The sequence below is a fragment of the [Empedobacter] haloabium genome, assembly GCA_008011715.2.
GTDB lineage: Bacteria > Pseudomonadota > Gammaproteobacteria > Burkholderiales > Burkholderiaceae_D > Rugamonas > Rugamonas haloabia.
On the sequence record CP136508.1, the window covers coordinates 1,552,542 to 1,610,212 of the forward strand.

47 protein-coding genes and 1 pseudogene (1 of these 48 only partly in view) are annotated in these 57,671 nt (G+C 65.5%); 43 read left to right on the forward strand and 5 right to left on the reverse strand.

The genetic code is table 11. The annotated features are described in order from the left end of the window. The first annotated feature begins 78 nt into the window (after positions 1 to 78). The 15 genes and pseudogenes from E7V67_006795 to E7V67_006865 all read left to right on the forward strand — a co-directional run bounded on the left by E7V67_006795 (position 79) and on the right by E7V67_006865 (position 20,460). On the forward strand, positions 79 to 816 hold the full coding sequence (locus tag E7V67_006795) for a CAAX prenyl protease-related protein (GenBank protein WUR14812.1): 738 nt from the start codon (positions 79 to 81) through the stop codon (positions 814 to 816). 39 nt (positions 817 to 855) lie between these two features. Beyond that, on the forward strand, positions 856 to 2,058 hold the full coding sequence (locus E7V67_006800) for an outer membrane beta-barrel protein (protein ID WUR14813.1): 1,203 nt from the start codon (positions 856 to 858) through the stop codon (positions 2,056 to 2,058). Between the two features lie 11 nt (positions 2,059 to 2,069). After that, on the forward strand, positions 2,070 to 3,452 hold the full coding sequence (locus E7V67_006805) for an undecaprenyl-phosphate glucose phosphotransferase (protein WUR14814.1): 1,383 nt from the start codon (positions 2,070 to 2,072) through the stop codon (positions 3,450 to 3,452). Positions 3,453 to 3,654: 202 nt separating this feature from the next. Next, positions 3,655 to 4,416, forward strand: a pseudogene (locus E7V67_006810) (EpsD family peptidyl-prolyl cis-trans isomerase). 355 nt (positions 4,417 to 4,771) lie between these two features. Continuing rightward, positions 4,772 to 5,512: a polysaccharide export protein EpsE gene (gene epsE, locus E7V67_006815; protein ID WUR14815.1), complete on the forward strand. Its 741-nt coding sequence runs from the start codon at positions 4,772 to 4,774 to the stop codon at positions 5,510 to 5,512. A 37-nt stretch (positions 5,513 to 5,549) separates the two neighbouring features. Further along, the gene (gene epsF, locus E7V67_006820) at positions 5,550 to 6,953 is read left to right on the forward strand and encodes a chain length determinant protein EpsF (GenBank protein ID WUR14816.1); all 1,404 of its coding nucleotides are present in this window, start codon (positions 5,550 to 5,552) and stop codon (positions 6,951 to 6,953) included. Positions 6,954 to 6,969: 16 nt separating this feature from the next. Next, on the forward strand, positions 6,970 to 7,845 hold the full coding sequence (epsG, locus tag E7V67_006825; GenBank protein ID WUR14817.1) for a chain length determinant protein tyrosine kinase EpsG: 876 nt from the start codon (positions 6,970 to 6,972) through the stop codon (positions 7,843 to 7,845). Further along, on the forward strand, positions 7,845 to 8,744 hold the full coding sequence (gene xrtB / locus E7V67_006830; protein WUR14818.1) for an exosortase B: 900 nt from the start codon (positions 7,845 to 7,847) through the stop codon (positions 8,742 to 8,744). The genes epsG and xrtB overlap by 1 nt, the downstream gene beginning before the upstream one ends. Next, positions 8,741 to 9,427, forward strand: a complete 687-nt coding sequence (locus E7V67_006835; protein ID WUR14819.1) for an EpsI family protein — start codon at positions 8,741 to 8,743, stop codon at positions 9,425 to 9,427. The genes xrtB and E7V67_006835 overlap by 4 nt, the downstream gene beginning before the upstream one ends. 37 nt (positions 9,428 to 9,464) lie before the next feature. Beyond that, positions 9,465 to 10,967 carry a lipopolysaccharide biosynthesis protein gene (locus tag E7V67_006840; protein ID WUR14820.1) on the forward strand — a complete coding sequence of 501 codons (1,503 nt, stop codon included), beginning with the start codon at positions 9,465 to 9,467 and terminating at the stop codon, positions 10,965 to 10,967. 9 nt (positions 10,968 to 10,976) lie between these two features. Further along, positions 10,977 to 12,407: an O-antigen ligase family protein gene (locus tag E7V67_006845; protein ID WUR14821.1), complete on the forward strand. Its 1,431-nt coding sequence runs from the start codon at positions 10,977 to 10,979 to the stop codon at positions 12,405 to 12,407. Further along, entirely contained in the window at positions 12,407 to 13,348 is a 942-nt protein-coding gene (locus E7V67_006850; protein ID WUR14822.1) for a glycosyltransferase family A protein, read from the forward strand. The genes E7V67_006845 and E7V67_006850 overlap by 1 nt, the downstream gene beginning before the upstream one ends. 942 nt (positions 13,349 to 14,290) lie before the next feature. Further along, positions 14,291 to 16,327 carry a DUF4962 domain-containing protein gene (locus E7V67_006855; protein WUR14823.1) on the forward strand — a complete coding sequence of 679 codons (2,037 nt, stop codon included), beginning with the start codon at positions 14,291 to 14,293 and terminating at the stop codon, positions 16,325 to 16,327. A gap of 953 nt (positions 16,328 to 17,280) precedes the next feature. Further along, a complete protein-coding gene (locus tag E7V67_006860) occupies positions 17,281 to 19,026 on the forward strand; it encodes a DUF1800 domain-containing protein (protein WUR14824.1) in 1,746 nt (581 codons plus the stop codon). Positions 19,027 to 19,035: 9 nt separating this feature from the next. Beyond that, positions 19,036 to 20,460 (forward strand): DUF1501 domain-containing protein, encoded by a 1,425-nt coding sequence (locus E7V67_006865; GenBank protein WUR14825.1) that lies wholly within the window; start codon positions 19,036 to 19,038, stop codon positions 20,458 to 20,460. 15 nt (positions 20,461 to 20,475) lie between these two features. Here the strand turns inward: E7V67_006865 and E7V67_006870 are convergent, their stop codons facing one another. Continuing rightward, on the reverse strand, positions 20,476 to 21,462 hold the full coding sequence (locus E7V67_006870; protein WUR14826.1) for a glycosyltransferase family 1 protein: 987 nt from the start codon (positions 21,460 to 21,462) through the stop codon (positions 20,476 to 20,478). Continuing rightward, positions 21,459 to 22,709: a glycosyltransferase gene (locus tag E7V67_006875; GenBank protein ID WUR14827.1), complete on the reverse strand. Its 1,251-nt coding sequence runs from the start codon at positions 22,707 to 22,709 to the stop codon at positions 21,459 to 21,461. The genes E7V67_006870 and E7V67_006875 overlap by 4 nt, the downstream gene beginning before the upstream one ends. 230 nt (positions 22,710 to 22,939) lie before the next feature. Here E7V67_006875 and E7V67_006880 point away from each other — a divergent pair, with 230 nt between their 5' ends. The 10 genes from E7V67_006880 (at position 22,940) to E7V67_006925 (ending at position 35,023) form a co-directional block, all read left to right on the forward strand. Further along, positions 22,940 to 24,025 carry a glycosyltransferase family 4 protein gene (locus tag E7V67_006880; protein ID WUR14828.1) on the forward strand — a complete coding sequence of 362 codons (1,086 nt, stop codon included), beginning with the start codon at positions 22,940 to 22,942 and terminating at the stop codon, positions 24,023 to 24,025. Further along, positions 24,022 to 26,004: an alginate lyase family protein gene (locus E7V67_006885; protein ID WUR14829.1), complete on the forward strand. Its 1,983-nt coding sequence runs from the start codon at positions 24,022 to 24,024 to the stop codon at positions 26,002 to 26,004. Before E7V67_006880 ends, E7V67_006885 begins: the two co-directional genes overlap by 4 nt. A 464-nt stretch (positions 26,005 to 26,468) precedes the next feature. Further along, positions 26,469 to 27,779, forward strand: coding sequence for a UDP-glucose/GDP-mannose dehydrogenase family protein (locus E7V67_006890; protein ID WUR14830.1), 1,311 nt, complete (start codon positions 26,469 to 26,471; stop codon positions 27,777 to 27,779). Beyond that, a complete protein-coding gene (locus E7V67_006895) occupies positions 27,763 to 29,031 on the forward strand; it encodes a glycosyltransferase family 4 protein (GenBank protein WUR14831.1) in 1,269 nt (422 codons plus the stop codon). The genes E7V67_006890 and E7V67_006895 overlap by 17 nt, the downstream gene beginning before the upstream one ends. Beyond that, complete coding sequence (galE, locus tag E7V67_006900) at positions 29,032 to 30,030, forward strand: UDP-glucose 4-epimerase GalE (protein WUR14832.1); 999 nt, start codon at positions 29,032 to 29,034, stop codon at positions 30,028 to 30,030. An 18-nt stretch (positions 30,031 to 30,048) separates the two neighbouring features. Further along, on the forward strand, positions 30,049 to 31,218 hold the full coding sequence (locus tag E7V67_006905; protein ID WUR14833.1) for an NDP-sugar synthase: 1,170 nt from the start codon (positions 30,049 to 30,051) through the stop codon (positions 31,216 to 31,218). Beyond that, complete coding sequence (locus tag E7V67_006910) at positions 31,215 to 32,645, forward strand: mannose-1-phosphate guanylyltransferase/mannose-6-phosphate isomerase (GenBank protein ID WUR14834.1); 1,431 nt, start codon at positions 31,215 to 31,217, stop codon at positions 32,643 to 32,645. The genes E7V67_006905 and E7V67_006910 overlap by 4 nt, the downstream gene beginning before the upstream one ends. Before the next feature lie 201 nt (positions 32,646 to 32,846). Next, positions 32,847 to 33,374 carry an FxDxF family PEP-CTERM protein gene (locus E7V67_006915; GenBank protein ID WUR14835.1) on the forward strand — a complete coding sequence of 176 codons (528 nt, stop codon included), beginning with the start codon at positions 32,847 to 32,849 and terminating at the stop codon, positions 33,372 to 33,374. A 14-nt stretch (positions 33,375 to 33,388) separates the two neighbouring features. After that, positions 33,389 to 33,940 carry an FxDxF family PEP-CTERM protein gene (locus tag E7V67_006920; protein ID WUR14836.1) on the forward strand — a complete coding sequence of 184 codons (552 nt, stop codon included), beginning with the start codon at positions 33,389 to 33,391 and terminating at the stop codon, positions 33,938 to 33,940. A gap of 72 nt (positions 33,941 to 34,012) precedes the next feature. Next, positions 34,013 to 35,023 (forward strand): TIGR03790 family protein, encoded by a 1,011-nt coding sequence (locus tag E7V67_006925; protein WUR14837.1) that lies wholly within the window; start codon positions 34,013 to 34,015, stop codon positions 35,021 to 35,023. Here E7V67_006925 and E7V67_006930 read toward each other — a convergent pair. Continuing rightward, on the reverse strand, positions 35,011 to 35,721 hold the full coding sequence (locus E7V67_006930; GenBank protein WUR14838.1) for a PEPxxWA-CTERM sorting domain-containing protein: 711 nt from the start codon (positions 35,719 to 35,721) through the stop codon (positions 35,011 to 35,013). The genes E7V67_006925 and E7V67_006930 overlap by 13 nt on opposite strands. 288 nt (positions 35,722 to 36,009) lie before the next feature. Between E7V67_006930 and E7V67_006935 the strand changes: the two genes are divergently transcribed. The 15 genes from E7V67_006935 to E7V67_007005 all read left to right on the forward strand — a co-directional run bounded on the left by E7V67_006935 (position 36,010) and on the right by E7V67_007005 (position 51,317). Continuing rightward, positions 36,010 to 38,994 carry an ExeM/NucH family extracellular endonuclease gene (locus E7V67_006935; protein WUR14839.1) on the forward strand — a complete coding sequence of 995 codons (2,985 nt, stop codon included), beginning with the start codon at positions 36,010 to 36,012 and terminating at the stop codon, positions 38,992 to 38,994. A gap of 33 nt (positions 38,995 to 39,027) precedes the next feature. Continuing rightward, on the forward strand, positions 39,028 to 39,666 hold the full coding sequence (locus tag E7V67_006940) for an NF038129 family PEP-CTERM protein (GenBank protein WUR14840.1): 639 nt from the start codon (positions 39,028 to 39,030) through the stop codon (positions 39,664 to 39,666). A 300-nt stretch (positions 39,667 to 39,966) separates the two neighbouring features. Then, positions 39,967 to 40,776, forward strand: coding sequence for a LuxR C-terminal-related transcriptional regulator (locus tag E7V67_006945; GenBank protein WUR14841.1), 810 nt, complete (start codon positions 39,967 to 39,969; stop codon positions 40,774 to 40,776). A 289-nt stretch (positions 40,777 to 41,065) separates the two neighbouring features. After that, positions 41,066 to 41,506 (forward strand): type II secretion system major pseudopilin GspG, encoded by a 441-nt coding sequence (gene gspG, locus E7V67_006950; protein WUR14842.1) that lies wholly within the window; start codon positions 41,066 to 41,068, stop codon positions 41,504 to 41,506. A gap of 42 nt (positions 41,507 to 41,548) precedes the next feature. After that, positions 41,549 to 42,733 carry a type II secretion system F family protein gene (locus E7V67_006955; GenBank protein WUR14843.1) on the forward strand — a complete coding sequence of 395 codons (1,185 nt, stop codon included), beginning with the start codon at positions 41,549 to 41,551 and terminating at the stop codon, positions 42,731 to 42,733. Beyond that, positions 42,730 to 44,445: a GspE/PulE family protein gene (locus E7V67_006960; protein ID WUR14844.1), complete on the forward strand. Its 1,716-nt coding sequence runs from the start codon at positions 42,730 to 42,732 to the stop codon at positions 44,443 to 44,445. The genes E7V67_006955 and E7V67_006960 overlap by 4 nt, the downstream gene beginning before the upstream one ends. Beyond that, positions 44,438 to 45,271 (forward strand): hypothetical protein, encoded by an 834-nt coding sequence (locus tag E7V67_006965; GenBank protein WUR14845.1) that lies wholly within the window; start codon positions 44,438 to 44,440, stop codon positions 45,269 to 45,271. Before E7V67_006960 ends, E7V67_006965 begins: the two co-directional genes overlap by 8 nt. Then, on the forward strand, positions 45,268 to 45,822 hold the full coding sequence (locus E7V67_006970; protein WUR14846.1) for a PilN domain-containing protein: 555 nt from the start codon (positions 45,268 to 45,270) through the stop codon (positions 45,820 to 45,822). The genes E7V67_006965 and E7V67_006970 overlap by 4 nt, the downstream gene beginning before the upstream one ends. Next, positions 45,819 to 46,376: a hypothetical protein gene (locus E7V67_006975; GenBank protein WUR14847.1), complete on the forward strand. Its 558-nt coding sequence runs from the start codon at positions 45,819 to 45,821 to the stop codon at positions 46,374 to 46,376. The genes E7V67_006970 and E7V67_006975 overlap by 4 nt, the downstream gene beginning before the upstream one ends. Continuing rightward, positions 46,373 to 46,927 carry a hypothetical protein gene (locus E7V67_006980; GenBank protein WUR14848.1) on the forward strand — a complete coding sequence of 185 codons (555 nt, stop codon included), beginning with the start codon at positions 46,373 to 46,375 and terminating at the stop codon, positions 46,925 to 46,927. Before E7V67_006975 ends, E7V67_006980 begins: the two co-directional genes overlap by 4 nt. Beyond that, the gene (locus tag E7V67_006985) at positions 46,927 to 48,978 is read left to right on the forward strand and encodes a hypothetical protein (GenBank protein WUR14849.1); all 2,052 of its coding nucleotides are present in this window, start codon (positions 46,927 to 46,929) and stop codon (positions 48,976 to 48,978) included. Before E7V67_006980 ends, E7V67_006985 begins: the two co-directional genes overlap by 1 nt. Beyond that, positions 48,978 to 49,466: a type II secretion system protein gene (locus E7V67_006990; GenBank protein WUR14850.1), complete on the forward strand. Its 489-nt coding sequence runs from the start codon at positions 48,978 to 48,980 to the stop codon at positions 49,464 to 49,466. The genes E7V67_006985 and E7V67_006990 overlap by 1 nt, the downstream gene beginning before the upstream one ends. 8 nt (positions 49,467 to 49,474) lie before the next feature. After that, positions 49,475 to 49,855 carry a type II secretion system protein gene (locus E7V67_006995; GenBank protein WUR14851.1) on the forward strand — a complete coding sequence of 127 codons (381 nt, stop codon included), beginning with the start codon at positions 49,475 to 49,477 and terminating at the stop codon, positions 49,853 to 49,855. Continuing rightward, positions 49,821 to 50,663, forward strand: a complete 843-nt coding sequence (locus tag E7V67_007000) for a type II secretion system protein (GenBank protein ID WUR14852.1) — start codon at positions 49,821 to 49,823, stop codon at positions 50,661 to 50,663. The genes E7V67_006995 and E7V67_007000 overlap by 35 nt, the downstream gene beginning before the upstream one ends. Before the next feature lie 174 nt (positions 50,664 to 50,837). Then, the gene (locus tag E7V67_007005; GenBank protein WUR14853.1) at positions 50,838 to 51,317 is read left to right on the forward strand and encodes an FxDxF family PEP-CTERM protein; all 480 of its coding nucleotides are present in this window, start codon (positions 50,838 to 50,840) and stop codon (positions 51,315 to 51,317) included. A gap of 131 nt (positions 51,318 to 51,448) precedes the next feature. Here E7V67_007005 and murJ read toward each other — a convergent pair whose 3' ends face one another. Continuing rightward, positions 51,449 to 52,999 (reverse strand): murein biosynthesis integral membrane protein MurJ, encoded by a 1,551-nt coding sequence (murJ, locus tag E7V67_007010; GenBank protein ID WUR14854.1) that lies wholly within the window; start codon positions 52,997 to 52,999, stop codon positions 51,449 to 51,451. A 308-nt stretch (positions 53,000 to 53,307) separates the two neighbouring features. Between murJ and rpsT the strand changes: the two genes are divergently transcribed. Beyond that, the gene (gene rpsT / locus E7V67_007015) at positions 53,308 to 53,574 is read left to right on the forward strand and encodes a 30S ribosomal protein S20 (protein ID WUR14855.1); all 267 of its coding nucleotides are present in this window, start codon (positions 53,308 to 53,310) and stop codon (positions 53,572 to 53,574) included. 433 nt (positions 53,575 to 54,007) lie between these two features. Further along, a complete protein-coding gene (locus E7V67_007020; protein WUR14856.1) occupies positions 54,008 to 56,239 on the forward strand; it encodes an NADP-dependent isocitrate dehydrogenase in 2,232 nt (743 codons plus the stop codon). Between the two features lie 137 nt (positions 56,240 to 56,376). On the opposite strand, the gene E7V67_007025 is transcribed toward E7V67_007020, so the two are convergent. Then, the gene (locus E7V67_007025) at positions 56,377 to 56,928 is read right to left on the reverse strand and encodes a pseudouridine synthase (protein ID WUR14857.1); all 552 of its coding nucleotides are present in this window, start codon (positions 56,926 to 56,928) and stop codon (positions 56,377 to 56,379) included. A 201-nt stretch (positions 56,929 to 57,129) separates the two neighbouring features. Between E7V67_007025 and icd the strand changes: the two genes are divergently transcribed. Then, positions 57,130 to 57,671, forward strand: partial view of an NADP-dependent isocitrate dehydrogenase gene (icd, locus tag E7V67_007030; GenBank protein ID WUR14858.1) — the 5' portion only. 712 nt of this gene lie beyond the right edge of the window; 542 of the gene's 1,254 nt are visible here — the first part of the coding sequence; the start codon lies at positions 57,130 to 57,132; the stop codon falls past the right edge of the window.

Here is a 57,671-nt window from a genome sequence, read left to right on the forward strand (position 1 = left end):
CGGCGTTTGTTATTGTAAAATCTGCAAACCCTGGGGCCCGTGGGAGTGGCCCTCGTAACGACAGGAAGGCAGACTTCAATGACAGCCCAGCAGCAAAAACCTCCCACGCCACGTCGCGCGGGCCCGGCGACGCCAGCCACGGCGACAGGCTTCTTCGGACGCGAATCGAGCGCGCGGATACTGCCGTTCGCTACCTACATGGCCTTCATCGCCATTGCCGACCTGTGCGAGCGGTTGGGCATGACGGCCGACCAGCTGCGCTGGTTGTATCCCGTCAAGGCCCTGGCCGTGGTGGCGGTGCTGCTGGCGTACCGCCGTCACTATACGGAACTGGCCTGGCGCACGATGCGCCTGCCGCACGTCGTCCAGGCGGTCGCGGTCGGCATCGTCGTGCTCGTGTTGTGGGTCAATCTGGACGCGGCATGGATGCAGGTCGGTGTCTCGGCCGGGTTCAATCCGACCGATGCGAGCGGCCGGGTGGATTGGCTGCTGGTGGCGTGCCGCATCGCCGGTGCCGCCCTGGTGGTGCCGCTGATGGAGGAGTTGTTCTGGCGTTCGTTCCTGATGCGCTGGCTGGAACGCCACGATTTCCTCGACGTCTATCCGGCCAGGGTAGGGCTGCAGGCGATCGCCGTGACGGTGGTGCTGTTCGGCGTCGAGCACAACCTGTGGCTGGCCGGCATCGTGGCCGGCATCGCCTACAGCCTGATCTACATGCGCAGCGGGAATTTATGGTCGGCGATCCTTGCCCACGCCACGACCAACGGCCTGCTGGGTGTCTGGGTCGTGGTCACTGGCAGCTGGACTTACTGGTAAGATTGAATGTTCGCTAATACTTAAGAAGACGACACAATAATGTTGAGTTTCCATCCATCTGTCCGCATGGTGCCGCTGGCACTGGCTGCCGCGCTGGTCTGCGGCGCGGCCTCGGCAGAAATCAGCGATACCATCCATCCGTTCGTGGCCCTCGGGTACACGTACGACGACAACCTGCTGCGCCTGCCCGACAACGCCGGCGATGGCGTGCAGCGTTCCGACCGTGCCAGGCAGGCACAGGCCGGCGTCATCGTCGAGCGCCCGATCGGCCGCCAACGGCTGAGCGCCACGGCCAAGGTGTCGCGCGTCAATTTCGACCACTACAGCCAGCTCGACTACAACGGCAAGGACCTGAAGGCCGACCTGTACTGGCAGCTGGGCAACCGCCTGTCGGGCCTGCTGGGCGGCAGCTATGTCGAGACGCTGACGCCGTTTTCGGACTACAACTCGAGCGAGCGCAACCTGCGTACCACGCGGCGCGAGTACGTCAACGCCGCCTGGCGCTTCCATCCGAGCTGGCAGGTGCGCGGTGGCGTCACCCGCAACCGCAACGAATACGAACTGCTGGCGCAGCGCGTCAACAACCGCCAGGAAGACCTGGCCGAGGTGGGCGCGGACTACCTGGCGTCCAGCGGCAGCAAGGTCGGTCTGGTGGTGCGCCACTGGAAGGGACACTACATGAATCCGCGCCGCATCAACGGCGTGGCGCTGGACGACGACTACACCCAGGACGAGCTGAAGGCGAGCGTCAACTGGCGCTTCTCCGGCGTGACGTACATCGAGATGCTGGCCGGCTATGCCAAGCGCAAGCACGCCTTTTTCACGGGGCGTGATTCCAGCGGCGTGAACGGCCGTGCCGCCGTGACCTGGGCGCCACTGGGCAAGGTGCGCTTCAACGCGGACGTGTGGCGTGAATTCGCCGCCGTCGAGAGCTTCGTCGTCAGCAACAGCCTGAACAAGGGCGCCAGCGTGGCGGCCACGTGGACCGTGACGTCGAAGATGCAGGCCACGGCCAGCGTGCGGCGCGAGAACCGCGAGTTCGAGCAGCTGCCGTCGGTCAACTTCCGCGGCGAGGCCAGCGACCGCTCCACCAGCGCGCAGCTGGGCCTGACCTATGCGCCGACCATCGGCACCCAACTTGGCCTGACGGCCTTCCGTGAAAAACGTAACGGCAGCCCCCTCGCGGGCACCAACGACTACAAGGCCAACGGCCTGTCGATCAACGCCAGCGTGCAGTTCTGAGAAGTCAAGCAATGACCATCAATGATATTCCCCTGATATCGTTCTTCCAGCGCGTCCTCGATCCACTGATCATCATGGGCACGCTGTACGCGACGTCGATGTTGTACGGCGAGCCGTTTACCGGCTATTCGCTGGTGCTGATGATCCTGGCGTTCTTCATTTCGTCGGCCGTGTACCAGCACATCGATCCGTATCGCACGTGGCGCAGCGGCCGCATGCTGGCCTACTCGCGCGACATCTTCGGCGGCTGGCTGGTGACGGCCCTGATCCTGGTGTTCCTCGGTTCCGTCAGCGGCCTGGCCTACCACTACGAGGAAAGCGTCGTGCTGAGCTGGTTCGTCGCCACGCCGTTCGTGCTGCTGGCCAGCCACCTGGCCGCGCGCAAGGTCGGCTCGGACCCCTCCAAGGCCAGCGAAGTGCGTTCGGTGCTGATCGTCGGCGCCAACGACGTGGGCATCAAGTTCGCCCGCACCATCGAGCGCTATCCGAACCTGTTCATGAGCGTGCGCGGCTTCTTCGACGACCGCACGGAAGACCGCCGCCCGGCCGACCTGCAGCACCCGATCCTGGGCAAGATGTGCGACGTCGCCGCGTTCGTGCGCGAGAACAACATCAAGATGATCTTCATCAGCCAGCCGATCTCGGCCCAGCCGCGTATCCGCAAGCTGCTGGACGACCTGCAGGACACGACGGCTTCGGTCTACTTCCTGCCCGATATCTATGTGTTCGACCTGATGCAGGCCCGTTTCGACAACGTGGGCGGCATGCCGGTGATCGCCATCTGCGAGACGCCGTTCACGGGCTTCAACAGCCTCGTCAAGCGCGCCAGCGACATCGTGCTGGCCCTGATCATCCAGTTGCTGCTGCTGCCGATCATGCTGGCGATCGCCATCGCGGTGAAGCTCAGTTCGCCGGGTCCGATCATCTTCCGCCAGCGCCGCTATGGCCTGTACGGCGAGCAGATCTTCGTCTACAAGTTCCGCTCGATGACGGTGACGGAAGACGGCAGCAACGTCGTCCAGGCCAAGAAGAACGACCAGCGCATCACGCGCGTCGGCGGCTTCCTGCGCAAGACGTCGCTGGACGAATTGCCACAGTTCATCAACGTGCTGCAAGGGCGCATGAGCATTGTCGGCCCGCGTCCCCACGCGGTGGCGCACAATGAGCAGTACCGCAAGCTGATCAAGGGTTACATGTTGCGTCACAAGGCCAAGCCGGGCATTACCGGCTGGGCCCAGGTCAACGGCTTCCGCGGCGAGACGGAAACGCTGGACAAGATGGAAGCACGTATCCGTTACGACCTGGACTATCTGCGCAACTGGTCGCTGTGGCTCGACCTGTGGATTATCCTGAAGACGGTCAAGGTCGTTCTGGCCCGCGAGAACGCACACTGAAGCCAGGCTTAAATTGCTGTTGTTTCCAGATTGAATTGTATCGTGCGATGGCATTCCTTCGTTACAATGGGAGGATAAGTTGTAAATTTGTCCAGTCGCACGATACGGCACGGCAGTAAAAAAGTTGCTTTTGAGCCTATAGTCTGATATTTTTGTAAATACCTGAACCGCTGAACCGGCTATCCGCCACGGCGCTTAAAACATGGAACCGGAGGAGTCTTTGAAACATTTCGCAAAACCTAGCCTGACGCATCGTCAGGGGCATGTCCTTCACCGTCGGGTGCTGAGCGCCGGCCTGCTGGTGCTGGCTGCTGCCGCCATGTCCGCTTGCGGCGAGAAGGCCGAGAAGAAACCTGGGCAGGCGCTGGCAAGCGTCAACGGCGAAGAGATCACCGTGCTGCAGCTGAACGAAGAGCTGAGCCGCGTGAACCCGCAGATGGCACAGCAGGAAGCGGCCCGCAAGCAGCTGCTGGAAGCGCTGATCGACCGCCAGTTGCTGCAGAGCGAGGCAGCCAAGGAAAAGATCGACCGCGACCCGAAAGTGGTGCAAGCCATCGAGCGCGCCAAGGCCACGATCGTGGCCCAGGCCTACCTGCAGAAGCGCATCGGTACCGTGGCGCGCCCGACCAAGGCGGAGGTCGAAGCCTATTACAACCAGAATCCGCAGTTCTTCTCGAACCGCAAGCAATTCGACATGCGCGAGCTGGTGCTGGCGACGGCGGACGTGAACGATGAAGTCAAGCGCGCCATCGACGCCTCCAAGTCGCTCGAGGAAGTGGCCGCGTGGCTGGACCAGCACAAGGTCAAGTACGGCCGTGCCCAGCTGTCGCGCAGCACGACCGAGCTGCCGCCCGAGCTGAGCGCGCGTCTGCAGGCGATGCCGAAGGGCCAGCTGTTCATCATCCGCGAAGGTGCGCGCAGCATGCTGATCTCGATCACCGACATCAAGGATGCGCCGGTATCGCTGGAGCAGGCGAGCGCACAGATCGAGCAGTTCCTGTTCAACAAGAAGAACAAGGAAGCGGCCGAGGCGGCCGTCAAGCAACTGCGCTCGACCGCCAAGATCGAATACATGAACCAGCCGGCGGGCGGCACGGCGGCGGCGCCTGCGGCCGGCGCACCGGCGGCCGGCGCACCGGCGGCCGGCGCACCGGCGGCATCGGCCCCGCCGGCGGCACCGGCGGCAGACGATGCCACGGCACGCGGCGTGGCCGGTCTGGAAGTAAACGCCGACAGCGACCAATCAACCTCAGAAAAAAGAAGGAACGACCATGAAACGTTTGGTAATGTGGATGCTGGCGGGGCTGATGACCCTGGCCATGGGATGGGCCAACGCGGCCGACGCGACGCTGGGTCCCGGCGACGTGGTGAAGATCGCCGTCTACGGCAGCCCCGACCTGGGCACGGAAACCCGTATCAGCCAGAGCGGCAACATCACGTTTCCGCTGATCGGCCAGGTCAAGATCGGTGGCCTGGAAATTCCCGCGGCCGAACGCAAGATCGCCGGCATGCTCGACAGCGGTGGCTACATCAAGAAACCGCAGGTGACGATCCTCGTCACGGCGATTTCCAGCCAGCAGGTTTCGGTGCTGGGCCAGGTTAACCGTCCGGGCCGCTTCCCGATCGAGGGCAAGCGTACCGTGCTGGACATGCTGGCGCTGGCCGGCGGCATGAACGTGGACGGCGCGGACACGATCACGCTGATCCGCAAGCGCAACGGCACCGTGACGAAGGAGTCGCTGGACATCGTCGACATGATGCGCAGCGGCGAGCTGCAGCGCGACGTGGAACTGGCTGCCGACGACATCATCTATGTCGAGCGCGCACCGCGTTTCTACATCTACGGCGAAGTGCAGCGTCCGGGCGCGTTCAAGCTGGAGCGCTCGATGACGGTACTGCAGGCGCTGGCTGTCGGCGGCGGCCTGACCCCGCGCGGCACCGAGCGCGGCATGCGCATCAAGCGTCGCGATGCCCAGGGCAAGATCCAGGTCTTCGACGCCAAGCATGATGACCTGCTGCAGACGGACGATATTGTCTATGTCAAGGAAAGCCTGTTCTGACGCGGCTGTCGCGTCTCCTCAAGTGTAAGGTGTATTCATGAATCTCTCTCAACTCCTGCTGATCCTGCGGGCACGCAAGAAAATCGTCATCGGCGTGCTGGCGCTGGTCGTGCTCGCGACGCTGGCGATCAGCCTGCTGCTGCCCAAGACGTACAAGGCCAACAGCACGCTGCTGCTGAACTACAAGGGTGTTGACCCACTGACCGGCATGACGATGCCGGGCAACCTGATGCCCGGCTACATGGCCACGCAGATCGACATCATCGGCAGCAAGAATGTCGCGCTGCGCGTGATCGACCGGATGCAGCTGGCCAGCAGCCCGGCCGTCATCGCCCAGTTCAACGAGGCGACGGGCGGGCAGGGGACGGTACGCGACTGGCTGGCAGGTCTGCTGCTGCGCAAGCTGGACGTGACGCCGTCGCGCGAGAGCAGTGTCGTTGACGTCAGCTTCAGCGGTTCCGACCCGCAGTTCGTCGCCGCCGTCGCCAACGCCTTCGCCGAGGAATACATGCATGCGACCGTGCAGCTGAAGGTCGATCCGATGCGGCGCGCGTCGACGTATTTCGACCAGCAGACCAAGCTGCTGCGCGACAACCTGGAAAAAGCGCAGAGCCGCCTGTCGAAGTACCAGCAGGAACACGGCATCGTCAGCGTCGACAACCGCCTGGACGTGGAATCGAACCGCCTGAACGACCTGTCCGCGCAACTGGTGGCGGCGCAGGCCCAACTGATGGAAGCGACGTCGCGCCAGCGCATGGCGCAGGGCGGCGCCGCGTCGCCGGACGTGAACGCCAATCCGCTGATCCAGAACCTGCGCGTCGGCCTCGGTAACGCCGAAGCGAAGCTGGCCGAAGTGGGCCAGCGCCTGGGTCGCAACCACCCGCAATACCAGAGCGCACAAGCCGAAGTGGCCAAGCTGCGCCGCGACCTGAACGAGCAGATCAGCCTGACGTCCCAGAGCGTGGGCAACAACGCCACGGTGCTGGCGCAGCGCGAGGCGCAGATCCGTGCCGCCCTGGCCGAGCAGAAGGCCAAGGTGCTGGAACTGAACCGCACCCGCGACGAAATGGGCGTGCTGATGAAGGACGTCGAAAGCGCCCAGCGCGCGTTCGACGCGACCGCGCAGCGCGGCTCGCAGACCCGTATCGAAGGCCAGGCCGAGCAATCGGACGTGTCGATCCTGAACCCGGCCGTGGTGCCGTCGGAACCGGACGGTCCGAAAGTGTTCCGCAACCTGCTGCTGTCCGTGTTCCTGGGCGTGCTGCTGGGCTTTGGCGCGGCCCTGATCATCGAGCTGCTGGACCGTCGCGTGCGTTCGGAAAACGACCTGAGCGACTCGCTGGACATCCCGATGTTCGGCTCGATCGACTGGAACAATTCCGCGCGCCGCCGTCCTGGCATGCTGGGCTCGCTGATGCCGCGGCGCCCGCGTTTAACCTGATTTGTTGGAGATAGTGATGAACCAAGCAACCATTCCCCTGGCCGCCGCGAATTCTCCGCGCAACGCCGGCTCCAGCATTGGCGGCCTGCTGCTGGAATCGGGCAAGATCACGCCGGAAGGTGCGGAGCGCGTGCTGCGCATGCAGAAGGAACTGGGGATCCGCTTCGGCGAGGCGGCCCAGCGCCTGGGACTGATCACGGAGGCGGACATCCAGCAGGTGCTGGCGCGTCAGTTCGACTATCCCTACCTGCAGCCGGGCGAAGGCAAGTACTCGCCGCAGCTGGTGGCGGCCTACCAGCCGTTCAGCCCGCAGGTGGAGACGCTGCGCGCGGTGCGCAGCCAGCTGATGCTGCGCTGGTTCACCCGCGGCCATAAATCGCTGGTCGTGATGAGCGCGCGCCCGGGCGATGGCGCCAGCCTGTTCGCGGCCAACCTGGCCGTCGTGTTCTCCCAGCTGGGCGAACAGACGCTGCTGGTCGATGCCAACCTGCGCCAGCCGCGCCAGCACGATATCTTCAACCTGCCCCAGCGGCAGGGCCTGTCGGACATGCTGGCCGGTCGCGCCGACCAGGGCGCCATCACGCGCATCGAGTCGTTCGTCGACCTGTCCGTGCTGGGCGCCGGCACGCTGCCGCCGAATCCGCAGGAACTGCTGAGCCGTGAAGGGTTCGGGCAGATGAATACGCAACTGGAAAGCCGCTACGACGTCGTGCTGTATGACGTGCCGGCCGGCGGTACCGGTTCGGACGCGCTGGCCGTGGCCGCGCGCGCCGGCGGCGTGCTGGTGGTGGCCCGCAAGGACCACACCCCGGTGAGCGCCATCAGCGCGCTGAGCGACCAGCTGGCGCAGAACGGCGTCAAGATCGTCGGTTCGGTCCTGGTGAGCTTCTGATGGACATGGCCGAGAAACTGGGCGCGCCTGGCGCGGTCGACTGGCGCCGCGAGGCGCCGGAATGGCTGCCGATCGCGGCGGGTTTCCTGCTGTTGCTGGTGCCTACGCTGTACCGCCTGTTCACAGGCGCCTGGGCGACCGAGGAGCAGGCGCACGGACCGATCATCCTGGCGCTGTCGGCCTGGCTGATGTGGCGCAACTGGCCGCAGGTGCGGCAGGTGCCCGCCAAGCCCACGAACGCGGGCTGGCCGCTGCTGGCGTTGTCGCTGCTGATGTACATTCTCGGCCGTTCCCAACAGATCCTGTCGTTCGAGATCCTGTCGCTGCAGGGCGTGGCCGTGGCGGTCCTGCTGCTCAAGCGCGGCTGGCCCGCGCTGCGCGTGCAGTGGTTCCCGTTCTTCTTCATGCTGTTCCTGGTGCCGCTGCCCGGCCCCATCATCAGCGCGCTGACGATGCCGATGAAGATGGCGGTCTCGTTCGTCACGGAACACATCCTGTACGCGGCCGGCCTGCCGATCGCGCGCAGCGGCGTGATCCTGCAGATCGGCCAGTACCAGCTGCTTGTGGCCGACGCGTGCGCGGGCCTGCAGACCCTGCTGACCCTGGAAGCGCTGGGCCTGTTCTACCTGAACGTGGTACGCCATACGTCGCCGTTCCGCAACCTGGCGCTGGCCCTGCTGATCATTCCGATCTCGTTCACCGCGAACGTGATCCGCGTGATCGTGCTGACCCTGATCACGTTCTACATGGGCGACGCGGCGGGGCAGGGCTTCCTGCACGGTTTTGCGGGCATGGTGCTGTTCGTGACGGCACTGATATTGATTCTGACTGTAGACAGCATGTTGCAGTGGGTGGTGCGCCGGCGTGAGCGGCGCACGCTGGAAGGGGCAAAAGCATGAACAAGGCCATTACCAAGAGCATCGTACTGGCGCTGCTGATGGCGTCCACGGCGGCGGTCACCCAGGCGGTGGCGCCGACCAAAAAGATGGCGGACCAGCGCGCCAAGTTCGACCTGCAGACGCAGGTGCCGTCGTCCTTCGGCGAATGGCGCGTGGACCCCAACGTGGTGCCGCTGCAGGTCGATCCGAGCACGCAGGCGCGCCTGGACAAGATCTACAACCAGACCCTGTCGCGCACGTACATCAACAAGGACGGCGAGCGCATCATGCTGTCGATCGCCTACGGCGGCGACCAGGGCGACAATATGGGCGTGCACAAGCCGGAAGTGTGCTACGTGGCGCAAGGCTTCAACGTGCGCGACGCCCACATGAACGACTTGCCGACGCCGTTCGGCACGCTGCCGGTGAAGCAGCTGTTGGCAACGGCCGGCGCGCGCAGCGAACCGATCACGTACTGGATCAACGTTGGCGACGCGGTGCGCCGCCCCGGCTTCGACCAGCGCATGGAAGAACTGAAGATCGGCCTGACGGGCATGGTTGCCGACGGCATGCTGGTGCGCGTGTCCAGCATCGACACGGATACGGACAAGGCCTACAAGCTGCACGCGGCCTTCGTGCGCGAACTGGTGGCCGCCATGCCACCGCAGGATCGCGCGCGCCTGATCGGCGTCTTCCCGGGCTGATGCGCCGGTGGCGGAACTTACAGATGAGCGGTGACAGATGAGCAGTGACCTCAACCGGAAAAGCGTCAGCGCGGTCAAGTGGGCCGCCGCCGGCACGCTCATCAAGTTCCTGCTGCAACTATTGACCCAGGTACTGCTGGCGCGCCTGCTGGGACCGGAAAGCTACGGTCTGTTCGCGATGGGCCTGGTGGTGCTGACCCTCAGCACGTTCGTGGCCGACTTCGGCTTCTCCTGGAGCCTGGTGCAGAACCAGGACATGACGGAAAAAGACGTGCGCTTCGCCTTCACGTGGCAGCTGATCTCCGGCCTGGCCGCGACGATCCTGCTGTACGTGTTCGCACCGGCCGTGGCCGCGTATTTCCGCGAGCCACGGGTGGAGGAGGTGGTGCGCTGGCTCAGCCTGACCTGCCTGCTGACGGCCGTCACGGCACCCGGCACCAACCTGCTGCGGCGCCAGCTCAATTTCCGCGTCCTCAACATCATCCAGATCGCCAGCTATGTGATCGGCTACCTGTGCGTGGGCGTGACGATGGCGCTGCTGGGCGCGGGCGTGTGGGCGCTGGTCAGTGCATGGCTGAGCCAGGCCGGTTCGCTGCTGCTGCTGACCTACCTGCGCGCGCCGCACTCGGTGCGGCCGCTGCTGTGGTACGCCGGCGCACGCCGCTCGACGTCGGCCGGCACGGTCGTGTTCGTGACGAACCTTTGCAACTGGTTCCTCAATAATATCGACCGGCTGTTCCTGGGCCGCTTCCTGAACGCCCATGCGGTGGGTGTGTACACGGTCGGCTACAACCTGGCCAATACCCCGAACTCACTGTTCCTGACGGCCTTGCAGCCGGCCTTCCTGGCCGCCGGCACCAAGCTGCAGGACGAGCCGGAGCGGCTGCGCGAAGCGTACCTGTCCGTGCTGTCGTGCGTCTGGCTGCTGATCGGCCCGGCCTTCGTGTTGCTGGCCTGCGCGTCGAGTTACCTGATCGCTTTCCTGTACGGCGCGCGCTGGGTGGAGTCGGCGCCGATACTGGCCGTGCTGGCGCTGGCCATGCCGGCCTACGTCAGCTGGGGCATGTCGACGCCGGTGCTGTGGAATTCCGGCGGCCGCCACCTGGAAAGCCTGCTGCAGTTGCCGATCCTGGCCGCCGCGGGCGCCGCGCTGTGGCTGTATGCCGCGCAGGGTGCGCTGGCGGTCGCCATCATTGCCGCCGCGACGCTGGTGACGCGCGCGCTGGTCATCGGTTTCTGCGCCTGCCGGCGGGTGCACGTGAGCTTTGGCGCCATCGCACCGCTGGCGTGGCGTTCCGTGGTGCTGATGGGCTTGTGCGCCGTCGGCACGCTGGGCGCGGCCGGCCTGGCGCCGGTCGGCGCGCCGGCGCTGTTGAAACTGGTGCTGGCCGTGGCCGGCGGGGTATTGTTGCCGGGATGCGCCGTGCTGGCCGTGCCGCAGTTGCTGGGCGCGCGCGTGATCGACGTGCTGCAGCGCTTCAGCCCTCCTGTGCCGGTGCGCCTGCACGCGTACTTGCGCACCAGATGTAGCATTCGATGAGATTCTGATATGACCGAAACACTGATTGTACTGATCGTTTTCATGATCGCGCTGGGGGCGGTCGGTGCGCTCGCGCTGGCGATGCACTGGGGCCACAAGCGCGAGCAGGGCCTGGTGCCGTACTTCTTCTACCTTTCGCTGCTGTCGTCGGCGCTGGCGGTGGCGCTGTCGTCGCGCGACCTGTCGCTGCCGGACGAGCTGGTCAGCGTGGCCACCGGCAAGCATCCGATCGCCGCCTGGACCGGCCGCTTCGCGACCATCTTCATGTTGCTGACGTGCGCGGAGCGCATCCTGCACCGCATCACGACGCCGGGTCCGGGGCGACCGCTGCCGAAGCTTTTGATGTTCGGCTTCTTCACGTTCTATGTCGCGACCATCGTCAGTCCGGCGTTCTTCGCCCGCCATCCGAACTTCGCCCATGAATACGTGCACGTGCTGATCATCGCCACGGCCTTGATGCTGTTCACGCCGAAGGAGGCCGACCTGTCCGTGAAGACCATGCGCAACGCCATCTTCTGGTTCCTGCTGGCCAGCTTCGCCTTCCTGTTGGTGCGGCGCTCGCACGTGCTGATGACGGGCTATCACGGCATCATCCCGTTCCTGACCGTACGCTACGCGGGACTGGCGTCGCATGCCAACACGCTGGGGCCGCTGACGGTGATCTTCCTGCTGTGCCTGTGGCACCGGCCGTTCGACAACCGCAAGCTGACCTGGGCCGCCGGCGCGCTGGGGATGTTCTCGCTGATCCTGTCGCAATCGAAGACGAGCTGGATTTCGCTGCTGCTGGCGGGCTGCTGCTTCGCGTGGTTCCGCCACCGCGACGAGATCGCGGCACGGCTGACGGACCACCGGCGCCCGCTGGTGTCCGTCGCGCTCGTGGGCGGCGCGATGCTGGCCATGCTGGGCATGGGCATGCTGATCATGTTCGGCGACGTCGGCAACCATATCGCGCAGGCCATGAATTCCAATCAGGGCGCGTCGCTCAGCTCGTTCAGCGGCCGCGATCAGATCTGGCGCGTGGCGCAGGAGGAGTGGGATCGCAATCCCGTGTTCGGCTACGGCCTGACCATCTGGAACCCGGCGTTCCTGATCGCCATCCGGATGCCGTTCGCCGTGCATGCGCACAGCCAGTTCTACCAGACTGCCGTCAGCGCCGGCTGGGTGGGGGTGATCGGTCTGATCATCTATGTCGCGGTGCTGGCTTACCTGGCAGTGCGCACGGCGCGCGCCAGCGGTGGCGTCACGCTGGCATTTTTCGTCATTGTCTTTATCCGCGGCATCAGTGAGGTTCCGCTGTCGATGACCGGTATCGCGATGGAAACCCTCGCGCACCTGATGCTGATCATCGTGCTGACGGCCTACTACGTGCCGTCCATGGCGAAACGGCGCGCTGCCGTGTCCGCAAACACGCCCGCAATCTACGCGAAAGGTCTAGCCTGATGTTGTGCTCCGTTATCATTCCTCTCTATAACAAAGCGGCCTACGTTGCCGCTGCGATCGAGTCGGTGCTGACGCAAACTTACCAGGATGTCGAAGTCATCGTCGTCGACGATGGTTCGTCGGACGGCGGCCAGGCCGTCGTCGAAGGCATCCGGGATCCGCGCGTTCGCTTCGTGCGCCAGCCGAACGGCGGCGTGTCGAAGGCGCGCAATACCGGGATCGATGCCGCCCGCGGCGAACTGGTCGTGTTCCTCGATGCGGACGACTGGTACGGCCCGTATTACATTGCCACGATGGTCGAGCTGGCCAAGCGCTATCCGGACAATTGTTTTTATGCTACGTCCTTCAAGCGCGTGCGCGGCTACGATCCGGCCGACTGGAGCACGGCGCCGCCATCGCCCGTGCCGGCCGAGCTGGTGGAGAACTTCTACGAACGGCGCCGGATCAACGGGGCCCTGCTGTGCACCAATTCGGTCGCGGTCTGGCGCAAACATCTGGCGCCGCTGCAACCGTGCTTCCCGGTCGGGGAGTCGCACGGGGAGGACCAGGACCTGTGGTTCCGTCTGGGCGAGCGGCTGCAGCTGGTATATTCGCCCGTCGAACTGGTCGCCTATCGTATCGCCGTTGCCGGCAGCCTCGTCACCACGCAGGCCTACGAACGCCTGATGCCGGTGTTCGAGCGCCTGGAGGCGCGGGCGCTGCGCGGCGAGCTCAAGGGCGCGGCGCGCACGGCGGCGCTGCGCGTGGTCGGCGACGCGCGCGTCAGCGTGGCCCGTACGCAACTGGAACGGGGCCGGCGCGGCGCCGCCTTGCACCAGCTGTGGCTGGCACGGCGGGCCCGGTCGAAGCACTGGGCGGTCGCACTGATGATGTGTCTGCTGTTCTCGCCGAAGATGGTGGGGCGCTGGAGCCGCTGGCGCATGGCGCAACTGGCCGAATAGGCACTGTGTTCCACCGCGGTGGCGAGGCGGGCCGGAGCCGGTCCGTCTCGGTCATGTGCGATTTGCGCCTTGTCGTCTTATTTGCAATACATCTTCTAATGCAGGCTCAGCAGTATTTAATGGCCTGCCTTACCGTCGGTCGGTAATAATCACCAGTAGTTTCTCCCTGCAAGTTTCTCTGCTTATCGAAACTGGCGCGTCAGCCATAGCGCAATATCGCAGCGCGCCATTGCCCGCGCAGCGGTAACGGTGCGCGCACGCCGATGCCGGTATAATCGTCAGCGCCTGAATGATAATGCGAACCCGGTCGGAGAGCCTGTGGCGGCGCCCGGGCCTCCTCGGTGACATATTGACCCACATTCAACGCCGATCGGGTATTGGCACCAGGCTCCAGGCAGGCCTGGCCGGTCGGTTTCGCTGTCGTGGATTGAATGCCGGTACGGCTGGTATAAATATCCTTTATTTTCTTGTACCAGGTATTGTGGGCTTGCCAATGTCGTACCGACAAAATGGCAGCACGGCGTTAGGAAAATTGCAGCGCCGGCTTATATTTCGTGAAACCGTTTTTCGATCTGGCGCAAGCATTTGTTGCGGGAACGCCGAAAGGCTCGAGAAAAATAAGGTTCCCGGGCGGAAATATGCCTATAATTGAGTCTTGCCAGACGGAAATCCGACGGCTTGCCCGGCGTGAGCTGCAATGGAAAGCAAACGCGCCCGAACTTCTCTGAATGACGAGGTTGTAAATATATGAACGTATCCATCCGCTCGGTCAGCGCTGCTGTTCTACTCGCCTGTGCCGTAAGCAGCCCAGCCCGCGCCGATTGGGCACAATCGACCGAGGTGCTCGCGGTCACGCCGACCCCAAGCAATCTGCGCGTCCAGGCACAGAATCCCCCGACGTTTGCGTGGTCGCGTTATAGCGCAACCGCGCCGGTTTCGTACGTGATCGAAGTCCGTACGGGCACCACGGTTTACAAGACGTTCACTTCCGACCGCAACTGGTACCTGCCTTCGCAGGCGCTGCCGGAAGGCACTTATACGTGGCGTGTGCGTCCGGCCACCTCGACCGACTGGTCGGCCGAACGCAGTTTCGTGATCACGGCGGCTTCGGTAAAGTTCGAGGTGCCGGAAGACGCGACGATCATCGCCAACCTGAAGAACAAGGCGCGTCCGCGCGGCCTGCAGACCGGCCTGCCTGTGTACAGCGCGTGGCCGGCGGACCTGCGCGCCGAGCGCGGCCAGTACATGACGTGGATGATCAACGAGGTGGTCCGCCTGATGACGGAACTGGCGCCTGTCAGCGATGCCAACTGGCCGCTGAAGACGGGTACCGTGCAAACGGCCGAGAACGCGGCCCAGAACTCGCTGGTGCGTTCGCAGATCAACAAGACCACGCGCCAGCTGGAAGCTTCGGCGCTGCTGTACCGCCTGACCAAGGAAACGCGTTACCTGACCGAGGCAGTGCGCCGCGGTGATGAGCTGGCCGCCCTCGACCCGACCGGACCGACGTCCTATGTCAACCAGGACCAGGCGGCGCGGCAGATCACGACCGGCCTGATGAAGGCGATCGACCTGCTGGCCGGCGACCTGGACGAGACGCGCCGCAGCCGCTGGCTGGGCATCGTTACCGTACGGGGCAACGAGATTTACACCCAGCTGCAAAAGGGCGGTGCGCGCCTAGACCAGTATCCGTTCGAATCGCACGCGGTGACCAATATCGGCTTCCTGGCCCTGATCTCGGCCCTGGGCGTGGGTGAGATTCCCGACGCCGAAAAATGGTTCAAGTTCTGCTTCCGTTACTACGTGAGCTCGCTGAGCCCATGGAGCGGTGCCGAGGGCGGCTTCGCCAACGGTACGGCGTACGCGGAGTATGCGCTGGACTACAACATCCAGATCTGGCAGCAGCTGGGCCGCGCCACCGGTGTCGACCTGTTCAAGAAGCCATGGTCGGCCGGCTTCCTGCGCTTCTTCCAGCAGTTCGTGCCGCCTGGTTCGAAGACGCACCTGTTCGGCGACGGCCAGGAAACGGCACCGGTGCTGAAGTTCATGAAAGCCTTCGCACTGCGCTTCGCGACGCCGGAGGCGGCCTGGTATGCCAACAACCTGTCCGGTAACGAGGATCCACTGAGCTATCTGCAGGGCCCGTATCCGATGCCGGCTCGTACTGTCGCGACGCCGAAACCACCGCCAAATGCGGCGCTGTTCGGCACCATCGGCTGGGCGGCATTCCATAGCGATATGGCCGACGCGAACCGCACGTCCGTGTACTTCAAGTCGAGCCCCTACGGGTCGTTCAACCACAGCCACGGCGACCAGAACGGTTTCGTGCTGAAGAAGGGCGCCACGCCGCTGATCGTTGCCGCGGGCTGGTACGACTGGTACGACTCGCCGCTGTGGAACAACTGGTATCGCCAGACCAAGGCTGCCAATGGCATCACGTACAACGGCGGCATCGGCCAGAACGTCACCGGCTATGCCGAGACGATGGCGCGCAACGGTCGCATCATTTCGTACTCGAGCTCGCCTCGGATGGAGTACGTGGCGGGCGACGCGACGCCAGCCTACGCCGGCGCGCTGTCGAACGCGATCCGCCGCCTGTGGTACTTGCGTGCCAGCGACGTGGTCGTGATCCACGACAAACTGTCGTCGAGCACTGCCAAGACGTTCGAGTGGAATATGCATGCCCAGGCGCCGATCACCGTGTCTGGCAACAACCTGACGGTGACGAAGGATGGTAAGAGTGTCTGCATCCGCCCGATCCTGACGAGCAACCTGCGCTTCGAGAAGCGTGCGGGTTCGACGCCGATGGCTGGCATCTACGAAGAACACGGCACTTACGTGAAAACGGTGGCTGCCACGTCCGACGAGTTCCTGGTCGTGCTGGACGTGGGCTGCAAGAACACGCCGATCACGTGGAGCGACACCAGCAGCGGCCGCGTGTTGACCGTCGGCCGCGATTCGATGACGATTCCGCGCTGAGTCAGACGACACCGCTCGAAAAGCCAACCGCCACGGCGGTTGGCTTTTTTTTTGGGCGGCGCTGTTCGCGCTGGGGGGTGGAACTTGCGTTCCGCCAGAGCCAGCACAGTCGACACAGCCGGTAAGGCTGCGTGCAGGGCGTCTGGCCCGGCCTCGGCCCTCCCGCCATGGCTGACGTCCAGCCGGGTTGCGGACTTCCCAGGGCGTTGACCGGACATCGCTGCGCCCGCCTTGAATCGCCCTGCATAGAGATACCGCTCTGTACCCTCCGGGTGGAGCGCGCGAAAGTGCCGCAGAGTTTGGCCATTGCTGCGGAATGCCGAACGTCGCATGCCCAACAGTAAAGCGCTACCTGCCGCGCCCGGGAAGGGTGACGCATTGCAGCCACACTGCAATGCGCCGTCGCGAACGCCACCGAACGTCACCCCTCAGCACGGCCAATCGGCGTGCGCCCTCTGGCAACCCCAGCATAGGAGTTAAATTTAAGGCAACTTTGTAGGAAAAAATATAAGACAGCCTCGAATGATTTTGTCCAGCCCTGTCAGGATGCGTGCGCCGTATCAAGGCAGCGCATAAAAACATGTGTTTTCCGTGCTTGTAGCGTGAAAATGCGCGCTATAGCTCGCTTACAGCGACATCTTGTCGCCAAATAGCGACAAGCATTTTTTCGTGAATAAGTCGCGGAAACAATCACACATCGAAAAAATAACGTTAAAAGAATCAGTAAACGTTGTCTATAAACGACATTCTTCAAAACAGTTGCGCTAGCATTTTGTTCACGTCGATTGCAAATGAGAATTATTGCGCTAACTTCGCGCAAAATCATTCGTACATCACCGAAAAAAGTGCTAAGTCATCAATATTCTCTTTGGAACATAAGGATTTCCTGACCTCAACACGATGTTGCGCCCTAGAATTCGGTACACCCAGAAATTAACTAGGGAAATAAGTTCATGCGACAACTCTATTCGATCAGCTTTGCCGTGCTGCTGGGCCTTTCCGGCTGCGGTGGCAATGGAAGTACCGATGAGGCTGCAAATACGACGACGGCGGCCTCCGCCAAACGTTCCGGGCTGCGCCTGGCCGCATCCGCCTCCGCGCCAGTGGAGGGCGAGGCCGACCTGAACGTCAATACCGAAGCCGCGAAAAGCGCGGCTTCCTTCCTGTCCCAGGCCTCGTTCGGCCCGACCATTTACGAAATCAACCGTGTCATGACGCTGGGCCCGAATGGCTGGCTGAATGAGGAGTTCCAGAAAGCAGGGCCGAAGCATCGCCTGCACATGGACGAGGCAGCCAAGCGGCTGCCGGCCGGGATGGTGCTCAACGAAAATCACTTCTTCCAGACGTTCTGGAAGAACGCGACGATCGGGCACGACCACCTGCGCGAGCGCGTCACCTATGCGCTGTCGCAGATCTTCGTCGTGTCGTTCGTCGACGGCGCCGTGGCCGAGTACCCGCGCGGCGTGGCCTGCTATTACGACACCCTCAGCGCAAACGCGTTCGGCAATTTCCGCCAGTTGCTGGAGGCCGTCGCGCGTCATCCGATGATGGGTATCTACCTGTCGCACATGCAGAACGAGCCGGAGTCGGAAACCAGCACGCCGGACGAGAACTTCGCCCGCGAAATCATGCAGCTGATGTCGATCGGCCTGCATGAGCTCAACGCCGACGGCAGCGTCAAGCTGAAGAACGGCGTGCCGATCCCGGCATACACCCGCGACGACGTGGCGGCGATGGCCAAGGTGCTGACCGGCTGGAGCTGGGGCGGTGGTGCCCGCAACGAGCATGGCTTCCATGGCCTCGTCGCCTACTCGGCGGCCGACCGCGATTGCCGGCCGATGGACAACTATCCGCAGTTCCACTCGACTGCCGAGAAGAAGCTGCTGGGCAATACGATCGCTGCCGGCGGCAGCGGCGAAGCCGACCTGAAGAAGGCGTTGGACATCCTGTTCAACCACCCGAACGTCGGTCCCTTCATCGGCCGCCAGCTGATCCAGCGTCTGGTGATGAGCAACCCGAGCCCGGCCTATGTCCAGCGTGTGGCCGCCGCGTTCGCCGACAACGGCGACGGCGTGCGTGGCGACATGAAGGCCGTGCTGCGCGCCGTGCTGCTCGACAGCGAAGCGCGCAATTACCAGGAAGTGGGCAAGCTGCGCGAACCGGTGCTGCGCCTGGCGAACTGGATGCGTGCCTTCAATGCGCGCTCGAGCAGCGGCAACTACCTGATGTGGAGCCTGGACGACCCGCTGGAAGGCCTGGGCCAGTCGCCGATGCGCTCGCCTTCGGTATTCAACTTCTATCGGCCGAACTACATCCCGCCGCACACGGAGCTGGCCAGTTCGGGCCTGGTCGCGCCGGAGATGCAGATCACGGCGGAACCGTCGGTGGTCGGCTACCTGAACTACATGCAGCTGGCGATCCCGCGTGGCGTCGGCGACGGCTATGACATCAAGCCGAATTATGCGGCCGAGGTGTCGCTGGCGGCCACGCCGGAGTTGCTGGTCGACCGCGTCAACCTGCTGCTGCTGAACGGCCAGATGTCCGCCGCGCTGCGCCAGCAGATCCTGACCGCCATCAATGCCGTCAGGATACCGGCCGGCAATCCGGCCTCGGCCAAGATCGTCGAGGCAAAGTACAACCGCGCCTACCTGGCCATCTTCCTGACGATGGCTTCGTCCGAATACCTGGTGCAGAAATAAGGGATACCCATGACTACTCCGTTCACCCGCCGTCGTTTCCTCGCTTCCATGGCCGGCGCCGCCGGCACCAGCGCGCTGCCGTTCGCCGCCACGCTGGCCGCGATGGGCAATGCCGCCGCCGCCGACAACGACGACTACAAGGCATTGATCTGCGTGTTCCTGACCGGCGGTAACGATGCCTACAACACGGTGCTGGCCACGGACCCCACGTCGTGGCAGCAGTACGAGCGCTACCGCAGCAGCGGCTCGACGTCGATCGCGCTGGCGCCCCCCGGCGCGGCCGGTGGCGTGCTGCCGATCACCCCGGCCGCGGCCCACGCCGGCCGCAGCTTCGCGCTGCATCCGAACCTGGGTGCATTGAAATCGCTGTTCGATGCCGGCCGGGTCGGCATCGTCGCCAATGTCGGCACGCTGGTCGCGCCGACGACGGTCGGCGCCTACCGCAGCGGTGCCGCGATGTTGCCGCGCGAGCTGTTCTCGCACAACGACCAGCAATCGGTCTGGCAATCGTCGATGCCGGAAGGCGCTTCCTACGGTTGGGGCGGTCGCATGGGCGACCTGCTGGCCAGCGGCAACAGCAACAATATGTTCACCTGCGTGTCCACGGCCGGTAATGCCGTGTTCGTCAGCGGCCGCAATGTGTCGCAGTACCAGGTCGACGCGGCGGGCGTGAAGCCCGTGCTGTCGCTGGACGGCTACCTGTTCGGCACGACGCGCCACCCGCTGCGCAACATCATCACCAACAACGCCACCAGCAATGTGCTGGAGCGCGAGTACGTCGCGATCGTCAACAAGGCGCTGCAATCGCAGGCTTTCCTCGGCAGCGCGATGGCGCCCAGCGGCGCGGCGGGCATACCCGCGCCGACCACGTACATCGACCCGAACACCCGGCGCGCCACGGTCAATCCGCTGGCCGTGCAGCTGCAGACGGTCGCCCGCGTGATCGCGGCCCGCGGCGCGCTGGGCGTGCGCCGCCAGGTGTTCTTCGTCAGCCTGGGCGGATTCGACACGCACGACAACCAGCGCACCCGCCATGCCGACCTGATGGCGCGGCTGGCCCACGGCCTGTCGTACTTCGATGAGATTTCCGCCAACCTGATGGGCGTGAACATGCGCGAGAAGGTGACGTTGTTCACGGCGTCCGATTTCGGCCGCACCCTGGTGACCAACGGCGACGGTACCGACCATGGCTGGGGCAGCCACCACTTCGTGATGGGCGGCGCCGTCAAGGGCCGCAACATCTACGGCAGTTTCCCCGCGGTCGGCCTGGGGCACGATTCGGACGTGGGCCGCGGCGCGCTGCTGCCGAGCCAGTCGGTCGACCAGTACGGCGCCACGCTGGCCAGCTGGTTCGGGGTGCCCGACAGCCAGCTCGCCACCGTCTTCCCGAACCTGCCCAACTTCGCCCAGCGCAACCTGGGCTTCATGGCGTAACGCGGTGGGGAGGGGTCAGGCCAGCAGGAAGTGTTCGATTTCCTGGCCAGGCCCCTCGCGCTGGTCCAGCTTGCGGCCGGCAACGCGGATCGCCGCCGCCAGCGTTTCCCGGAACGCCGCATCGTCCAGTGCACGCTGCAACGTCGTGCGCATACTGTCCACGTCGTCGTGCTTGACGAAGCCCGGATAGTCCGTCCCCAGGTAAGCCTCGATCGATTCGTGCCGCGTGGTGACGAGCGGCTTGCCGTTGCGCAGCACGCGCAGCAGCACGCTCTGGCCGCAGGCTTCGCCCTGGCTGCGCAGCGGCATCGCCACGACGCGGCTGCGGGCCAGCAACAGTTCGAATTCCGCCTCCGGCAGGTCGCGGTACACGGTCGTGGCCGGACGCAGCTGCTGGTCGATGGCATTGCGTTCGGACGCCACGATGTTCAGTGGCGTCGGCATGTCCTGCATCGCGCGCAGCAGCAGGTCGTAGTCGCGGTTCGAATAGCCGCCGGCGAAGACCGAGCCGTCGTCGGTGATCGAGGCCGGATCGGCCGCGCCGTACAGCGCCTGGCGCCACAGGTGGAAATACACGCTTTCCGAAGGAATGCCGACCGTCCCGGTCAGGTTGCGTGCTTCGCCTTGCGAGAACGTGATGAAGCCCATGCCCGGGAAGTACAGCTTGCGCCACAGCCAGTTGACGATGCGGCGGGCGCGCGCGCCATGGATGAAGCACGCCATCACGAGCACCTTCTCCGGCCGTGGCAGCAGGCCGCAACGGATCATCGCCAGGATCGGCAGCGCCTGCCAGCCGATGATCAGCACGCGGTCGTTCTTCGTCCACAGGCCGCGCGTGCGCAGCAGGGCCGGCGACAGCATGGCCTTCAGGATCGAGGCCTTGCTGCGGAACGCCGAAGGGGCGATGGTCGGGCCGATCAGCGTCGCCTTGGCGCCGCCGGCGGTCAGGTGGTCGACAACGTCGCGGTAGACGTCGTTTTGCGAGAGCAGTACGTGAATCATGCGGGATGCTTTCCGGGTGAAGGGTTGGGGCGGAACTGCTGCAGGATGCTGCGATAGCGCTGTGCCACGGCGGCCGACAGGACACGGTAGCTGCGCTGGTTCTCGATCCAGTCGGGACCGGCCGCGGCGCGCGCGCGCGCGGTGGCGCGGTCGGTCAGGATCGCCGCCATTGCCTGGGCGAAGGCAGCGGGCGTGCTGTCGGTCAGCAGGCCGGCCTGGCTGGAGGTCAGCAGGGCGACCTGGTCGGGATTGTCGTTGCCGATGGCCGGAATGCCCAGTGCCATGTATTCGAGCAGCTTGGTCGGCGACGCGCTGTCGAGCAGCGGGCCGCGCGGGAAATAGGAAATGGCGGCGTCGGCGCCGGCCAGCAGCGCCATCGCTTCCGCGCCGGGCAGCCAGCCGGTGATCGTGTACGCGTCCTCGGGCAGGCCGATGGCCGCCGCGTGCTCGCGCAGCTTGACGATGTCGGCCGGCGTGGCCGAGTCGCCGATCAGCAGCAGGCGCGCGGCCGGGTGTTCCTGGCGCAGCAGCACCACGGCATCCATGACCGTGTCGAGCTGGCGGGCCCGGTCGAGCGTGCCCAGGTAGGCGACGACGGGCACGCCTTCCCAGCCGGGCAGGCGCCGCGCCGCGATCGTTTCGGGCTTGATGGCCTCCGTGTCCACGCCCATCGGCACCGGCGTCAGCTTGTCGCGGGCAATGCCTTCCTGCGCGACCATCGCCTGCATCTCCGTGCTCTGCACGAACACGTGGTCGGCGCAGCGCATCACCACACTATATAAGAGCTTCTTTTCGACGAGGCCCTTCAACAGCACCAGGCGGTAGTGCAGGCTGGGGCGGGCAGCCAGTTCCGCGCGCGCGCGCAGGATGCGGCCTTCGCTCATCGGGAAGGACATCCAATAGACGAACGGCAGGCCTTTCAGGCGCGCGGCCACGAGGCCGGCCAGGCCGACCGTTACCATGTCGCGCACCTGGATCAGGTCGACGTCGCGCCGGCTGGTGCCCCACAGCTTGCGCAGGCACAGGCGGAAGAACGCGAATTCGCGCGCCCAGCGGCGCCCGCCCGGCGCCGGCCGTTCGGCGCTGACGAAGCCCGTGCCGTCGAGCGAGCCGGTGCCGGCCTTGCCGACGATGGCGCAATGCACGCCCTGGCGCGGCAGATATTTACCGAACAGGACCGCCACGTCGGCGCGGAAGGTGGGCAGCGGTTCGGGAACGAGTTGCAGGATGCGGATGTCGTCGTCCATGAGGTGTTTGAAGTGAGGGCGGTACCGACACGCGGAACAGCGGGTTGATCATGCAATTTCATCAATTATACCGGCTAAATGCTGCACTTGCGGTTATCGTGATGACAAGTCCGTTTCGTTTGCCCAGGCGGACGGCCGGCGTGTTACCATTGACACTTGCACAACATTCCCATCCCACAATCCGGCCCGCGCGCCTGCGCGAGCGCGGCCGGTCAAATCGGCATCAGACTATGAAAAAAATCGTCATGATCGGCACCCATTTCAGCACGATGGGTGGTATTTCTTCCGTGGTCAACGTGTATCGAGCGGCCAAACTGTTCGAGCGCTATCCGATCCGCTACATCGCCACGCACCGCGACGGCGGCCCGCTGACCAAGCTGCGCGTGGCCATTGTCGCCCTGCTGACGTTCCTCGGCCTGTTGCTGACCGGGCAGGTCGCCCTGGTCCACCTGCACGTGTCGTCGCGCGCCAGCTTCTGGCGCAAGCTGCCGTTTTTTGCACTCAGCAACACGCTCGGCATCCCGACGATTGTGCACCTGCACAGCGGCGAATTCCACCTGTTCTACGGCAAGCAGTCGGCGCGGCGTCAGCGCCTGATCCGCTACGTCTTCGACAACGCCAGCCGCGTCATCGTGCTGTCGGAAAAGTGGAAGGAGTGGCTGCAGACGATCAGCAGCAACCAGCACATCCATGCGATCTACAACCCCGTGCTGGTGCCGGACTGGTCGCGCGATGCGGCCGCCGCGCCCGCCAAGCGCCTGCTGGTGCTGGGGCGCCTGGGCAAGCTGAAGGGCAGTTATGACCTGATGGCCGCGCTGGCCCAGCTGGGCGATCCGGCCGTGCGCCTGTCGATGGGCGGCGACGGCGAACTGGACCAGGTGCGCCAGCGCGCGGTCGAACTGGGTGTCGGCGCCCAGCTCAACCTGCTGGGCTGGGTCGTGGGCGCCGACAAGGAGCGGGCCCTGCGCGAGGCCGACGTCTACCTGCTGCCGTCGTATAACGAAGGCCTGCCGATGAGCGTGCTGGAGGCGATGGCCTACGGCCTGCCCGTCATCACGACGCCGGTCGGCGGCATTCCCGAGGCCGTCACGGACGGTGTCGAAGGCTTCCTGATCCAGCCGGGCGACGTGGCCGCGCTGAGCGCGCGCATCGCCACGCTGCTGGCCGATCCCGAACTGGCCCGCCGCATGGGCCAGGCGGCGCGCCAGAAGATCGTCTCGACCTTCTCGACCCAGGCCGTGCTGCCGCGTATCGAACGGCTGTATGCCGAGCTGGGCATGCCCGGCAACGCGGCCGTGGCGGGAGCGTCCGTATGAGCTCGCTGGCCTGGAAAGTCAACCGCCTGCGCCTGATGGGCGTGCCGGAAATCCTGTGGCGGGTGCGCCAGCTGGCGCAGAAGAAGGCCAGCAAGATGGGCGTCGGGCTCGTCGGCCGGCCGCCGGCGCCGTCGCTGGCCCGCAGCGGCGCCTCCTTCCTCGATTGCAGCGCCGCCGGGGTCGACGTCGCCAGCGTGCGCGCGGCGGCGGACAGCGTGCTGGCCGGGCGCTGGAACGTGTTCGCGATGCGCGGCCTGAACCTGGGCTTCCCGCCGCAGTGGAACCGCGATCCGAAGACGGGTACCGTGGCGCCGATGAAGCTGGGCAAGGCCATCGATTACCGGCGCGAGTCCGTGGTCGGCGACATCAAGTACCTGTGGGAGCCGAGCCGGCACCTGGAGCTGGTGACGCTGGCACTGGCCTGGCGTGCCAGCGGCGAGCAACGCTATGCCGCCGGCGCGCGGCTGCTGCTCGAGTCGTGGTTCGATCAGTGCCCGTACCCGATCGGTGTCCATTGGACCAGCTCGCTGGAGCTGGCCGTGCGCCTGCTCAACTGGGCGTTCGCCTGGCAACTGCTGGGCGGCGCCGACAGCGCGCTGTTCAAGGGCGAGGAGGGCGGCCGCTTCCAGCGCCGCTGGCTCGACAATATCTATCAGCACTGCCACTTCATCCGCGGCTATTTCTCGCGCCACTCGTCGGCCAACAACCACCTGTTCGGCGAGTACATGGGCCTGTTCGTGGCCAGCGTCCAATGGCCGTGCTGGCCGGAGAGCGCACGCTGGCAGGCGCTGGCGCGGCACGGCCTGGAGGTCGAGGCGCTGAAGCAGAACACCGAAGACGGCGTCAACAAGGAACAGGCCATCTACTACCAGCATGAGGTGATGGACATGATGCTGCTGTGCCACCACATCGGCAAGGCCAACGGCGCCGGCTTCTCCGAGGCCTACCTGGAGCGCCTCGAGCGCCTGGCCGAGTTCGTGGCTGCGCTGATGGACGCCGGCGGCAACGTGCCGATGACGGGCGATGCCGACGACGCGCAGATGGTGCGCCTGTCCTACGAGCGCGACTGGAGTCCGTACCGCTCGCTGCTGGCCAGCTGCGCGCTGCTGTTCGGCCGTGGCGATTTCAAGCGCAAGGCGGGCCGGCTGGACGACAAGAACCGCTGGCTGTTCGGCGCCGACGGCGCGGCGCGCTGGGACGCGCTGGCGGCCGCGACCGAGGAAAAGCCCGTGATGGCGTTCCCGCAAGGCGGCTATTACCTGATGGGCAGCAATTTCGGCACGGAGCGTGAGGTGCGGGTCGTCGTCGATTGCGCGCCGCTGGGCTATCTGTCGATCGCCGCGCACGGCCATGCGGACGCGTTGTCGTTCACCCTGTCCGCCGCCGGCGAGGAGCTGCTGACGGACCCGGGCACCTACGCCTACCACACGCAAAAGGCCTGGCGCGACTACTTCCGCAGCACGGCCGCGCACAATACCGTGCAGGTGGACGGCCAGGACCAGTCGGAAATCGGCGGCAACTTCATGTGGTTGCGCAAAGCCAATGCGAAACTGCTGGCGCATGTGCCGGAAGGCACCGTGGAGGTGTTCGAGGGCGAGCAGGACGGCTACCGCCGCCTGGGCGACCCGGTGCTGCACCGGCGCAAGATCGATTTCGATCCGGCACGTAACGTACTGGTCGTGCTGGACACGCTGGAGTGCCGCGGCACGCACGACGTGGCCTTGCACTGGCACTTCGCTGAGACCTGCCGCGTGGAAAGCCGGGCCCAGGCCCTGTTCGCACTGGGCCGCCGCTCGCGGCTGGACATGCGCTGCTCGTTCGGCGACGGTCCGGAGCTGCTGCGCAGCAGCGAGGCGCCGCTGGGCGGCTGGATCTCGCGCCGCTTCGACGAGAAGGAGGGCATCACCACGGCCGTCTGGCGCGGCCGCATCAGCGGCACCACGCAAATCGAGACGACGATTGCGCTTTCCCTGGCGTAATCCCTTAGCAGGCTGAACCCACCGCCGCATTTGCTGTTGGCGTGAAGAATGTAATTGACATTTTTATATCGCTAGCGCTACCCTTGCGGCTGTTACATTGTCACAGCCATGGCGTGCGACGCCTCAAGCGGAGAAGCAAACAGGCGTGCGTTTTTGCGCTGCCGCAAAAGTTGCGTTCGGTTTCAATTGTCACGCTGTTGTTGTAAAACATATATTAGAATAGCGGATGCGACCGGCACTCTGCGGTATTGACGGGGACAGTAACACGGTACCGGAGGCCTGACAGGTCGCGACGACACGGCAGCCGCTCCACGCGACGGCCAGGCGGGGCACCGGGTCGACAGAATTGTTGCGTTGCAGCGAAGCGCTTGCGGCGGCTGGAACTAGGGCTGGCTGCCGACAGGCGGATGTCCGCGCGGCAGGTAAGCCGGCGGCGAAACACCAAACATTTAAGGAGCAGTATCTTGAAAATCAGTATCTTTGGCTTGGGCTATGTGGGGGCAGTGTCGGCCGGTTGCCTGGCGACGGACGGACATGACGTGATCGGTGTGGACCCGAACCGCACCAAGGTGGACCTGATCAACCAGGGCACCACCCCCATCATCGAGAAAGACATCGGCGAGATGATTTCCAAGACCGTCAAGGAAGGCAAGCTGCGCGCCACCACCGATGTCCGCGATGCCGTACTGAATACCGACATGTCGCTGATCTGCGTGGGTACCCCGTCCCAGCTGAACGGCAACCTGGACCTGTCGCACGTGCGCAAGGTGTGCGAGCAGATCGGCGAGGCCATCAAGGAAAAGAACAGCTTCCACGTCGTCGTGGCCCGCAGCACGATGCTGCCAGGCTCCATGCGCGCGGTCGTCATCCCGACCCTGGAAGCGGCTTCCGGCAAGAAGGCCGGCGTCGACTTCGGCGTCTGCAACAACCCTGAATTCCTGCGCGAAGGCACGGCGGTGTACGACTACTACCACCCGCCGAAGACCGTCGTGGGCGAGACCGACGAGCGCGCCGGCGAGATGCTGGTCAAGCTGTACGAGAAGATGGATGCGCCGCTGGTGCGCACCGACGTCGAGACGGCCGAGATGGTCAAGTACACCGACAACACCTGGCACGCCGTCAAGGTCGCCTTCGCCAACGAGATCGGCAACATCTGCAAGGCCGTGGGCATCGACGGCCACAAGGTCATGGAGATCTTCTGCCAGGATACCAAGCTGAACCTGTCGCCTTACTACATGAAGCCCGGCTTCGCGTTCGGCGGCTCCTGCCTGCCGAAGGACGTGCGCGCGTTGACCTACAAGGCCCGTTCGCTGGACCTGGAACTGCCGCTGCTGGACTCGATCCTGCCGTCGAACCGCAAGCAGGTGGAGAAGGGCGTCAACATGATCGTCGACAAGGGCAACCGCAAGGTCGGCATCCTGGGCTTCTCGTTCAAGGCCGGCACCGACGACCTGCGCGAATCGCCGCTGGTGGACGTGATCGAGCACCTGCTGGGCAAGGGCTACGAGCTGAAGCTGTACGACAAGAACGTCAACCTGGCCGCGCTGACCGGCGCCAACCAGGACTACATCCTGAACCACATTCCGCACATCTCGAAGCTGATGGTGAACTCGATGGAGGAAGTGCTGGCCTTCGCCGACACGGTCGTCATCGGCAACGGCGCCGCCGAATTCAAGGAAGTGCCGGCGCTGCTGAAGGACGGCCAGGTCATCGTCGACCTCGTGCGCATCAGCAAGGAGCAGAGCGGAGGTCAGTACGATGGCATCTGCTGGTAATCCAGTCCAGCGCGGCGGCCATGGCCGCCGGGTCCTGATCCTGGTCGAGAACCTGCCGTCGCCGTTCGACCGCCGCGTGTGGCAGGAAGCCACCACGCTGTACGCGAACGGCTACCAGGTGTCGATCATCTGCCCGACCGGCAAGGGGCACGAAAGCCGCTACGAGGAAATCGACGGCATCCACATCTACCGCTACAAGCTGCCGCTGGAAGCGGAGGGCGCGAAGGGTTATGCGATCGAGTATTCGGCGGCGCTGTTCCACACCTTCCGCCTGGCGTGGAAGGTGCTGCGCGAGCGCGGCTTCGACATCATCCATGCGTGCAACCCGCCCGACCTGCTGTTCCTGATCGGCGGCTTCTTCAAGCTCACCATGGGCAAGAAGTTCGTGTTCGACCATCACGACATCAACCCGGAGCTGTACGAAGCGAAGTTCGGCCGCCGCGATTTCTTCTACAAGCTGATGGTGCTGTTCGAGCGCTGGTCGTTCAAGACGTCCGACGTGTCGATCGCCACCAACGAATCGTACAAGCGCATCGCCATCGAGCGCGGCGGCATGAACCCGGACAAGGTCTACGTCGTGCGCAGCGGTCCGAAGCTCGATCGCCTGCGCATCCTGCCGCCGGTCGAGAGCCTGAAGAAGGGCAAGCGCTTCCTGGTCGGCTACGTCGGCGTGATGGGCGCGCAGGAAGGCATCGACCTGCTGCTGGAAGCGGCCAAATACCTGATCGTCGACATGGGCCGGAAGGACGTGCATTTCGGCCTGGTGGGCGGCGGCACGTCGCTGGACCAGATGAAGCAGCTGGCCGTGAAGATGGGCATTGCCGACCACGTCACGTTCACCGGCCGGGTGCCGGACCAGGACCTCTTGGAGATGCTGAACACGGCCGACGTCTGCGTCAATCCGGACGTGGCCAACGACATGAACGACAAGTCCACCATGAACAAGATCATGGAGTACATGGCGCTGGGCAAGCCGATCGTGCAGTTCGACCTGGTCGAAGGCAAGGTCTCGGCCCAGGAAGCGTCGCTGTACGCGCTGAAGAACGATCCGGTGGACATGGCCAGGAAGATCGCCGAGCTGCTGGACGACCCGGCGCGGCGCGAGCGCATGGGGGCCTATGGCCGCCACCGCGTGGTCAACGAACTGGAATGGGAATACGAGGCACCGAAACTGCTGGCGGCCTACGAGCGGCTGTACTCGGCCAACGCTCCGCTGCCCGGTGCCGTACCGCCATCATATAAAGGAAGCTGAATGAAAATCCTGGTTACCGGAGGCATGGGCTATATCGGCTCGCATACGGTCGTGGAGCTGGCGCAGGCCGGACATGACGTCGTGGTGGTCGATAACCTGTCGAACGCGGATCCGTCCGTGCGCGCGCGCGTGGCGAAAATCACGGGCAAGGAGTTTGAATTCGTCGAAGCGGACATCCGCGACCGTGCCGCCATGGAGGCGGCGTTCGCGGCCCACAAGGTCGACGCGGTGATCCACTTCGCCGGCCTGAAGGCCGTGGGCGAGTCGGTGGCGCAGCCGCTGCGCTACTACGACAACAACGTCTCGGGCAGCGTGGTGCTGTTCGAGACGATGGCCAAGTTCAACGTCAAGTCGCTCGTGTTCAGTTCCTCGGCGACGGTGTACGGCGACCCTGCCACGGTACCCATCACGGAAGAGTTCCCGCTGTCGGCCACCAATCCCTACGGCCGCAGCAAGCTGATGATCGAAGAGATCCTGCGCGACCTGTACAAGGCCGACAACACGTGGTCGATCGCCTTGCTGCGCTACTTCAACCCGGTCGGCGCGCACGAGAGTGGCCTGATTGGCGAAGAGCCGAGCGGCATTCCGAACAACCTGCTGCCCTACGTGGCGCAGGTGGCGGAAGGCCGGCGCGAGTTCCTGTCCGTCTACGGTGGCGATTATCCGACGCCGGACGGCACCGGCGTGCGCGACTACATCCACGTCGTCGACCTGGCCATCGGCCACGTCAAGACCCTCGACAAGCTGGCGACAGGGTCTGGCATTTATACCTACAATCTTGGAACGGGCCGGGGTAACAGTGTCCTGGAAATGGTCCGCGCCTTCGAGGCCGCCAGCGGCCGGAAGGTTCCATACAAGATCGTCGACAGACGACCCGGAGACATTGCGTCCTGCTATGCCGACACGGCGCGCGCCGAGCGCGAACTGGGTTGGAAAGCACAGTATGACATCGCGCGCATGTGCACCGATGCATGGCGCTGGCAATCCTCACCGAAATAATTTCCGAAGGGGTTACAGATGAAAGCAATGATCCTCGCTGCCGGCAAAGGCACGCGCGTTCGCCCACTGACCTATGAGCTGCCGAAGCCGATGATTCCGATCCTGGGCAAGCCGGTCATGGCTTACCTGGTGGAGCACCTGGCCCGTTACGGCGTGACCGAAATCATGGTCAACGTCAGCTATCTGCACGAAAAGATCGAAGAGTATTTTGGCGAAGGCCACCAGTTCGGTGTCCAGATCGGCTACTCGTTCGAAGGCTACACGAACGACGAGGGCGAGGTCGTGCCCGAGCCGCTGGGTTCCGCCGGCGGCATGAAGAAGATCCAGGAATTCGGCGGTTTCTTCGACGAAACCACCATCGTGCTGTGCGGCGATGCGCTGATCGACCTGGATCTGAAGTCCGCGCTGTTCGAGCACCGCCGCAAGGGCGCGCTGGCCACCGTCATCACGCGCGAAGTACCGCTGGACAAGGTCTCCAGCTACGGCGTCGTCGTCAGCGACAAGGACGGCCGCATCACCGAATTCCAGGAGAAACCGTCGCCGGAAGAAGCCAAGTCCAATTGCGCCAGCACGGGCATCTACATCTTCGAACCGGAAGTGATCGACCTGATCCCGGCCGACCGCCCGTTCGATATCGGCTCCGAGCTGTTCCCGCTGCTGGCCGAGAAGGGCATGCCGTTCTACAGCCAGACGCGCAAGTTCAACTGGATCGACATCGGCTCCGTCAAGGACTACTGGGAAGTGCTGCAGGGTGTCTTGCTGGGCGAAGTGACGAACATGAACGTGCCCGGCATCCAGGTCGACGAAGGCCTGTGGGTTGGCCTGAACACGAGCATCGACTGGAGCGAAGGCACCCGCATCGAGGGTCCGGTGTACATCGGCTCCGGTGTCAAGATCGACGCCGGCGCGACGATCATCGGCCCGACCTGGATCGGCCACGGCAGCCACATCTGTGCCGGCGCCACCGTGACGCGCAGCGTGCTGTTCGAATACACCCGAGTGTTACCGGATGTTACGCTCGACGAATTGATCGTCTTCAAGGATTATAGTGTGGACCGGTCGGGCGAAATGAAGCATATTTCACAATACGAGTCCGGTGAATGGGCCAATGCACGCGACCGTCGCGCCGCCCGCCGCCGTGAAGAACCGACTGCAGAATTACATCAATTACAACAGAAGAAAGCATGAAGATATATCCCGTCATCCTGTCCGGCGGCGCCGGCACCCGCCTGTGGCCCCTGTCGCGTGCGGCCCTGCCAAAGCAATTGCTGCCCCTGGTCAACGACAAGACCATGTTGCAGGACACGGCACTGCGCGTGACGGGCCGCCCGAGCGGCGCGGCCCAGCTGATGCAGCCGCTGATCATCTGCGGTAACGAACATCGCTTCCTCGTTGCCGAGCAGCTGCGCGAAATCAACGTCAAGCCGCTCGGCATCCTGCTCGAGCCGGAAGGCCGCAACACGGCACCCGCGGTCGCCGCGGCGGCCCACTTCCTGAAGTCGATCGATCCGGAAGCGGTCATGCTGGTGCTGCCGGCCGACCACGTGATCGCGGACACCGAGGCGTTCCACGCCGCCATCGCGCGTGCCGCCAACCTGGTGCAGAACGGTGCCCTGGCCACCTTCGGCATCGTGCCGACCGCGCCGGAAACGGGCTACGGCTACATCAAGAGCGGCGAACCGCTGCCGACCGAAGATCGCGGCTTCAAGGTCGAGCGCTTCGTCGAGAAGCCGGACCGTGCCACGGCCGAGGGCTTCGTCGCCGCCGGTAACTATTACTGGAACAGCGGCATGTTCCTGTTCCAGGCATCGAGCTACCTGAGCGAGCTGGAGCAGTTCCAGCCGGCGATCGCCAGCGCCTCCGCCGAGGCCGTCACCAAGGGCTACCGCGACCTCGACTTCTGCCGCCTGGACGAGACGGCATTCGCCGCCAGCCCGTCCGATTCGATCGACTATGCCGTGATGGAGCACACCCGTCACGCTGTCGTCGTGCCGGCATCGATCGGCTGGAGCGACGTGGGCTCGTGGTCCGCGCTGTGGGAAGTGCAGGAACGTAACGCGGAGGGCAATGCCTGCCGCGGCGACGTCTACCTCGATGGCGTGAAGAACTCGCTGGTGCGCGCGGAAAGCCGTTGCGTGGCCGTGATCGGTGTCGAGGACGTCGTCGTCGTCGAAACCAACGATGCGGTGCTGGTGGCGCACAAGGACCAGGTCCAGCGCGTCAAGCACGTCGTCGAGCACCTGAAGTGCCAGGACCGCACGGAACACCTGCATCACACCAAGGTGTACCGTCCGTGGGGCTGCTACGAAGGCATCGACATCGGCGACCGCTTCCAGGTCAAGCGCATCACGGTGAATCCGGGCGGCAAGCTGTCGCTGCAGATGCACCACCATCGCGCCGAGCACTGGATCGTCGTGTCCGGTACCGCCAAGGTGACGTGCGGCGACAAGGTCCAGCTGCTGACGGAGAACGAGTCCACCTACATCCCGATCGGCATGAACCACCGCCTGGAAAATCCGGGCAAGCTGCCCCTGCACCTGATCGAAGTGCAGTCCGGCAGCTACCTGGGTGAGGACGACATCGTCCGCTTCGAGGACGTCTACCAGCGCGCCTGATCCGCGCCGTTGGCACGAACGCGAATGCCGTACAGCATGAAGATGCTGTACGGCATTTCTACTTTTGCGCCCATGCAACGCAAAGATGATACATGGCAACTTTCTATTACTAATTTTTCATTTCTCTTGCGAAAGCTGCTACACTTCCGCTCAGCATTAATTATTGACTATGAGCCACTGGCGACGCCAGCAGGAGAACCCATGAAAAAAATCATTTTTGCAGCAACGCTGCTGGCCGCCTCGCTGGCCAACGCCGGTGCCGCCACCATCAGCTCGCCGGACGAGAGCCTGACACTGGTCACTGGCAAGAACTCGGTCAGCTTCGGCAACACCTTCGCCAATGCGAACGCAGGCGACATCTTCACCGACCGCTTCTACTTTACGCTGGCCAACGACGCCGACCTGTCGATCAACGTCACGTCCACGCGCGCGTCGACCGACACCGACCTGATCCTGACTGGTGTCAGCCTGTTCGATGCCGAGACCAACACGGCCATCAATGGCAAGCGGCTGCTGACCGGCGTCAAGGAGTACTGGAAGCTGACCGCCAACGACCTGATCGCTGGCGACTACTACCTGGCTGTCAGCGGCAAGACCGTTGGCGCGGGCGGCTCCTTCGCCGGCAACGGCGTGATCGAGGTGAGCGCCGTCCCGGAACCGGGCACGGGCGCAATGCTGCTGGGTGGCCTGGCCGTCCTGGGCGTGGCCGCGCGCCGCCGTCGCAACTGATATAGGGAGCTACCATGACCAAACTGATCAAATACTGCCTGGCCGCCGCGCTGGCTTTCGGCACCGCCCAGGCGCACGCCGGTTACATCGACCTGAGCCAGGTGCAAGACGTATCGGCCGTGCTGAACGATGCCAACTCGTACGACTTCGGCCACCGTATCGTGACGAACGCCGCCCCTGGCGCCGCCAACAACGGCTTTGCCGACCGCTACACGTTCGCGCTGAACACGGCTTACCAGACCAATGCGCTGATGACGTCGACGCTGTACAGCGATAACACCGGCCTCGTCATCACCGGTTTCAACCTGCGCACCGCCACTGGCGCGCTGGTGTTCGAGGGCAGCGTCAATCCGCTGTTCGACACCGCCGATCAGGCTTGGGGGTTCGAAGGCAACCGCGCGCTGGCCAGCGGCAACTACTACCTGGAAGTGACGGGCTATACGACCGCCGCCGACGCCAGCTACAGCGGCACCCTGGCCATCAACGCCGTGCCGGAGCCGACCTCGCTGGCCCTGATGCTGGGCGGCCTGGCCGTGCTGGGCGTGGCAATGCGCCGCCGTGCCTGAGCGATGACGCTATAATGAAAACGGAAGCTGCGGCTTCCGTTTTTTTTCGTCCGTTTTCGAGAGTGTCCTATCTTGCGTATCCTCCCATCCGCGCTGGCCTTGCTGCTGGCGGCATCCGGCGTCCAGGCCCAGGGGGCGATGCCCGGGCTGCAGCCCGCCCAGCTTGCCCTCGTCATCAACGACGACGAACCCAACAGCGTGGAGATCGGCGAGCTGTACCGCGTGGCGCGCGGCATCCCCGAACGCAATGTCGTGCACGTGCGCATTCCGAACCGGCCGCGCAAGCTCGATAGCGAGCAGTTCGCGCGGTTGAAGCAGGAGATCGACGCCAAACTGGGGCCGGACGTGGAGGCGGTGCTGATGGTCTGGACGGCGCCTTACGCCGTCGAGTGCAACGGCATCACGGCGGCCTACACGCTGGGCTTCGACCCCGACCAGTGCGCCAAACCCTGCGGGCCGGGCCACCAGAGCGCGTTCTTCAATGCCGGGCCGGCGGTGCGCCCCTCGGAGCGCCAGCTGCGCTTGTCGATGCTGTTGCCGACCGAGTCCGTCGACCAGGCCCGCGCGCTGATCGAGCGCGGCAAGGCGGCAGGCTTCCGCACACCGGCCGCCGGCGCGTATTTCCTGGTCACCAGCGAAGCTGCCCGCAACAGCCGTGCGCAGTTCTTCCCGCCGTCCGGCGCGGTACCCCAGCGCAAGCTGACCATACACACGCTGCGCGAAGATGCCATCGAGGGCAAGCGCGACGTCATGTTCTACCAGACCGGCAAGGCCCGGGTGGACAAGCTGGACACCCTGCGTTTCCTGCCGGGCGCGCTGGCCGATCACCTGACGTCGTTCGGCGGCGACTTGCTGGGAGAAGGGCAGATGAGCAGCCTGCGCTGGCTCGAGGCGGGTGCGACGGCAAGCTACGGCACCGTCAGCGAGCCGTGCAATTTCTGGCAGAAGTTTCCGAATCCGAACCTGCTGCTGCGCCACTACCTGAACGGCGCCAGCGCCATCGAAACCTACTGGCGCAGCGTCGCCTGGCCCGCGCAGGGCGTCTTTATCGGCGACCCGCTGGCGGCGCCTTACCGGCGCTGACGACGCGCCCGGGCGGCCAGCAAGGCGAACCCGCCCAGCAGCATGGCCCACGTGGCCGGTTCCGGCACCGGCGTCGTGGCGTCGGCGTCGTCGGCGCTCATGCGCCCGCCCGCGCGCGACGTCAGTGCGCCGCCCGCCAGGCCCGGATTGGCGGCGCCCTCGATGCCGGCCATCACCGAACGCAGCGTGAACTGGCCGGCAGCGAGGCCGTGCACCGTCTCCATCCCATACCCGGGCACCGCATTGCCCAACGGGCCCGCGATCGGTTCGAACGGTATTTGCTGGCTGAACAGGTCTTCGCCGTAGCGGTGTCCCCAGCCGCCCGCGCCGCTGCGCTGCATGTCCTGCGACAGGTCGACGGTCACGACCCGGCCGCCCGAGCGCAGCCGATGCGTGTCGGCCGTATCGGCAAAGCGGTGCGCCAGGCCCTCATCCGCCGTGGCGCCGTCCGCGTCGCCTGGCGTACCTCCGCCATTGCCACGGCTGGCCTGGCGGATGGCGCCATCCTGCAGGGCGCAGACGCCGCGGCCGTCGAGATCGGCCTGGCGGCGCTGCGCCCCCGCCTGCGCGTGTTCCTGCATGGTTTCGCTGCACGTACGCTGCTTGCGCTGCTCCGGCGCCGGTGCGGCGGCGGCGGGTAACGCCAGTACGCAGGAAATGAAGATGAGCGGGGCGAAGCGGGCGGGGAGAGCGGTCACGGCGGTCTTTCTAATCAAACATGATAGTTGTCAAACCGCAATTTACCATGAAATGATGCCGTTGATAATCTATTGTTGATTTTAGACATTTCGCCAGCCGTTGCGTCGGCGCCGCAGCGGTTAGTCCGTTCGGACTAATGCCTTGTCATTAAGGAGTCATAGCATCCCGATAATATGTAAGATGCAACAGGGGATGTGGGCGTCGTCGCGGCCGCATCCCTATTTCCATTAACAAAGTCCAGCCGGGCGCGCGCGCCGTGCCTGGGCTTCCATATCGCAGGGATTCACATGACCTTCCACGCTCCATCGCGCGCCGTGCCTGGCCGCCTGACCGTCCTGGCGGCGTTACTGGCCGGCTTTGCCGCGCCAGCGTTTGCCGCATCCGACATCGTCATCAGCCAGGCATACGGCGGCGGCGGCAACAGCGGCGCCACCTACAAGTCCGACTTCGTCGAGCTGTTCAACCGGGGCGCCACGGCCGTCACGCTGACCAACTGGAGCGTGCAATACGCCAGCGCCGCCGGTACCAGCTGGCAGGTTACGACCATCCCGAACGTTACCCTGCAACCGGGCCAGTACTTCCTGATCCAGCAAGCCTCGGGCAGCGGCGGCAGCGTGGCCCTGAGCCCGGATCTGACCGGCACGATCCCGATGGGCGGCAGCGGCGGCAAGGTCGCGCTGGTGCGCGGCACGACGGCGTTGACCGGTGCCAATCCGACCGCCAACGTGGCCGACCTGGTCGGCTGGGGCGGCAATGCCACGGGCTATGAAGGCAGCGGTCCGGCCGGCGGCACCGCCAACGCCACGGCTGCCGTGCGCAACGAGGCGGGCTGCGTCGATACGGACGACAACGCCGGCGACTTTACTGTCGCCACGCCGACGCCGCGCAACCAGGCCACGCCGGCGAACGTGTGCGGCGCACCCGTCGTCAAGCCGATCGTGCCGAACTGCCCGGCCAGCCTGGGCGTGGCGCAGGGCTATGCCGGCGTCGCGCTGCTGTCCGCCAGCGACGTGGACGGCATCGTCAACGGCGCCACCATCACGTCCAGCCCCGTGCCCGGCATCGCGCTGGTCGGTTTCAATGCCGCCGGCGCGGCGGGCGCCAGCGCCAGCGCGCGCCTGGAAGTGGCGGCCAGCGTGCCGCTGGGCAGCTATCCCGTCACGATCCGCTTCGTCAACGACCAGGCCCAGGAAGCGTCGTGCACCGTCAACGTGGCGGTGCAGGCGCTGGCCGCGGTGACCCGCACGATTCCGCAGATCCAGGGCGCCGGCGCGGCCAGCCCGGTCGCCAACACGACGCAGACGACGCAGGGCGTCGTCACCGCCAAGGTGGCCGGCGGCTTCTTCCTGCAGGATGCGGCAGGCGACGGCGATCCCACCACGTCCGACGGCCTGTTCGTCTACGCCACGGCAGCCGACAACGTGTCGGTGGGCCAGCTGGTGCGCGTTACCGGCACCGTGGTCGAATTCACGCCGACGGGCGCGGCCCGTTCGTACACGGAAATGAAGGACGTCACGGCGGCCGTGGCGCTGTCCGGCGGCCACAGCGTGGCACCGACCAATATCACGCTGCCGAACGCGCGCCTGGACCAGGTCGAAGGCATGCTGGTGCGCTTCACCAGCCCGCTGACGATCTCGCAGACCTCGTATGTCGGCAGCCGCGGCGAGCTGACCTTGTCGTCCGGCCGCCTGGAAATCCCGACCAATCGCTACGTGCCGCGTTCGGCCGAAGCGCTGGCGCTGGCGGCCGCCAACGCCAACAACCGCATCGTGCTGGACGACGGCCTGTTCACGACGCCGACGACCATCCCGTACATCGGCGAAGGCCCGACGGTGCGCGCCGGCGATACCGTCACGGACCTGACGGGCGTGGTGGACTTCGGCGCCATCGGCGGTGGCGGCGCCGGCTTCAAGCTGCAGCCGACGGCCGCCCCGCTGATCTCGCGCGAAAATGCGCGCGAAGGCGCGCCGTTGCTGCCGGGCGGGAACGTCAAGGTGGCCAGCGCCAACGTGCTCAACTTCTTCACCACGTTCACCAACGGCGTCAACCACCTGGGCCAGGCCACGTCCGGCTGCACGATCGGCAGCTCGACCAGCCGCAGCAACTGCCGCGGCGCGGACAACCTGGCCGAATACGTGCGCCAGCGCGACAAGATCGTGGCCGAGCTGAAGGGCATCGACGCGGACGTGTTCGGCCTGATGGAAATCCAGAACGACGGCGACTATTCGGCCGGCGTGCTGGTGGACAGCCTGAACGCCGCCTACGGCGCGCAGGTCTATGCCGTGGTACCGAAGCCGCCGGCGACGGGCACGGACGCGATCCGCGTGGCGATGATCTACAAGCCGGGCAAGCTGACCCTGGCCGGCCCGTCGATGTCGGATGCGGACAGCGTCCACAACCGTCCGCCGATGGCGCAAAGCTTCCGCGCCGTCAACGGCGAGAAATTCACGCTGGTCGTCAACCACCTGAAAGCGAAGGGCGGTTGCCCGGCCAGCGGCGCCAATGCCGACAACGGCGACGGCCAGTCGTGCTGGAACGCCACCCGCGTGCAGCAGGCGCAGCGTCTCGTCAACGGCTTCCTGCCGCAGGTCGTGGCCACGGCCGGCGACCCGGACGTGCTGGTGATCGGCGACATGAACGCCTACGGCATGGAAGACCCGATCCGCACGATCACGGCGGCCGGCTACGTCAACCAGCTGGAGCGCTTCGTGCGTCCGGTCGGCCTGCCGTACTCGTACGTGTTCGGCCATGAAGCGGGCTACCTGGACCACGCGCTGGCCAGCGCCGCGCTGAGCCCGCAGGTCGTCGGTGCGGCCGAATGGCACGTCAACGCGGACGAGCCGGAAGTCATCGACTACAACCTGGACGGCAAGCCGCAGGACCTGTACAACGCGCTGCCGTACCGCGCGTCGGACCACGACCCGGTCGTCGTCAGCCTGAACCTGGCGCCAAGCTACGTCGACGTGACGGCCGGCGTGCAGAAGGTCAGCTCCGGCCTGGTGTTCAACCGCGCCACCCAGCTGTTCACCGGCACGATTACCCTGGTCAATAAATCCGGCGCCGTGCTGAACGGCCCGCTGCAACTGTCGCTGGCAGGCCTGACTGCCGGCGTCACGCTGGTCAATGCCACCGGCAACAAGGATGGCGCGCCGTACATCACCGTCAACGCCGGCCTGGCGGCCGGCGCGCAGGTGGTGGTGCCGGTAGCATTCAGCAATCCGGCGAAAGCCGGCCTGAGCTACACGGCCAAGGTCTACAGCGGCAATTTCTAATCGATAGCATCGGCAACCACTAGGAATCACATCATGCACAAAGCAATCCCCCTGGCCCGCGTCGTTGCCGCGCTGGCCCTGGCCCTGGCGGGCGCCCATGCGGCCGCCGACACGACCTACAACGTGTCGATCGGCACCGGCGGCTTCGGCGTTTCGTCCGGCTGGCTGGACCTGCAGTTCAACGGTCCCGGCGTCGGCCTGGCGCCGGCCGCGACCGTCACGCTGACGGACTTCGTCGGCTTCGACGCCGGTGCCGAAGTCATCACGGCGGGGCAGGTCGGCGGTTCGCTGGCCACCGGCTACACGATCGGCAATGGCGATGCGTGGAACGACCTGTTCCATGCAGTCAGCTACGGCAGCGTACTGAGCTTCAAGGTGACGTTTGCCGGCGATGCCGACCTGTCCGGCGACATCGGTCAGTCGATCTTCAGCGTCTCGGCGTACGCGGCCGACCAGACCACGCTGCTGGGCGGTTCCTCCGCCGTGGATGGCAGCCTGGGAACCGTCACGTGGACGCCGGCCACGGTGCTGGGCGGCACGGGCAGCACGTCGTTCGCGCTGAACTCGGATGCGATCGCCATTTCGGCGGTCCCGGAGCCGTCAGCGTGGCTGATGATGGGCATCGGCGCGATGCTGGCCGCCGGCGCCGCGCGCCGTTCCCGCCGCGCTTGAGGTGAACCGATGATGGGGGCTGCCGGGTCGCCGTACCGCCCCGCAGGGAGCTGACCCCGAAGTTCGTTTCCGCTGCAACCCAAGGGGACAGGCACCTGCCTCGGAGCGTTACCGCTCCGAGGCAGGTGCCTGTCCCCGTTGCGTTTGCAGCCGCCGCTCGTTCATGGTTTTGTTGCGAAATAGTCGCGCAACGTCTGAATGGCCGAGCAAAATGATATTAGTCTGGACACTACTACTTCGTGCATAGTTAAATCCGCCCTTCATTTTGTCACGGACGCCAAAAGCGTCCTCGAGCGGAATATGCCAGTCCAGAGTGTCGACCATCCCGCGCCATCCCTGACCGAGCAGGCGCGGCAGCTGCCCCTGCTGCACGCGCTCGCCGACGCGCTGGACCTGCGCGAACTGCACCAGCTGCGCCGCTGGGCCCAGGGGCCGTTGCAGGCGGTACTGCCGCACGCGGTGCTGGCCTGCATCCGCCTGGGCTCGGACGGTGAGCCGCTGCGCATCGAGTGCCTGCATGACGGCGCGGCCATGCCCGCATTGACCGACGCGTTATGCGATCCCGCGCGCGGCCTGGCGATGGACGCGCAGCGCCTGTGGCGCCGCCAGGATGACGCGCCACTGCTGCTGCACCATGGCAGCGTCGACCATCACTACGAGGCGGCCCAGCTGCTGCGCCGGCTGGCCGCGCTGGGCCTGCACGACGCGCTGGCGCACGGCACGCCGACGCTGCCGGGCGGCAGCACCTTCTTCCTGCTGTGCGGCCTGCCGCGCCCACCCGAGGCGAGGGAAGCCGGCGACCTGCGCGTGCTGCTGCCGGCGCTGCACCTGGCCCTGCAGCGCATTTGCGTGTCCGGTGCCCAGCGCGCGCCGGTGACGCGGGCCTTGTCGCCGCGCGAGGCCGAGGTGCTGCACTGGCTGCGCGCAGGCAAGAGCAACGACGAGATCGGCCAGATCCTCGGCATCAGCGGCCTGACGGTCAAGAACCACCTGCAGCGGCTGTACAAGCTGCTGGGCGTCAGCAACCGGGCCCATGCCGTGGCGCGCAGCGACGCGCTGGCCCTGTCGGCTACCGCCATTCAATCTATTTCCAAATCTGGACGTAACTAATGGTTGCAAAAGCATCAGCAACCAAGGGTTTAGCAATTGCTCAACCGTTACCAGGCATGTCAATGGAAAACTCGACAGTGGTCCCTCTTGCAACGCTGTCATTTAAAAATTGTCTAAACCTTAAATGACGTGGTAGCCTTCGGTGTTCTCTCACCCGTTAGTGGGGCGTTGAAACACCATGCGCATGACAGATGTGCCGGCCGTTGCAGACGGCGGCAGGTCGCGGCCACAAGCCGAAGGCGCTGGGTTGCAAGGCTCCCCGGTAGTCGTGACTCGGAGGTTTGTTCGGATGCAAGCAGCAAAGGTTTATCGTAAGCAGTCCCGCGCCGCGCGCGGTTTTACGCTGCTGGAATTACTGGTCGTGATCGTCATCATCGGTTTGCTGGCGGCTTACGTCGGTCCGAAATATTTCTCGCAGCTGGGCAAGTCGGAAGTGACGGTCGCGAAGGCGCAGATCGAGGCGTTCGAAAAATCGCTCGACACCTACCGCCTGGACGTGGGCCGCTATCCGACCACGGAGGAAGGCATGGCTGCGCTGATGACGGCGCCGCCGACCGCGGGCGCCAAGTGGAACGGCCCGTACCTGAAGAAGGGCGTGCCGGCCGATCCATGGGGCCGCCCGTACCAGTACAAATCGCCCGGCAGCAAGGGCGACTACGAAATCACGTCGCTCGGCAAGGACGGCCAGCCCGGCGGTACCGGCGACAACGCCGACATCACCTCGCAGTAAGCCCCGCCTGCCGCTGCCGCCGATTCACGAAACGCTCATCCCATGCAGTTCGACGTACGTACCCTGTCGCCCGACATGGCGATCGGCCACATGGTGGTCGATGGCCGTGACGAAGCCGATGCCCGCCGGCAGGTGGAAGCGCGTGGCCTGTTCGTCAGCAGCATCCGCCCCGTGCGCGGCGCGTTCAAACCGGGCAAGGGCAAGGCGCTCTCGCTGGTGCTGTTCAGCCAGGAACTGCTGGCGCTGCTGAACGCGGGCCTGGGCGTCGTCGAGGCGCTGGAGGCCCTGCTGGAAAAAGAGGCGACCCCGGCCACGCGCGGCGTGCTCGAGCGCCTGCTGGCCGGCCTGCGCGAGGGCCAGCGCTTCTCCACCGTGCTGGCCGAGCAGCCGCAGCTGTTCCCGCCGCTGTACGTCGGCATCGTCAAGGCGGCCGAAGGCACCAGCGACCTGCCGCGCGCGCTGGCGCGCTACATCGACTACCAGCAGCGCATCGATACCGTGCGCGCCAAGATCGTCAGTGCCGCCATCTATCCCTGCATCCTGCTGCTGGTGGGCGGCGGCGTGTCGATGTTCCTGATCGGCTATGTGGTGCCCCGTTTTGCCGAGGTGTACCAGGGCGCCGGGCGCAACCTGCCGTGGATGTCGCAGGTGATGCTGTCCTGGGGCCAGTTCGCCGGCAACCACACGGGCGCCCTGCTGGGCGGCCTGGCGCTGGTGCTGGGCGGGATCGCCTACACGGTGCGGCGCCTGATGGCCAACGGCGGCTTCGTGCGCCTGCTGGGCCGGCTGCCCGCGGTGGGCGAGCGCGTGCGCATCTATGAGTTGTCGCGCCTGTACCTAACCCTGGGCATGCTGACCGAGGGCGGCATCACCATCGTGCAGGCGATCGAGACCGTGCAGGGCATGGTGTCGGCCAACGTCAAGAGCGGCCTGCAACTGGCGCGCCAGGCGGTGGAGGCGGGCCTGCCGCTGTCGACCGCGTTCGAGGCCAACGCCTTGACGACGCCGATCTCGCTGCGCATGCTGCGGGTGGGCGAGCGCACCGGCGACATGGGCCCGATGCTGACCCAGTCGGCCGCCTTCTACGACGGCGAGATCAGCCGTTGGATCGACCGTTTTACGCGCACCTTCGAGCCGCTGCTGATGGCCGGCATCGGCCTGATCGTGGGTGCCATCGTGGTATTGCTGTATATGCCTATTTTTGACCTGGCTGGAGAAATGTCGTGAACGATCCGGTCATCCACCCCGTCCCGGCCGCCGACCTTGCATTGGACCATGCATTGTTGGCGCGGGCCCGGGTCCAGCAGGCGCACTCGAAGCGCACGCTGGTGGAAGAACTCGAAAGCCTGACGGGCATGGAGCCGCGCCTCGTCGTGCGCGCGCTGGCCCAGCCGTTCGGCCTGGCCGTGCTGGAAACGGTGGAGATGCTGGCCTACACGCCCGCGTTCGAGCTGCTGCCGCTGGGCCAGGCGATGGCGAAGAAATGCGTGCTGCTGCGCGGCCATGACGGCGTGGTCGTCGGCGTCATCTCCGACCCGTTCGACCTGGACCTGCAGACGTGGCTGGGCACCCAGGCGCGCGCCAGCGCCCACGCGCCGCTGCAGATGCGCCTGGCGCTGCAGGCCGACATCGCCGCCTACCTGTCCAAGCAGGAGGAATCGGCGCGCGCGACCGACTCGCTGCTGCCCGGCGGCGACAACTCCCGCCGCGACGGCAAGACGGCCGCCGTGCTGTCGTTCGCCTCGGTGTCGGAGGCCGCCAGCCCGGCCGTCCGGCTGGTCAACTCCACCCTGTACGACGCCTTGAAGGCGGGCGCCTCGGACATCCACCTGGAAAGCACGGCGGGTGGCCTGGCGGTCAAGTACCGTGTCGACGGGGTGCTCGATCACGCCACGGCGGTGAACGGCATCGAGGTCGCCGAGCAGATCATCTCGCGCCTGAAGGTGCTGGCCGAGCTGGACATCGCCGAGCGGCGCGTGCCGCAGGACGGCAGCTTCCGTGTCGAATCGGGCGGCCGCGAGATCGACCTGCGGGTGTCGATCATGCCGTCGATCCACGGCGAGGACGCCGTCATCCGTATCCTGGACAAGCGCGCGATGATCGAGTCCTACGGCTCGCTGTCGCTGGAAGCGCTGGGCTTCGACGCGCCGTCGCTGGCCTCGCTGCGCACGCTGGCGCAGGAAGCCTACGGCATGCTGCTGGTGACGGGACCGACGGGCTCCGGCAAGACCACCACCCTGTACGCGGCGCTGACGGAAATCCACAACGGCCGCGAGAAGATCATCACCATCGAGGACCCGGTCGAGTACCAGCTGCCGGGCATCCTGCAGATCCCGGTCAACGAGAAGAAGGGGCTGACCTTCGCCAAGGGCCTGCGCTCGATCCTGCGCCATGACCCGGACAAGATCATGGTGGGCGAGATCCGCGACCGCGAGACGGCGGAAATCGCCGTGCAGTCCGCGCTGACGGGCCACCTGGTGCTGACCACGGTGCACGCCAACAACGTATTCGACGTGTTCGGCCGTTTCACCCACATGGGCATCGACCCGTACGCATTCGTGTCGGCCCTGAACGGCATCTGGGCCCAGCGCCTGGTGCGCATCAACTGCCCGCACTGCGCGGCCGAGTACACGCCGAGCGACGAGGAACTGGCCAGCGTGGGCCTGGCGCGCGCCGATGTATTCGACTACCAGTTCAAGGAAGGCAAGGGCTGCGGCGACTGCCGCGGCACCGGCTACAAGGGGCGCCGCTCGATCGCGGAGATCCTGACCCTGAACGACGAGATCCGCGAGCTGATCGTGGAAAAGCGGCCGATCCGCCAGATCAAGCAGGCCGCGTACGAAAACGGTACGCGCAGCCTGCGCCAGGCGGCATTGGAACTGGTCAAGCGGGGCGGCACCACGCTGACCGAAATCAAGCGGGTGACCTTGCATGCGTAGATTCCCGGGACAAGCCCTGCGGCTCGGCATTGCCGCCACCGCCGTCAGCCTGCTGCGCACCAGCCGCTGGCACGGCGACAAGGTCGCCGTGCTGGCCGAATACACGCTGCCGGAAGGCGAGCCGGACATCGCCTCCGCCGCCGGCGCCACGATTCTCGCGCAGGCATTGCGCACCTTGCTGGAGGGGCAGGACGTGGCCGGCTGGCCCGTCGCCGTCGTGCTGTCCGACGAGCTGTGCCGCCTGTGGCAGGTCAATCCGCCGCCGGGCGCCGCGCGCCTGGCCGATATCGAGGCCGCCGCCGCGCTGCGCTTCCACGCCCTGTACGGCGAGGCGCCGGCCGCGTGGGCGCTGTCGGCCGACTGGGATGCCAAGCAGCCGTTTCACGCCGCCGCGCTGCCGCGCGCGCTGCTGGCCGTGCTGCAGGCGCTGGCCGACGACAAGGGTTTCCACCTGGTCGAGATCGTGCCGCACTTCGTCACGGGTTGGAACCGCTGGCAGCGCGCGCTGCGCGCCGGCGCCTGGTTCGGCCAGTGGCACGACCGCCTGCTGACCCTGGCCGCCATCGATGAGCAGGGCTTGCGCGCGATCCGCGCCGTGCCGGTGCCGGCGGGTGCCGATCACTATTGGCTGACGCAGATCGTCAACCGCGAGGCATTGCTGCTGGGCCTGCAGCCACCCGCGCTGGTGCAGCTGGCCGGCGCGTTGCCGCCGGCGCTGGCGCGGCCGGCGCAGCAGGGGCAGGTCGCCTGCAGCCAGCTGGGCGCGGGGCAGGGCACTGGCCTGTCGCCGGCCAGCCAGCTGGCTTGCGCGGGGAGTGCCGCATGAACCGCCTGCGCCCCATCCGTATCGATTTCGCCCCGGGCGGCTGGCGCCGCACGCTGTACCGCCTGCACCCGGCGATGGCCGTGGCGGGTATCGCCGGCCTGCTGTTGTGCCTGGGCGGCGCGTGGAGCGCCATGGACCTGGCCGACCAGCGCGCCGCCCGCGCCGCCCAGCTCGAGCGCTTGCAGGAACGGGCCCGGGTACTGTCGAAGGCGCCCAAGGCCGTGCCGGAAACGGCGATCCCGGAAGCCCAGGCGACCGCCGTCAATGGCGCCATTCTCCAGCTGAACGTGCCGTGGCGCGAGCTGGAGGATGCGCTGGCGGCCGCCACGCCGGCCAATATCGCGCTGCTGGCCTTCGAGCCGGACGCGCGCAAGCACACATTGAAGATCACGGCGGAAGCGCGCAACAGCGACGACATGGTCGGTTACGTGCAGGTGCTGAAGCAGCAGGAGTTCTTCAGCGGCGCCGCGCTGGTGCGCCATGAAATCGAGGAACAGAATCCGGCCAAGCCGCTGCGGTTCCAGGTCGAAGTGCAGTGGAGGGGACGATGAAGGCGATGCCGTCGTATAACGTGGCCGCGGTGCTGCTGGCCATGCGCCTGCGCGTGCTGCGCGCGGGCCCGGCCGCCTGCCTGTGCGCCGCGCTGCTGCTGGCGGGCGCCGCCCTGTGGGCGTGGCTGCTGCCGCAGCAGGCCGCGCTGCGCGAGGAGCTGGCGCGGCCGCTGCCGGCGCCGTCCGCCCTGGTGCAGGCGCCGCCGCCGCCCAGCGCCAACGAGAACCTGGCCGCGTTCTACGCCACGCTGGGCGAAAAACGCCACGCCGAACAGCAGGTCAAGGTGCTGTTCGACCTGGCGGCGAAATCGCAGCTGGTGCTCGACCACGGTGAATACAAGTTCGGCTACGACAAGGCGGCGCGGGTGGCGACCTACCAGGTCATCCTGCCCGTGAAGGGACCCTACCGCAATATCTGGCGCTTCGCGATGCGCGCGCTGGTCGCGCTGCCGTTCGCCGCGCTGGACGAAGTAAGCTTCCGGCGCGACACGATCGCCGATCCGACGGTGGACGCGCGGTTGCGCTTTACCGTGTACCTGAAGGAGGCGCCATGAAGCCGCGCCACCTGCTGATGGGGGCCGCGCTGGTGGCCGCCGCCGGCCTGGTGCTGTTGGGCGATACGACCAGCCCGGAAACGGAAGTGGCCGAACCGGTCGAGCGCGCCGAGCGTCCCGCGCCGCAGCCGGCCGCGCCGGTGCCGGCCGCCGTGCGCGCCGCGCAGGCGGCGGACGCGGGCACGATCCTGCGGCTGGTACCTCGTTCCCAGCTGATCGGCGAGGCCGGCGAGGCGGCGTTCGAGGGCAGCGACCTGTTCGCGGGACAGAACCTGAACCCGCCGCCGGCGCCGTCCAGCGAGCCATCCGGACCGCCACCGCCGCCGCCGGCGCCGACGGCGCCGCCGCTGCCGTTCACGGTGCTCGGCAAGGCACTGGCGGACGGTGCCTACGAAGTCTACCTGGCCCAGGGCGAGCGGACCTACGTGGTGCGCACGAACATGGTCATCGACGGCATGTACCGCGTCGACGCAATCGCGCCGCCGACGCTGACGCTTACCTACCTGCCCCTGAAACAGGTGCAGCAGCTTAATATTGGAGTCATGGATTGATGTCTCGCCAAAAGCCCACCGCAACGGCCCGCCTGCGCCGCACGCTTGCATTGTCCACGATGGTGCTGGCGCTGTCCGGCTGCGCCGCCCAGATGGCGTACCGCGACGCCCGCACCCTGATCGAGAAGGACCAGGTCGAGGCGGGCCTCTTGAAGCTGCAGGAAGCGATCGCGGCCGACCCCGGCAACGCCCAGTATCGCGCCACCTACCTGCAGGCGCGCGACCGCGCGATCATGCGCTACCTGGACCAGGCCGAGCGCCAGACGATCGAGGGCCAGCGCGAGCTGGCGCTGCAGAACATCCAGCGCGTGCTGGCCCTGAATCCGCAGAACGAGCGGGCCCGCAACGCCCTGCGCGCGCTCGACATGGCCGAGCGCCACGAGCGCCTGCTGGCCGACGCCAGGGACCTCGTGGCGAAGGGCGAATTCGACCAGGCCCGCGCCAAGGTGGAGGTGGTGCTGACGGAGAAGCCGGACCAGCCGCGCGCCCGTGCGCTGCAGCGCGAGATCAGCGAGAAGAATCCGCCCGGCGGCGCCGAGAACCAGCTGGCCAAGACGTTCAAGCAGCCGATCACGATCGAGTTCCGCGACGCGCCGCTGAAGCAGGTGTTCGACGTCATCTCGCGCCGTTCCGGCCTGAACTTCGTGTTCGACAAGGACGTCAAGGCCGACGCCCGCACCACCATCGCACTCAGGAACAGCACGGTGGAATCGGCCGTCTACTACCTGTTGATGACGAACCAGCTGGAACAGCAGGTGATGGACGCGAACACGATCCTGATCTACCCGAACATCGCCGCCAAGCTGAAGGAGTACCAGGAAACCGTCATCAAGACCTTCTACCTGGCCAACGCGGAAGCGAAGCTGGTGGCCAACACCCTGAAGACGATCCTGAAGTCGCGCGACGTGGTGGCGGACGAGAAGCTGAACCTCGTCATCATGCGCGACAACGCCGACGCCATCAAGCTGGCCGAGAAGATCGTCGCGCTGCAGGACATGGCGGAACCGGAAGTGATGCTGGAGGTCGAGATCCTCGAGGTCAAGCGCTCGCGCCTGCTGGAGCTGGGCGTGTCGTGGCCGACCAGCGCCACCTTCTCGCCGCTGATCTCCAGCGGCGGCTCGACGCTGACGATCAACGACCTCGACACGCTCAATTCGCGCAGCATTGGCGTCTCGTCGCTGAGCGCGAAGATCACCGCCAACAAGACCGACGGCGACTCGAACCTGCTGGCCAATCCACGCATCCGCGTGCGCAACAAGCAGAAGGCCAAGATCCTGATCGGCGACAAGGTGCCGGTGATCACGACCACGGTCTCGCCCGGCACCGCCGGCTTCGCGCAGGAGAGCGTCAGCTACGTCGACGTCGGCCTGACCTTGAACGCCGAGCCGACCATCTTCCTGAACAACGAGATCGCCATCAACGTCTCGCTGGAGGTGTCGAACATCGTCAACCGCATCGAGACCAAGACCGGCACCACGGCCTACCAGATCGGCACGCGCCAGGCCACCACCGTGCTGCAGCTGAAGGACGGCGAGAACCAGGTGCTGGCGGGCCTGATCAACAGCGAGGACCGCAAGACGGGCACCAAGGTGCCCGGCTTCGGCGACGTGCCGATCCTGGGCCGCCTGTTCGGAACCCAGAGCGACGACAACCAGAAGACCGAGATCGTGCTGTCGATCACGCCGCGCCTGGTGCGCAACCTGCAGCGGCCGCAGGCCGATGCCTCCGAGTTCTCGGCCGGCACGGAAGCGAACTTCCGCCGCAAGCCGGACATCACGGTGCGCGCGCCGGTGCTGATGCCGGGCCGAAACGGCGGCACGCCGGCACTGGAGCAGCCGCAGGCGCCGCAGCCGCCCACGCCGCAGGAGACCGGAACGCCGACCGGCGTGCCGCTGTCGACGTCGCAGCCGGGGCCGGCGAGCAGCGTCACGCAGCCGCCCGCGCAGCCGCAACCGCAACCCCAGTCGCAGCCGCAGTCGCTGATCCAGCAACAGCAGCAACAGCAGCAGCCATCGGCGACGACGCCGACGCCGCCCGCGCAGAACCAGTGATGAACACGGCAGTCCATGCGCGCCGGCGCGGCTTCACGCTGATCGAGCTGCTCGTCACGCTCGCGATCATGGGCCTCCTGGGCGCGCTCGTGATCCCGACGGCGCAGGTGACGATCCAGCGCCGCAACGAGCAGGAACTGCGCGCCTCGCTGCACCTGATCCGCAAGGCGCTGGACGAATACAAGCAGGCCTACGACGACGGCCGCATCGCCAAGACGATCGGCAGCAACGGCTACCCGCGCACCCTGGAGACGCTGGTGGAAGGCGTGCCGGACCTGCGCAACCCGAAGCGCACCAAGGTGTACTTCCTGCGCCGCCTGCCGCGCGATCCGTTCAACAGCGACAGCGAGCTGACGGCGGCGCAGACCTGGGGCAAGCGCAGCTACGCCAGCGAGGCGGAAGACCCGCGCGAGGGCGAGGATGTGTACGACGTCTATTCGACGTCCGACAAGGTGGGCCTGAACGGCATACCGTACCGCAAATGGTGAATGTGGACATGAGCAAGCATAGGGCCAAGGGCTTCACGCTGATCGAACTGCTGGTCGTGCTGGGCATTATCGCGCTGCTGCTGACGCTCGCGGTGCCGCGTTATTTCCCCAGCGTCGACAAGACCAAGGAAACCATCCTGGGCGACAACCTGCGCAACACGCGCGCGGTGATCGACCAGTTCTATGGCGACACCGGCCGTTATCCCGATTCGCTGGAGCAGCTGGTGGAAAAGCGCTACCTGCGCGCGCTGCCCGTGGACCCGATCACGGAGCGCACCGACAGCTGGCAACTGGTGCCGCCGGAAGACCCGAGCAAGGGCGGCGTCGCCGATGTGAAGAGTGGAGCGCCCGGCAATGACCGCAGCGGCAGGCCGTATTCGGACTGGTAGCGGCGTGCGCGGGCCGCTGCGGCCGGCGCGCGGGTTCACCTACGTCAGCGTGATCATCCTGGTGGCGATCATCGGCCTGGTCGCGGCCACCACCATCCGCATCGGCGCGACCATGCAGCGCGCCCAGGCCGAACGCGAGCTGCTGTACATCGGCGAGCAGTTCAGCGATGCCTTGAAAAGCTATGCCGGCGCCACCCCTCAGGGCCAGCCGCAGCAGCCGCCCACGCTGAAGGAGCTGCTGCGCGATCCGCGCTTCCCCGGCACCCGCCGCCACCTGCGCAAGATCTTCATCGACCCGATGACGGGCAAGGCCGAGTGGGGCGTCATCTACATGGGTGACAAGGTCGGGGTGCTGGGCATCTACAGCCTGTCCACGGCCACGCCGATCAAGGTGGGCAATTTCCCGATGCGCTTCCAGGCTTTCGAAGGCAAGCAGAAGATTTCCGACTGGGTGTTTACGTTCAACGGGCAGGAACCGCCGCCGCCGGGCCAGCTGCCGGCCAAGCCGGGCGCCGGCAACCCCATGACGGGCAATCCGATGACGGGCAATCCGATGACGGGCAAGCCCGGCGGCACCGTGGTCGGCACGCCTGCCGGCACGCCGCCGGAGACACCGGTGGCTTCGCCGCTGACGGGCAAGCCGGTCGACCGGCCCGGCACGCCCGCGCCGCCGGTGCAGGAGCCGCCCGCCGAGCCGGAGGCGCCACCCGATCCGGAACCCGATCCGCCGGCCGACCCGACGCCGCAGGAGCCGCCGGAGCCGCCGCCGGCGCCGGCCGAGCCGGCGGAGCCTCCCAACAGCCAGTAGGACAAGCTCCGGGGCAGATGTAGGAATCGCACAACGGTAGTGTTGCGAAAATATCAGCAACGATAAGATTTTTATAACGTGCGTAGGGTTGCTGGAATTTTAATTGTGTTAGGATTCTATCTAGCAGTTGATCACCGACACAGCGACTACCTACTCTCACAAGGATAACTACTCATGAAACTGAAATTCGCCGTAGCAGGCCTGCTGGCCGCAGCATCCTTCTCCGCCCTGGCATCGGACCAGGCCATTGATCTGACCGTCGGTGGCGACAATTTCTTCAACTCCGCCGTTCCTGGCGGTGACGGCGTGCTGTCCGGCGGCGTGGACGTGATCACGTTCGGCGGCCTGGACGCTGGCGTGTACAACCTGGTCGTGACGATCAGCGGCCAGAAGCTGACGTTCGACGCCGCCCTGTCGAACCTGAACGGCGTGACCGGCACCTTCACGCAAGACGGCAAATACCGCTTCTACGGCGTGGAAGCCACCGGCACCAGCCCGTTCACGCTGACCCTGTTCGGCAACGCCGACATCGGCGCCAAGTACAGCGGCGAAGTGACGGTTTCGGCCGTACCTGAGCCAACCACCTACGGCATGCTGCTGGGTGGCCTGGGCATCATGGCCTTCCTGGCCCGCCGCAAGTCCAAGCAAGCGTAATTTCAGCTTCATGCGTAAAAAAACCGCTGCCCCGGCAGCGGTTTTTTTTCGTCTCCAGCGCCGGGTCCGTGTCCCAGCGCTGGGTCAGGCCCCGACCGGGACACGAGCCCGGCCGTATGGCTTCCGGCAGGTCATTTGCCGGTGCGCCGGAAGTCACGCACGCGGAACCCCAGCAGTACCAGCAGGCCGAAATAGACCAGGCCACATACCGCGATCACGCCGGCCAGCGCCCCGGCGCGCCACAGCGGCGTCGCGCGCAGCGCCAGCCAGTCGAACTGCTGGGCCGCGAACCAGCCCGTCACGCCCATCGCCGCCACGGCCACGACCAGCTTGACGAAGAACTTGCCCCAGCCGGGGGAGGGCACGTAGATGCCGCGCTTGCGCAGGCCGATGAACAGGAACAGCGCGTTCAGGCAGGCCGCCAGGCCGATCGACAGTGCCAGGCCGGCGACCTGGATGTAAGGCACGAACACCAGGTTCATCAGCTGCGTCGCCACCAGCACCGCCAGCGCGATGCGCACGGGCGTGCGGATGTCCTGTCGCGCATAAAAGGCCGGCGCCAGCGTCTTGACGAGGATGATGCCGACCAGGCCCGCCGCGTACGCGATCAGCGGGCGCGCCGACATCTCGGCGGCCCGGTCCGAGAATGCGCCGTAGTGGAACAGCGTGGCGATCAGCGGCAGCGCCAGCACGCACAGGCCGATCGCGGCGGGAATCGCCAGCAGCAGGGTCAGGCGCAGGCCCCAGTCCAGCAGCGCGGAATACTCCTCGCGGTCGCCGTCGACATTGGCCTTGGACAGGCTGGGCAGCAGGATCGTGCCCAGCGCCACGCCCAGCAGCGCCGTCGGGAACTCCATCAGGCGGTCCGCATACGTCAACCACGAGATGCTGCCCTGTTCCAGGCGCGACGCGATGCTGGTGTTGATCATCAGGCTGATCTGCGCGGCCGACACGGCAAACACGGCCGGCCCCATCTTCTTCAGTACGCGCCGCACGCCGGGGTCGGACAGGCCGGCGACCGGATTGATCGACAGCCGCGGCAGCATGCCGATGCGCACCAGCGAAGGAATCTGGATGCCGACCTGCAGCAGGCCGCCGACGAACACCGCGATCGCCTGCGCGTACACGGGCTGCTCCAGGTAGGGCGCCAGGAACAGCGCGCCGGCGATCAGCGACAGGTTCAGCAGCACGGGCGTGAACGCGGGAATCTTGAACTGGCGCCAGGTGTTCAGGATGCCGCCGGCCATCGCCACGAACGACATGCACGCGATGTACGGGAACATCAGCCTGGTCATCCAGACGGCCGCGTCGAAGGCGCCCGGGTTCTGCTGCAGGCCGCCGGCGATCAACAGCACGAACAGCGGCGCGCCGACGATGCCGATGGCGCTGACGATCAGGGTGGCCCAGACCAGGCAATTGGCCACGTGATCGGCCAGCGTCTTGCTCGCGTCATGGCCATGCTGGTTCTTGTACTCGGCCAGGATCGGCACGAAGGCCTGCGAGAAGGCGCCCTCGGCGAACAGCCGGCGCAGCAGGTTGGGAATGCGGAAGGCGACGTTGAACGCGTCGGTATAGGCGCCGGCACCGAAGGCGCGGGCAAACAGGGTCTCGCGCAGGAGGCCGGTCACGCGCGACAGCATGGTCATGCTGGAGACGGCGGCAAGGGTTCGGAGTAGATTCATGGTGCGCGATTATAGCCGCGTGGCCCGGCGTAATTGCTGAGATTGCCATTAATCCGGCGTCGCATTGCTGTGAAAGCGGCAAGATTCCCGTTTTTTGAATTGCCCTGACATCAAAAGCTGGATATAATTTAAGGCTGTACAGAATTCAGTGACGCAGACACAGCGAACGGCGGATGGATTGCCGGTTCGCGAGGCACCCGACTCAGGTGGTCTGTACTGAGTGGCCTGCATGGTCAGACAGCTGAACGCACCGGTTTGGCAAACGCTATTGTTTGCAAACGAACTTTGACAACGATTTAGGAAATTCCATGGCAAATACCGCACAAGCGCGCAAACGCGCTCGTCAAGCAGTCAAGCAAAACGCTCACAACTCGGCTCAGCGCTCGACGCTGCGCACCGCCATCAAGGCTGTCCGCAAGGCGATCCAGGCTGGCGACAAGGCTGCTGCAACCCAGGTCTTCCAGGCCTCCGTCTCGACGATCGACTCGATCGCCGACAAAAAGATCATCCACAAGAACAAGGCCGCTCGCCACAAGAGCCGTCTGGCAGCTGCCCTGAAGGCACTGTCCGCCTAAGTTCGCGTGCGGCGGCAATAGCCGCCATACAGGTGCTGAGAAGAGCCCGCCTGGCTATGCCAGAGCGGGCTTTTCGCTTTGCTCGGCCGGCCAGCCCGCCGCCTGCAATCGCCAATCGGGGATAGCCTCTGATTGCGCGATCTGCTAAGTGGAGGCTGTCTCCGGTTTCCAGATTTTGGCACGGTCGTGCGGCAGCCGCGCGGGCCTGATCGCTGGCAACGATTGCAAAGCTGGGGCATAATACGCGCCGTCTTATGTCTTATAGAAGACTTCGATAGCCTGGGTGACGCGCCCGGCGGACCGTGTGGCTGTCAAGGCCGCACGGGGCGGAGTAAAATGAGCGGGGTGTTGGGGTGCGCCACAAGCGTAGACCGGCGGTTATTAATTAGTCTGACAAGTCGCGATACCATTCGCGCAAACTGAGGAAAAATGCATGAGCAGTGAACCGACCATCATCTACACCCTGACCGACGAGGCGCCGCTGCTGGCGACCCACGCCTTCCTGCCCGTCGTCAGCGCTTTCACCAAGCCGGCCGGCATCCGCGTCGAGCAGAGCGACATTTCCGTCGCCGCCCGCATCCTGGCAGCGTTCCCGGAAAACCTGACGCCTGAACAGCGCGTGCCGGACGCCCTGGCCGAACTGGGCAAGAAGACGCTGGAACCGGACGCCAACATCATCAAGCTGCCGAACATCAGCGCATCCGTGGCGCAGCTGCAGAACGCCATCAAGGAACTGCAGGAAAAGGGCTACAACATCCCCGACTATCCGGCCGATCCGAAAACGGACGAGGAAAAGGCCATCAAGGCCCGCTACGGCAAGTGCATCGGCTCGGCCGTGAACCCGGTCCTGCGCGAAGGTAACTCCGATCGCCGCGCGCCGCGCGCCGTCAAGGAATACGCGCGCAAGAACCCGCACTCGATGGCGCCATGGTCGCAGGCTTCGCGCACGCACGTGTCGCACATGACCGGCGGCGACTTCTACCACAGCGAGAAGTCGATCACGCTGGACCGCGCCCGCGAAGTCAAGATGGAACTGATCACCAAGGGTGGCCAGAGCATCGTGCTGAAACCGAAGGTCGCGCTGCAGGACGGCGAGATCATCGATTCGATGTTCATGAGCCGCAAGGCCCTGCTGGCATTCTACGAGGCGCAGATCGAAGACGCGCACCAGACCGGCATGCTGTTCTCGCTGCACGTCAAGGCGACGATGATGAAGGTGTCGCACCCGATCGTGTTCGGCCACTGCGTGCGCATGTTCTACAAGGAAGCGTTCGAGAAGCACGGCGCGCTGTTCGACAGCCTGGGCATCAACGTCAACAACGGCATGGCCGACCTGTACAACAAGATCGCCAACCTGCCGGCCTCGCAGCGCGACGAGATCGTGCGCGACCTGCACGCCTGCCAGGAACACCGTCCGGAACTGGCGATGGTCGACTCGGCCAAGGGCATCACCAACTTCCACTCGCCGAACGACGTGATCGTCGATGCGTCGATGCCGGCCATGATCCGCTCCGGCGGCAAGATGTACGGCGCCGACGGCCGCCTGAAGGAAGTCAAGGCCGTGATCCCGGAAAGCACGTTCGCCCGCATCTACCAGGAGATCATCAACTTCTGCAAATGGCACGGCGCCTTCGACCCGCGCACGATGGGCACGGTACCGAACGTGGGCCTGATGGCCCAGCAGGCCGAGGAATACGGCTCGCACGACAAGACCTTCGAAGTGCCGGAAGACGGCGTGGCCAACATCACCGACCTCGCCACCGGCGAAGTGCTGATGAGCCAGAACGTGGAGAAGGGCGACATCTGGCGCATGTGCCAGGTCAAGGACGCGCCGATCCGCGACTGGGTCAAGCTGGCCGTGACGCGCGCGCGCAATTCGGGCATGCCGGCCGTGTTCTGGCTGGACCCGTACCGTCCGCACGAAAACGAACTGATCAAGAAGGTCAACACGTACCTGAAGGATCACGACACGACCGGCCTGGACATCAAGATCATGTCGCAGGTACGCGCCATGCGCTACACGCTGGAGCGCGTCGCGCGTGGCCTGGATACGATCTCCGTGACCGGCAACATCCTGCGCGACTACCTGACCGACCTGTTCCCGATCATGGAACTGGGCACCAGCGCCAAGATGCTGTCGATCGTGCCGCTGATGGCCGGTGGCGGCATGTACGAAACGGGCGCCGGCGGTTCGGCACCGAAGCACGTGCAGCAGCTGGTCGAGGAAAACCACCTGCGCTGGGATTCGCTGGGCGAGTTCCTGGCGCTGGCGGTCAGCCTGGAAGACCTGGGTCTGAAGACGGGCAACGGCAAGGCCAAGGTGCTGGCCAAGACGCTGGACGCGGCCACCGGCAAGCTGCTGGACAACCGCAAGTCGCCGTCGCCGAAAACCGGTGAGCTGGACAACCGCGGCAGCCAGTTCTACCTGTCGATGTACTGGGCGCAGGAACTGGCCGCGCAGACCGAAGACGCCGAACTGGCCGCCAAGTTCGCGCCGCTGGCCAAGACGCTGACGGAAAACGAAGACAAGATCGTCGCCGAGCTGCTGGCCGTGCAGGGCAAGCCGGCCGACATCGGCGGCTACTACAAGGCCGACGACGCCAAGGTGAAGGCCGTGATGCGTCCGAGCGCGACGTTCAACGCGGCGCTGGAAACCATCGCCTGAGCTTGAACGCGTAACAAAAAAACCGCGGCTGCGAGGCCGCGGTTTTTTTTCGCCTACGGGACGCCGGAAAGACCGGGGTCAGGCACCTATCTGAGGGTCGGAGACCCTCAGATAGGTGCCTGACCCCATGGGTCTCATCAGCCGTTAGTAGTAACCTCCACAAACTCCCCCGGCATCAAGGGATGCGAAGCCAGCGAAAACGCCCCGATACTGCTGCGCACCAGCCGCAGGGTAGGGTAGCCGACGGCGGCCGTCATGCGCCGCACCTGCCGGTTCTTGCCCTCGGCCAGCGTGATGGCCAGCCAGCTGGTGGGCTTGTCGGCGCGCGCGCGGATCGGCGGGTTGCGCGGCCACAGCCACTCCGGTTCGGCGATGCGCACGGCGCGGCAGGGCTGCGTGACGAAATCGCCCAGGTCCAGCGGCGCCTGCAGCCGTGCCAGCGCGGCGGCGTCCGGGATGCCGTCCACCTGCACCAGGTAGGTCTTGGCCTCCTTGTGGTCGGGATGGGCGATGCGGTGCTGCAGCTTGCCGTCGTCGGTCAGGAGCATCAGGCCTTCGCTGTCCGCGTCCAGGCGGCCGGCCGGATAGATGTTGGGAATGGCCAGGTAGTCGGCCAGCGTGGCGCGGCCGTCCTGCGGCGAGAACTGGCACAGCACCTGGAACGGCTTGTTGAAAAGGATGAGTGGCATGGAGGGCGTCAAACGGATTCGGAAAACACGGGCGCCGCGACCATGGCTGTCCGCTGCATAGTGGTGCATAATGCAAGACATGCCTGCTCAGTCTCAAGAGCATCGGCCGCGACTCGTGCTGCTGCGCGCATTGTAATCCAGGCGCCCGCGCGGCCGGGCGCGCGGCCGAGCCGCACCAAGCCCTGACTAATGGAGAACACGATGTACCAACATATCAAAGTACCCGCCGACGGCCAGAAGATCACCGTCAACGCCGATTTCTCGCTGGTCGTGCCGGACCAGCCGATCATTCCGTTCATCGAAGGCGACGGCACGGGTATCGACATCACCCCGGTGATGATCAAGGTGGTGGACGCGGCCGTGGCCAAGGCCTACGGCGGCAAGAAGAAGATCAGCTGGATGGAAATCTACGCGGGCGAGAAGTCGACCACCGTGTACGGCCCGGACGTGTGGCTGCCGGAGGAAACCCTGCAGGTGCTGAAGGACTACGTGGTGTCGATCAAGGGCCCGCTGACGACGCCGGTCGGCGGCGGCATCCGCTCGCTCAACGTGGCGCTGCGCCAGGAGCTCGACCTGTACGTCTGCCTGCGCCCGGTGCGCTACTTCGCCGGCGTGCCGTCGCCGGTGAAGGAACCGCACAAGACCGACATGGTGATCTTCCGCGAGAACTCGGAAGACATCTACGCCGGTATCGAATACCAGGAAGGTTCGGACAACGTCAAGAAGCTGATCAAGTTCCTGAC

Coding starts and splice junctions, on each gene's coding strand:
- E7V67_006935 (WUR14839.1), top strand. CDS start 36,010: ATGACCTTCCACGCTCCATCGCGCGCCGTGCCTGGCCGCCTGACCGTC.
- E7V67_006860 (WUR14824.1), top strand. CDS start 17,281: ATGCGACAACTCTATTCGATCAGCTTTGCCGTGCTGCTGGGCCTTTCC.
- E7V67_007025 (WUR14857.1), bottom strand. CDS start 56,928: ATGCCACTCATCCTTTTCAACAAGCCGTTCCAGGTGCTGTGCCAGTTC.
- E7V67_006940 (WUR14840.1), top strand. CDS start 39,028: ATGCACAAAGCAATCCCCCTGGCCCGCGTCGTTGCCGCGCTGGCCCTG.
- E7V67_006850 (WUR14822.1), top strand. CDS start 12,407: ATGTTGTGCTCCGTTATCATTCCTCTCTATAACAAAGCGGCCTACGTT.
- E7V67_006920 (WUR14836.1), top strand. CDS start 33,389: ATGACCAAACTGATCAAATACTGCCTGGCCGCCGCGCTGGCTTTCGGC.
- E7V67_006910 (WUR14834.1), top strand. CDS start 31,215: ATGAAGATATATCCCGTCATCCTGTCCGGCGGCGCCGGCACCCGCCTG.
- E7V67_007005 (WUR14853.1), top strand. CDS start 50,838: ATGAAACTGAAATTCGCCGTAGCAGGCCTGCTGGCCGCAGCATCCTTC.
- E7V67_006945 (WUR14841.1), top strand. CDS start 39,967: ATGCCAGTCCAGAGTGTCGACCATCCCGCGCCATCCCTGACCGAGCAG.
- E7V67_006865 (WUR14825.1), top strand. CDS start 19,036: ATGACTACTCCGTTCACCCGCCGTCGTTTCCTCGCTTCCATGGCCGGC.
- E7V67_006880 (WUR14828.1), top strand. CDS start 22,940: ATGAAAAAAATCGTCATGATCGGCACCCATTTCAGCACGATGGGTGGT.
- E7V67_006845 (WUR14821.1), top strand. CDS start 10,977: ATGACCGAAACACTGATTGTACTGATCGTTTTCATGATCGCGCTGGGG.
- E7V67_006885 (WUR14829.1), top strand. CDS start 24,022: ATGAGCTCGCTGGCCTGGAAAGTCAACCGCCTGCGCCTGATGGGCGTG.
- E7V67_006895 (WUR14831.1), top strand. CDS start 27,763: ATGGCATCTGCTGGTAATCCAGTCCAGCGCGGCGGCCATGGCCGCCGG.
- E7V67_006915 (WUR14835.1), top strand. CDS start 32,847: ATGAAAAAAATCATTTTTGCAGCAACGCTGCTGGCCGCCTCGCTGGCC.
- E7V67_006970 (WUR14846.1), top strand. CDS start 45,268: ATGAACCGCCTGCGCCCCATCCGTATCGATTTCGCCCCGGGCGGCTGG.
- E7V67_006990 (WUR14850.1), top strand. CDS start 48,978: ATGAACACGGCAGTCCATGCGCGCCGGCGCGGCTTCACGCTGATCGAG.
- E7V67_006840 (WUR14820.1), top strand. CDS start 9,465: ATGAGCAGTGACCTCAACCGGAAAAGCGTCAGCGCGGTCAAGTGGGCC.
- E7V67_006975 (WUR14847.1), top strand. CDS start 45,819: ATGAAGGCGATGCCGTCGTATAACGTGGCCGCGGTGCTGCTGGCCATG.
- murJ (WUR14854.1), bottom strand. CDS start 52,999: ATGAATCTACTCCGAACCCTTGCCGCCGTCTCCAGCATGACCATGCTG.
- epsE (WUR14815.1), top strand. CDS start 4,772: ATGGGATGGGCCAACGCGGCCGACGCGACGCTGGGTCCCGGCGACGTG.
- E7V67_006805 (WUR14814.1), top strand. CDS start 2,070: ATGACCATCAATGATATTCCCCTGATATCGTTCTTCCAGCGCGTCCTC.
- epsG (WUR14817.1), top strand. CDS start 6,970: ATGAACCAAGCAACCATTCCCCTGGCCGCCGCGAATTCTCCGCGCAAC.
- E7V67_006965 (WUR14845.1), top strand. CDS start 44,438: ATGCGTAGATTCCCGGGACAAGCCCTGCGGCTCGGCATTGCCGCCACC.
- galE (WUR14832.1), top strand. CDS start 29,032: ATGAAAATCCTGGTTACCGGAGGCATGGGCTATATCGGCTCGCATACG.
- E7V67_006800 (WUR14813.1), top strand. CDS start 856: ATGTTGAGTTTCCATCCATCTGTCCGCATGGTGCCGCTGGCACTGGCT.
- rpsT (WUR14855.1), top strand. CDS start 53,308: ATGGCAAATACCGCACAAGCGCGCAAACGCGCTCGTCAAGCAGTCAAG.
- gspG (WUR14842.1), top strand. CDS start 41,066: ATGCAAGCAGCAAAGGTTTATCGTAAGCAGTCCCGCGCCGCGCGCGGT.
- epsF (WUR14816.1), top strand. CDS start 5,550: ATGAATCTCTCTCAACTCCTGCTGATCCTGCGGGCACGCAAGAAAATC.
- E7V67_006835 (WUR14819.1), top strand. CDS start 8,741: ATGAACAAGGCCATTACCAAGAGCATCGTACTGGCGCTGCTGATGGCG.
- E7V67_007020 (WUR14856.1), top strand. CDS start 54,008: ATGAGCAGTGAACCGACCATCATCTACACCCTGACCGACGAGGCGCCG.
- E7V67_006980 (WUR14848.1), top strand. CDS start 46,373: ATGAAGCCGCGCCACCTGCTGATGGGGGCCGCGCTGGTGGCCGCCGCC.
- E7V67_006995 (WUR14851.1), top strand. CDS start 49,475: ATGAGCAAGCATAGGGCCAAGGGCTTCACGCTGATCGAACTGCTGGTC.
- xrtB (WUR14818.1), top strand. CDS start 7,845: ATGGACATGGCCGAGAAACTGGGCGCGCCTGGCGCGGTCGACTGGCGC.
- E7V67_006985 (WUR14849.1), top strand. CDS start 46,927: ATGTCTCGCCAAAAGCCCACCGCAACGGCCCGCCTGCGCCGCACGCTT.
- E7V67_006955 (WUR14843.1), top strand. CDS start 41,549: ATGCAGTTCGACGTACGTACCCTGTCGCCCGACATGGCGATCGGCCAC.
- E7V67_006870 (WUR14826.1), bottom strand. CDS start 21,462: ATGATTCACGTACTGCTCTCGCAAAACGACGTCTACCGCGACGTTGTC.
- E7V67_006795 (WUR14812.1), top strand. CDS start 79: ATGACAGCCCAGCAGCAAAAACCTCCCACGCCACGTCGCGCGGGCCCG.
- E7V67_006875 (WUR14827.1), bottom strand. CDS start 22,709: ATGGACGACGACATCCGCATCCTGCAACTCGTTCCCGAACCGCTGCCC.
- E7V67_006905 (WUR14833.1), top strand. CDS start 30,049: ATGAAAGCAATGATCCTCGCTGCCGGCAAAGGCACGCGCGTTCGCCCA.
- E7V67_007000 (WUR14852.1), top strand. CDS start 49,821: ATGACCGCAGCGGCAGGCCGTATTCGGACTGGTAGCGGCGTGCGCGGG.